Annotated in this window: 50 protein-coding genes (2 of these 50 running past the window's edge); 17 read left to right on the plus strand and 33 right to left on the minus strand. The window is 42.7% G+C overall.

The window, feature by feature from the left end; all coding sequences use genetic code 11:
- From uspE to ccoN, 10 genes are all read right to left on the minus strand, one after another.
- Positions 1-149 carry the start of a universal stress protein UspE gene (gene uspE / locus NB504_RS16855; protein WP_013856890.1) on the minus strand. The gene continues 799 nt to the left of window position 1, outside the view, so the window shows 149 of its 948 coding nt (coding positions 1-149); it begins with the start codon at positions 147-149; its stop codon lies beyond the left edge, outside the window.
- Positions 150-276: 127 nt separating this feature from the next.
- Positions 277-1029 (minus strand): FNR family transcription factor, encoded by a 753-nt coding sequence (locus NB504_RS16860; protein WP_010320258.1) that lies wholly within the window; start codon positions 1027-1029, stop codon positions 277-279.
- An 88-nt stretch (positions 1030-1117) separates the two neighbouring features.
- A complete protein-coding gene (locus NB504_RS16865) occupies positions 1118-1798 on the minus strand; it encodes a sulfite exporter TauE/SafE family protein (RefSeq protein ID WP_013856891.1) in 681 nt (226 codons plus the stop codon).
- A complete protein-coding gene (ccoS, locus tag NB504_RS16870) occupies positions 1795-1965 on the minus strand; it encodes a cbb3-type cytochrome oxidase assembly protein CcoS (protein WP_013856892.1) in 171 nt (56 codons plus the stop codon). The genes NB504_RS16865 and ccoS overlap by 4 nt, the downstream gene beginning before the upstream one ends.
- Positions 1966-4338: a heavy metal translocating P-type ATPase gene (locus NB504_RS16875; RefSeq protein WP_258429376.1), complete on the minus strand. Its 2373-nt coding sequence runs from the start codon at positions 4336-4338 to the stop codon at positions 1966-1968.
- A 3-nt stretch (positions 4339-4341) separates the two neighbouring features.
- Positions 4342-4821 (minus strand): FixH family protein, encoded by a 480-nt coding sequence (locus NB504_RS16880; protein WP_258429377.1) that lies wholly within the window; start codon positions 4819-4821, stop codon positions 4342-4344.
- Between the two features lie 86 nt (positions 4822-4907).
- Positions 4908-5885 carry a cytochrome-c oxidase, cbb3-type subunit III gene (gene ccoP / locus NB504_RS16885; RefSeq protein WP_013856895.1) on the minus strand — a complete coding sequence of 326 codons (978 nt, stop codon included), beginning with the start codon at positions 5883-5885 and terminating at the stop codon, positions 4908-4910.
- On the minus strand, positions 5882-6058 hold the full coding sequence (locus NB504_RS16890) for a CcoQ/FixQ family Cbb3-type cytochrome c oxidase assembly chaperone (RefSeq protein ID WP_010320252.1): 177 nt from the start codon (positions 6056-6058) through the stop codon (positions 5882-5884). Before NB504_RS16890 ends, ccoP begins: the two co-directional genes overlap by 4 nt.
- Positions 6059-6067: 9 nt before the next feature.
- Positions 6068-6682 carry a cytochrome-c oxidase, cbb3-type subunit II gene (gene ccoO / locus NB504_RS16895; RefSeq protein ID WP_013856896.1) on the minus strand — a complete coding sequence of 205 codons (615 nt, stop codon included), beginning with the start codon at positions 6680-6682 and terminating at the stop codon, positions 6068-6070.
- A 12-nt stretch (positions 6683-6694) separates the two neighbouring features.
- Entirely contained in the window at positions 6695-8122 is a 1428-nt protein-coding gene (ccoN, locus tag NB504_RS16900; RefSeq protein WP_026027333.1) for a cytochrome-c oxidase, cbb3-type subunit I, read from the minus strand.
- A gap of 258 nt (positions 8123-8380) precedes the next feature.
- On the opposite strand from ccoN, the gene NB504_RS16905 reads away from it, so the two are divergent.
- On the plus strand, positions 8381-8722 hold the full coding sequence (locus tag NB504_RS16905; protein WP_013856898.1) for a hypothetical protein: 342 nt from the start codon (positions 8381-8383) through the stop codon (positions 8720-8722).
- Between the two features lie 250 nt (positions 8723-8972).
- Here the strand turns inward: NB504_RS16905 and NB504_RS16910 are convergent, their stop codons facing one another.
- The 3 genes from NB504_RS16910 to matP form a co-directional block, all read right to left on the minus strand.
- Positions 8973-9308, minus strand: a complete 336-nt coding sequence (locus tag NB504_RS16910; RefSeq protein ID WP_081244923.1) for a hypothetical protein — start codon at positions 9306-9308, stop codon at positions 8973-8975.
- A 128-nt stretch (positions 9309-9436) separates the two neighbouring features.
- A complete protein-coding gene (locus NB504_RS16915; protein WP_013856901.1) occupies positions 9437-9754 on the minus strand; it encodes a DUF3634 family protein in 318 nt (105 codons plus the stop codon).
- A 14-nt stretch (positions 9755-9768) separates the two neighbouring features.
- Complete coding sequence (gene matP, locus NB504_RS16920; protein ID WP_026027109.1) at positions 9769-10218, minus strand: macrodomain Ter protein MatP; 450 nt, start codon at positions 10216-10218, stop codon at positions 9769-9771.
- Between the two features lie 164 nt (positions 10219-10382).
- Between matP and NB504_RS16925 the strand changes: the two genes are divergently transcribed.
- Positions 10383-12026, plus strand: a complete 1644-nt coding sequence (locus tag NB504_RS16925; RefSeq protein ID WP_017044702.1) for a Lon protease family protein — start codon at positions 10383-10385, stop codon at positions 12024-12026.
- 71 nt (positions 12027-12097) lie between these two features.
- Positions 12098-12616: a bifunctional 3-hydroxydecanoyl-ACP dehydratase/trans-2-decenoyl-ACP isomerase gene (gene fabA, locus NB504_RS16930; RefSeq protein ID WP_013856904.1), complete on the plus strand. Its 519-nt coding sequence runs from the start codon at positions 12098-12100 to the stop codon at positions 12614-12616.
- Between the two features lie 136 nt (positions 12617-12752).
- On the opposite strand, the gene rmf is transcribed toward fabA, so the two are convergent.
- From rmf to NB504_RS17000, 14 genes are all read right to left on the minus strand, one after another.
- Positions 12753-12926: a ribosome modulation factor gene (gene rmf, locus NB504_RS16935; RefSeq protein ID WP_010320553.1), complete on the minus strand. Its 174-nt coding sequence runs from the start codon at positions 12924-12926 to the stop codon at positions 12753-12755.
- Positions 12927-13095: 169 nt separating this feature from the next.
- On the minus strand, positions 13096-14985 hold the full coding sequence (locus NB504_RS16940) for a DUF3466 family protein (RefSeq protein WP_258429380.1): 1890 nt from the start codon (positions 14983-14985) through the stop codon (positions 13096-13098).
- A gap of 9 nt (positions 14986-14994) precedes the next feature.
- Entirely contained in the window at positions 14995-16911 is a 1917-nt protein-coding gene (locus tag NB504_RS16945) for an ABC transporter ATP-binding protein (RefSeq protein ID WP_017041963.1), read from the minus strand.
- The gene (locus tag NB504_RS16950; protein WP_013856908.1) at positions 16889-17137 is read right to left on the minus strand and encodes a glutaredoxin family protein; all 249 of its coding nucleotides are present in this window, start codon (positions 17135-17137) and stop codon (positions 16889-16891) included. Before NB504_RS16950 ends, NB504_RS16945 begins: the two co-directional genes overlap by 23 nt.
- A 3-nt stretch (positions 17138-17140) precedes the next feature.
- Positions 17141-19270, minus strand: a complete 2130-nt coding sequence (gene rlmKL / locus NB504_RS16955) for a bifunctional 23S rRNA (guanine(2069)-N(7))-methyltransferase RlmK/23S rRNA (guanine(2445)-N(2))-methyltransferase RlmL (RefSeq protein ID WP_047689471.1) — start codon at positions 19268-19270, stop codon at positions 17141-17143.
- Positions 19271-19746: 476 nt separating this feature from the next.
- Positions 19747-20289: a cell division protein ZapC gene (locus NB504_RS16960; protein ID WP_010320557.1), complete on the minus strand. Its 543-nt coding sequence runs from the start codon at positions 20287-20289 to the stop codon at positions 19747-19749.
- A gap of 189 nt (positions 20290-20478) precedes the next feature.
- On the minus strand, positions 20479-21489 hold the full coding sequence (gene pyrD, locus NB504_RS16965; RefSeq protein ID WP_013856910.1) for a quinone-dependent dihydroorotate dehydrogenase: 1011 nt from the start codon (positions 21487-21489) through the stop codon (positions 20479-20481).
- 45 nt (positions 21490-21534) lie between these two features.
- Positions 21535-26376: an NAD-glutamate dehydrogenase gene (locus tag NB504_RS16970; RefSeq protein ID WP_017044697.1), complete on the minus strand. Its 4842-nt coding sequence runs from the start codon at positions 26374-26376 to the stop codon at positions 21535-21537.
- Between the two features lie 182 nt (positions 26377-26558).
- The gene (locus tag NB504_RS16975) at positions 26559-26777 is read right to left on the minus strand and encodes a DUF2835 domain-containing protein (protein ID WP_013856912.1); all 219 of its coding nucleotides are present in this window, start codon (positions 26775-26777) and stop codon (positions 26559-26561) included.
- A gap of 65 nt (positions 26778-26842) precedes the next feature.
- Positions 26843-29449 (minus strand): aminopeptidase N, encoded by a 2607-nt coding sequence (pepN, locus tag NB504_RS16980; protein WP_258429385.1) that lies wholly within the window; start codon positions 29447-29449, stop codon positions 26843-26845.
- Between the two features lie 210 nt (positions 29450-29659).
- Positions 29660-30343: a hypothetical protein gene (locus tag NB504_RS16985; RefSeq protein WP_017041968.1), complete on the minus strand. Its 684-nt coding sequence runs from the start codon at positions 30341-30343 to the stop codon at positions 29660-29662.
- Between the two features lie 141 nt (positions 30344-30484).
- On the minus strand, positions 30485-32479 hold the full coding sequence (gene prc / locus NB504_RS16990) for a carboxy terminal-processing peptidase (protein ID WP_017041969.1): 1995 nt from the start codon (positions 32477-32479) through the stop codon (positions 30485-30487).
- Positions 32480-32496: 17 nt separating this feature from the next.
- On the minus strand, positions 32497-33126 hold the full coding sequence (gene proQ, locus NB504_RS16995) for an RNA chaperone ProQ (RefSeq protein ID WP_017044692.1): 630 nt from the start codon (positions 33124-33126) through the stop codon (positions 32497-32499).
- A gap of 99 nt (positions 33127-33225) precedes the next feature.
- Entirely contained in the window at positions 33226-33699 is a 474-nt protein-coding gene (locus NB504_RS17000) for a GAF domain-containing protein (RefSeq protein WP_017041971.1), read from the minus strand.
- Between the two features lie 91 nt (positions 33700-33790).
- On the opposite strand from NB504_RS17000, the gene NB504_RS17005 reads away from it, so the two are divergent.
- The 4 genes from NB504_RS17005 to rsmF all read left to right on the plus strand — a co-directional run bounded on the left by NB504_RS17005 (position 33791) and on the right by rsmF (position 41044).
- On the plus strand, positions 33791-35587 hold the full coding sequence (locus tag NB504_RS17005; protein ID WP_013856918.1) for an ABC transporter ATP-binding protein: 1797 nt from the start codon (positions 33791-33793) through the stop codon (positions 35585-35587).
- Positions 35588-35618: 31 nt separating this feature from the next.
- Positions 35619-36878 (plus strand): paraquat-inducible protein A, encoded by a 1260-nt coding sequence (locus tag NB504_RS17010; RefSeq protein WP_013856919.1) that lies wholly within the window; start codon positions 35619-35621, stop codon positions 36876-36878.
- On the plus strand, positions 36871-39510 hold the full coding sequence (locus NB504_RS17015; protein WP_258429389.1) for an MlaD family protein: 2640 nt from the start codon (positions 36871-36873) through the stop codon (positions 39508-39510). The genes NB504_RS17010 and NB504_RS17015 overlap by 8 nt, the downstream gene beginning before the upstream one ends.
- A gap of 112 nt (positions 39511-39622) precedes the next feature.
- Complete coding sequence (gene rsmF, locus NB504_RS17020; RefSeq protein WP_258429390.1) at positions 39623-41044, plus strand: 16S rRNA (cytosine(1407)-C(5))-methyltransferase RsmF; 1422 nt, start codon at positions 39623-39625, stop codon at positions 41042-41044.
- Positions 41045-41248: 204 nt separating this feature from the next.
- On the opposite strand, the gene NB504_RS17025 is transcribed toward rsmF, so the two are convergent.
- Positions 41249-42082: a S1 RNA-binding domain-containing protein gene (locus tag NB504_RS17025; RefSeq protein ID WP_094124919.1), complete on the minus strand. Its 834-nt coding sequence runs from the start codon at positions 42080-42082 to the stop codon at positions 41249-41251.
- A 98-nt stretch (positions 42083-42180) separates the two neighbouring features.
- Between NB504_RS17025 and NB504_RS17030 the strand changes: the two genes are divergently transcribed.
- Positions 42181-43533 (plus strand): hypothetical protein, encoded by a 1353-nt coding sequence (locus NB504_RS17030; RefSeq protein ID WP_017044687.1) that lies wholly within the window; start codon positions 42181-42183, stop codon positions 43531-43533.
- Positions 43534-43547: 14 nt separating this feature from the next.
- Here NB504_RS17030 and NB504_RS17035 read toward each other — a convergent pair whose 3' ends face one another.
- Both NB504_RS17035 and NB504_RS17040 read right to left on the minus strand, forming a co-directional pair.
- Positions 43548-44027, minus strand: coding sequence for a PaaI family thioesterase (locus tag NB504_RS17035; protein WP_094165579.1), 480 nt, complete (start codon positions 44025-44027; stop codon positions 43548-43550).
- Positions 44028-44146: 119 nt separating this feature from the next.
- Positions 44147-45037 carry a putative PEP-binding protein gene (locus NB504_RS17040; protein WP_010319067.1) on the minus strand — a complete coding sequence of 297 codons (891 nt, stop codon included), beginning with the start codon at positions 45035-45037 and terminating at the stop codon, positions 44147-44149.
- 206 nt (positions 45038-45243) lie between these two features.
- Between NB504_RS17040 and NB504_RS17045 the strand changes: the two genes are divergently transcribed.
- Positions 45244-46305, plus strand: coding sequence for a 3-deoxy-7-phosphoheptulonate synthase (locus tag NB504_RS17045; RefSeq protein ID WP_026028836.1), 1062 nt, complete (start codon positions 45244-45246; stop codon positions 46303-46305).
- Between the two features lie 27 nt (positions 46306-46332).
- Positions 46333-46815 carry a YajQ family cyclic di-GMP-binding protein gene (locus tag NB504_RS17050; RefSeq protein WP_010319065.1) on the plus strand — a complete coding sequence of 161 codons (483 nt, stop codon included), beginning with the start codon at positions 46333-46335 and terminating at the stop codon, positions 46813-46815.
- Between the two features lie 118 nt (positions 46816-46933).
- Here NB504_RS17050 and NB504_RS17055 read toward each other — a convergent pair whose 3' ends face one another.
- Positions 46934-47854 carry a bifunctional precorrin-2 dehydrogenase/sirohydrochlorin ferrochelatase gene (locus NB504_RS17055; protein ID WP_258429391.1) on the minus strand — a complete coding sequence of 307 codons (921 nt, stop codon included), beginning with the start codon at positions 47852-47854 and terminating at the stop codon, positions 46934-46936.
- 457 nt (positions 47855-48311) lie between these two features.
- Here NB504_RS17055 and NB504_RS17060 point away from each other — a divergent pair, with 457 nt between their 5' ends.
- The 6 genes from NB504_RS17060 to NB504_RS17085 all read left to right on the plus strand — a co-directional run bounded on the left by NB504_RS17060 (position 48312) and on the right by NB504_RS17085 (position 53831).
- Complete coding sequence (locus NB504_RS17060; protein ID WP_026027113.1) at positions 48312-49340, plus strand: amino acid ABC transporter substrate-binding protein; 1029 nt, start codon at positions 48312-48314, stop codon at positions 49338-49340.
- A gap of 69 nt (positions 49341-49409) precedes the next feature.
- Positions 49410-50615 carry an amino acid ABC transporter permease gene (locus NB504_RS17065; protein ID WP_017044681.1) on the plus strand — a complete coding sequence of 402 codons (1206 nt, stop codon included), beginning with the start codon at positions 49410-49412 and terminating at the stop codon, positions 50613-50615.
- Position 50616: 1 nt separating this feature from the next.
- Entirely contained in the window at positions 50617-51714 is a 1098-nt protein-coding gene (locus NB504_RS17070) for an amino acid ABC transporter permease (RefSeq protein WP_026028006.1), read from the plus strand.
- Between the two features lie 20 nt (positions 51715-51734).
- Positions 51735-52502 (plus strand): amino acid ABC transporter ATP-binding protein, encoded by a 768-nt coding sequence (locus NB504_RS17075; RefSeq protein ID WP_013856933.1) that lies wholly within the window; start codon positions 51735-51737, stop codon positions 52500-52502.
- Positions 52503-52706: 204 nt separating this feature from the next.
- The gene (locus NB504_RS17080) at positions 52707-53375 is read left to right on the plus strand and encodes a Bax inhibitor-1 family protein (RefSeq protein ID WP_010318447.1); all 669 of its coding nucleotides are present in this window, start codon (positions 52707-52709) and stop codon (positions 53373-53375) included.
- Positions 53376-53501: 126 nt separating this feature from the next.
- Positions 53502-53831 (plus strand): TusE/DsrC/DsvC family sulfur relay protein, encoded by a 330-nt coding sequence (locus tag NB504_RS17085; RefSeq protein ID WP_064625147.1) that lies wholly within the window; start codon positions 53502-53504, stop codon positions 53829-53831.
- Positions 53832-53887: 56 nt separating this feature from the next.
- Here the strand turns inward: NB504_RS17085 and yccX are convergent, their stop codons facing one another.
- Positions 53888-54166 carry an acylphosphatase gene (yccX, locus tag NB504_RS17090; protein WP_064625145.1) on the minus strand — a complete coding sequence of 93 codons (279 nt, stop codon included), beginning with the start codon at positions 54164-54166 and terminating at the stop codon, positions 53888-53890.
- Between the two features lie 221 nt (positions 54167-54387).
- Here yccX and NB504_RS17095 point away from each other — a divergent pair, with 221 nt between their 5' ends.
- On the plus strand, positions 54388-55581 hold the full coding sequence (locus NB504_RS17095) for a class I SAM-dependent methyltransferase (RefSeq protein WP_047689509.1): 1194 nt from the start codon (positions 54388-54390) through the stop codon (positions 55579-55581).
- A 60-nt stretch (positions 55582-55641) separates the two neighbouring features.
- Here the strand turns inward: NB504_RS17095 and NB504_RS17100 are convergent, their stop codons facing one another.
- Positions 55642-57671, minus strand: partial view of a choice-of-anchor K domain-containing protein gene (locus NB504_RS17100; RefSeq protein WP_258429412.1) — the 3' portion only. It continues 1651 nt past the right edge of the window; 2030 of the gene's 3681 nt are visible here — the last part of the coding sequence; its start codon lies beyond the right edge, outside the window; its stop codon occupies positions 55642-55644.

Here is a 57671-nt window from a genome sequence, read left to right on the forward strand (position 1 = left end):
ATGTCATAAGAGAAATCATAAATAGATAGAAAAAATGTAATGTGGCTAGAAGACGTGCTTTGCTGCGCTAACTGTATGGCTCTGGCAAGGGCGGGTTGTTCATCGTGGTTGATGTCAGCAACTACCAGAATCTTGCTATAAATACTCATATCGACTCCTTAATTATGGAGGAGGGCGTTAGAGTTACTTTAGCTCATAACCAGCGAGAATTTTAGAAAAAAAGAGAGTTTTTAACAGAAGTATGACGTAGCTCATTTAAGAGCTACCTCATTGAAGTTACTTAGTTTCTTTAGATACGCCTGCCAGTTCCATCAGTTGGTCATGGTCAAGGATTGTGATGTATTTGCCTTTAACGCTAAGGATTTCAGACTTCTGAAAACGGCCGAGTAGACGACTGATCGTTTCAACAGTGAGACCAAGGTAATTACCGATATCACCACGAGTCATTGTCAGACGAAACTCTCTAGGGCTAAAGCCGCGCTGAGAGAAACGAGTCGACAAGTTATAAAGAAAAGCCGCCAATCTTTCTTCTGCATTCTTTTTAGATAGCAGAAGAATCATCTCTTGGTCACCCTTAATTTCATTACTCATCAAGCGCATAATTTGCTGACGTAACTTAGGCATTTTACCCGAAAGATCATCAAGAATTTCGTAGGGTATTTCGCATACCATTGATGTTTCTAGAGCCTGAGCAAAGCTAGGATGAGAATCATCAGTGATCGCGTCAAAACCAACTAAATCACCCGCTAAATGAAACGCAGTGATTTGTTCATCACCTTGCTCAGTAATGGTATAACTTTTAATTGTACCTGAGCGAATAGCGTAGAGAGACTTAAGGTCGTCACCAGCTTTAAATAGCTCTTGGCCCTTTTGGATAGGTTTTTTACGCTCAATAATTTGATCAAGTTGATCAAGTTCAGATTCATTGAGAGTAAAAGGAATACAAAGCTGGCTAATGCTGCAATCTTGACAGTGAATTGCACAACCACCAGATTGAATGCGCTTTGCCGCTGGCTTATCAGAAATCATAACAACCTTTCACTTTTTGATGTACATCAATATTTTAGCACCCATTACCCCTAAAGGATAGCGAAAAAAGATGCCATAAATCAGACAGCTACCACGTAGATGATAAAATACTCACTGCTCCATAACCCGTGTATAGACCATAGAGTATGATAAAAATCGCAGCAAAATGACGAAATATGAATGATTGTTGAATGTTCTTCAAACGGGTCGCTCCGTAACCAACAAGAAGCATCGCAGGTAAGGTTCCCAAACCAAAAGAGGCCATAACCAGTGCCCCAGACAGCGCACTACCGGACACCACAGACCAAGTCAGTACCGAGTAAACTAGCCCACAAGGTAACCATCCCCAGATAAACCCAAAAGGGAGAGCGAACCACGTTTTCCTAAGCGGGAGCAATGATTGCCCAAAAGGCGAAATAAAACTCCAGATTTTTTGCCCAACCTTCTCCAGCTTCAACAGACCAAACCACCAACGCCCAACATATAATCCAAGTACAATCATTAGGCCTGCCGCAATGAGCCTCAACCAAATCAACGCATGATTAAGTGTAGAGAATTCGGATAGCGAGGCGGCGAGGCCTCCTAATAAACCGCCAAACAACATATAGCTGGCAATACGCCCAAGGTTGTAAAAAACAAGCAGTATTGGGAGTCGATCACTGCGTTTTTCACCTAAGGTCAAAAGAGAAGCAATTCCGCCACACATTCCCATACAGTGGCCAGCTCCAAGTAAACCGATAAAAAAAGCACCAATCCAATCTGCGGTCATTTTTTCTCTTCTTTTGATGAGGTAAGTTCATCTTCATCAAACAAAATATTGTGTCCTTGGCGTTCTAAATCTTCAAACTGTTCGCTCTTTACTGCCCATAAAAAGATGATGACGGCGATCGTAACCAAAACGATCGCTATGGGGATCAATATATAAAGACTTTCCATCTACTTATCCCTCTTTTTGAGTAGTCGAAGAGAATTAGATACCACAATAATCGAACTCGCCGACATGCCCACGACGGCAATGTAAGGAGCAACCAGCCCTGCAACGGCGAGTGGCAAAACAATAATATTGTATCCAAGTGACCACGCTAAATTTTCCCGAATGATTTTGCGAGCTTTTAACGCTAAGCTTCTGGCTTCCAATAATCTGTCGAGTTTATCACCAAGTAAAACCATATCAGCGGATGCTTTTGCGACATCGGTTCCACCACCCATAGCGACTGATAAGTGCGCACCAGCAAGCGTTGGCGCATCATTAATGCCATCGCCAATCATCATGGTGATATCATCATCTGGTAACGACTTTAAGTAACTCAGTTTATCTTCTGGTTTGGCATTCGATACGACAATATCGATATCCATTTCAGCGGCCACACTTTGGGCATTAACTTGAGAATCCCCCGTTAATAGCGTGATCTTAATTCCTTCCTGATGAAAACGATCGATAAATTGTTTCGCTTCACTACGGATAGGATCGCGGTACGTGAAGGTCGCAATGTGTTGCCCGTTGAGCGACAGATAAATACGATTTGCTCGATCGTCACTGATGTCGTTCAAAACAAATTCGGCACTGCCGATACGAACATCGCCGCCTAAATATTTACCTTGAATACCAGACCCAATCATATTCTGCACATGCTCAACACGAAACTCGTCATTACGATATTGCGCAAACGCTCTGGCAATGGGGTGATTGGCATGATGCTCCAAAGCAGCGGCTAGCGCCAAACAATGGTTTTCGTCTATATCACCATGCAACTCAACGTCACTAATTTCGATATCACCACGTGTCAACGTTCCCGTTTTATCAATAATCAAATGGTTAACTTTACAAAGTGTTTCAAAGACATGGTTTTTTCTCAATAAAATACCAAAGTCACCCATTCGTGATGTAGCGCAAGTGATGGCTGTGGGGGTGGCAAGAGAAAGCGCGCACGGGCAGGTTGCCACCAAGACCGCTAACATGATCCAAAATGCATCTTCAGGTTTTGTCTGGTGCCAATAAAACCAAGTGGCTGCTGCAATAATCAAAATTACAGCCACAAAATATCTCGCGACAATATCAGCAATTTCTGCAATCTTAGGCTTAGACATTTGAGCTTCATCTTGCAGTCTAACAATATTGGAAATAACGGAATCCGCTTTAGATGTAGTGACTTCCAACTCGAAAGACTCATCGCCATTTAATGTACCAGCAAAAACAGCATCACCGACTGTTTTGACAACGGGTACTGATTCACCGGTCAACATTGATTCATTAATATGAATACGCCCATTCAACACTCGCCCATCAGCAGGGACGTGTTCTCCAGGCAACACGCGAATTCGATCACCAAGAGCTAGAGTTTTTACAGGCACTTGACGGCCATCCAACGTAGTTGCAACCGCAGGGATCAATTTCAGTAAATTGCCGCTAGCCGCCGCGGCTTTTCTACGCGCCCGCATCTCTAAAAATCGTCCAACCAGTAAGAAAAAGGTAAACATTGAAATGGATTCAAAAAAGACTTCGCCTTGTTCGGTCACTGTCGCTATCAGACTAGCAACATACGCAAAAATAAGAGCGATAGAAACAGGGACATCCATACCTAATGTTCTGCCTCTAATGCTTCGCCAAGCATTGAGGTAAAAGGGAAGGGCAGAGTATAAAAGTACGGGGGTTGCAAAGATCAAGCTAACCCAACGAAAATAATTGCGAAACTCAGAATCAAGATCACCGAAGACCTCAAGATAGAGCGCCACAGCAAGCATCATCACTTGCATGGTGGCTAGACCTGCAATACCCAAGCGATAAAGATATTGCTTCATTGATTGATGGTAGGCTGCCTCATGTGCGTCTGCTTCAAAAGGGGCAGCCTTATAACCTAATTTATGAATAGTGGAGAGTAATTCACTGAGTCGTGTTTGTGTCTTATCCCAACTGAGTAAAGCACGGTTGGTAGTGGTATTGACCCTTATCGAAATTACCCCATTTTTATGAGAGAGTTGTTTTTCAATTAACCAAGCACAAGCCGCACAGGAAACACCTTCTAACGATAACGTCACTTCGGACGTTTCGTGGTCGTTACGAACGAACTCTGCTTGTACATCATCATTATCATAATGAATGAGTGCTTTGAGCTGCTCTGGCACAAGCTCCACTTTATCTGCAGTGGTCGTTCGGTATTGGTAATAAGATACTAGGCCACTCTCTACAATGGTTTTAGCCACGGTTTCACAACCGGGACAACACATATCTCTGCTTTCACCTAGAATATCAACTTTATAGTCCGTGTTGGCTGGTACATCTTCACCACAGTGGTAACACGCTTTGCACATAGTTTAATTCATTAATTGAGTAGAAGTTGGCATTGGAAACGTTACTCGACCTTGGATTAACCACTCCTCATTGTGAGGAGTGAGTTCGATGAACCAAGGGCCTTGTAACGGGGCAGGCAGGGTAATGCGATATATACCTTGTGCATCCGATGCGACAATTTGTGTGAAATCACGGTCTGGCAGTGTCCGATGAGCAAACATCATTTTAATCGCGGGGTAGTGTTCAAGCTCACCTTTATTAAATTTGAAGATAATATCATTACCCTCAGAGTAGACTTCCGAGCTGAGCTTTAATGCTTTCGCTTCGTTAATTTTTGATAGGTCAATATTAATGCCTTTGCCTTTTTTGTAGTAATCCTCTGTCACCAATGACACTGAATTCTGAGAAAAGACGATAACCGTTGCAATCGTCCATATCACCACAGTTAACGGTAAGATGATCAGAAACCACGGCCAGAATTGTTTATACCAAGGAGTTACCATAAAAAAGTTCTCAACAACAAAATAAAGAAGGCTTATTAAAAAGAGAAGAAAGACAGCCCTAATAAAGAGCTGCCTTTGTTGTGCAATTAGTTCTCTGTATTGCTTAAACTCCACACGTAAGCAGCAACCAGTTGAACTTTATCTTCACCGAGAATGTCATTCCAAGCAGGCATAACACCTGATCGGCCATGCATGACCGTTTGAGTAACATCGGCTCTTGAGTCACCAAATAACCAATCGTTATCAGTAAGATCAGGTGCTCCAAACGCAGGGTTACCTTTACCATCAGTACCATGACAAGCGGCGCAAACGACGAAGCGAGCTTTACCTGCTTCCGCTTCTCGAACGTTCACAGAACGCCCAGAAAGGCTTAGGGTATAACTTACCACTTCCTTCACACCTTGCTCACCGAGGACATCTTTCCAAGCTGGCATTTGTCCAATACGACCATGTCGGATAGTGGTCACAATCGCTTCTGGTTCACCACCATATAACCAAGCATTATCGGTTAGATTCGGAAAGCCTTTTTGACCACGAGCGTCAGAACCATGACACTGAGAGCAGTTTTGTAAGAATAAACGCTGACCAACCTTCAATGCATCAGAATCTGCTGCAATTTCAGGAATAGGGCGTAAATCCGAACCGCCGCCAGTATAAGCTAAGCGTTTAAATGCTTCACCAAAGTAGGTGTTTGCGTCATCTAACTCTTTTGCATACTGTACTAACACTTTATTGTTTTGCGCATTTGCAATCGAGGCTTTGGACTCATCAAGAGAGCGAATGGTTTGATCTGAACTTTGCCAACCAAGTACACCTTTAAAACTACCTAACCCGGGATAAAGGGTCAGATAGATAGCGGCAAAAATAAACGTACTAATAAAAAGATAGGTCCACCATTTAGGCAGAGGGTTGTTGAGCTCACGAATACCATCGTATTCATGGCCCATATCCGAGCCTTCTTCTACTCCCATTTTGTCTTTTAAACACCAAACGAGCAGAATCGCACAGCCCAGCAAAGTTCCCACCGTAATGATGATGACCCATAGACTCCAAAATGTCGTCATTGTTTAGTCACTCCTTGTTCCTTAGAGGATTTGGGCTGTTCATCGGCAAAAATGAGGTTAGCCGCTTCATCGAAACGAGCTTTACGGTTTTTGCCATAGGCCCACCACACTACGCCTATAAAACAGACGAACAGCACTATGGTCCAAATACTGTGAATAGTACCGATATCCATAACTACCCCTTACTTCATTGCGTGACCAAGAGATTGAAGATAAGAAATGATTGCATCCATTTCTGATTTCCCTTCGACATCTTTTGCTGCATTCGCGATTTGTTCATCGGTATACGGCACACCAAACTGATTACGGAATAATTCAAGTTTGCTTTGCGTAAGCTTGCCGTCCAACACATTTTTTGCTAGCCAAGGAAAACCGGGCATGTTTGATTCAGGAACCAGTTCGCGAGGATTAGTCAAGTGAACTCGATGCCATTCATCAGAATAACGACCACCAACACGAGCCAAATCAGGCCCAGTCCGCTTCGAACCCCACACAAATGGATGCTCCCAAACACTTTCACCAGCCACCGAATAATGACCATAACGCTCCGTTTCGGAACGGAATGGGCGAATCATTTGGCTATGGCAAACGTTACAACCTTCGCGAATATAGATATCACGGCCTTCAAGTTGCAGCGCAGTGTAGGGCTTAAGATTTTCAACAGGCTCAGTAGTTTGCTTTTGGAAAATCAATGGCGTGATTTCAACCAAGGCTCCCCAACTGATGGCAAAAATAATGAAAATAGCCAGTAAACCGACATTACGTTCGATGATTTCATGGCGATTATTAGAACTCATTCTTTCATCTCCTTATGCCGGTTGAGGAATAGCTTTTAAGCTATTATCTGGTGCAAAAACCGTTTTATACGTGTTGTAAGCCATCAGGAACATACCTGCTAAGAAGATAAATCCACCAATGAATCGAACGGTATAGAATGGGTAAGAGGCTTGGACAGACTCAACAAAACTGTACGTTAACGTACCGTCAGAGTTAACAGCACGCCACATCAGGCCCTGCATAACACCTGAAATCCACATCGCAACGATGTAGAGCACCGTACCAATAGTCGCTAACCAGAAGTGAGCATTGATTAGACCAACAGAGTACATACGCTCTTGGTTAAATAGGCGAGGGATTAAATGGTATACCGAACCAATCGACACCATTGCAACCCAGCCTAGAGCTCCAGAATGCACGTGACCAATGGTCCAGTCGGTGTAGTGTGACAGTGCGTTAACTGTCTTAATCGACATCATTGGTCCTTCAAACGTAGACATTCCGTAGAATGACAATGAAACGATGAGGAATCGTAAGATTGGGTCATAGCGCAGTTTATGCCAAGCACCAGATAACGTCATAATCCCGTTAATCATCCCGCCCCATGAAGGAGCAAACAACACCAACGACATCACCATGCCAAGTGACTGAGTCCAGTCAGGCAGAGCAGTGTAGTGTAAATGGTGCGGACCAGCCCAAATGTAAAGAGAGATCAAAGCCCAAAAGTGAACAATCGATAAACGGTATGAATAAACAGGGCGTTCAGCTTGTTTTGGTACAAAGTAATACATCATACCAAGGAAGCCGGCAGTAAGCAGGAAACCCACCGCATTATGACCGTACCACCACTGAACCATAGCATCCACCGCCCCAGCGTAAACTGAATACGATTTACCCATAGAAACAGGGATTGCCATGCTATTTACAATATGTAATACAGCAACAGTAAGGATAAAAGCTCCGAAGAACCAGTTTGCCACATAGATATGTGCCGTCTTACGTTTGACGAGTGTTCCAAAAAACACTATCGCATAAGATACCCATACAAGAGCAATGGCGATATCAATTGGCCATTCTAATTCCGCGTATTCTTTACCGGAGGTATAACCCAAAGGTAAAGTTATTGCTGCAGATAAAATAATGGCTTGCCATCCCCAAAAGGTGAAGGGCACAAGAGGACCACCAAATAGACGAGTTTGACAAGTACGCTGAACAACATAATAAGATGTTGCAAAGAGGGCACTTGTACCAAACGCAAAAATAACCGCATTAGTATGCAGAGGACGTAAGCGACTGTACGTCAACCACGGCGTATCAAAGTTTAGCTGTGGCCAAACTAATTGAGCGGCAATCAAAACACCTACAGCCATACCAACAATACCCCAGAGAATAGTCACTAAGGTAAATTGCCGAACAACTGTATAGTTGTAGTTTTGTTCAAGCTGCTTTTCTTGGCTCATTTGCATGCTTCCAATTTCTAATTAACTACACTTTACTTCCAACACGACACATGTCGTAATGCCCCCCAAATCCACAATAGAAATACTGCTTTATCAGAACGTTACTATCTATTGCTGACTTTAAAAAAAAGTGGCATTTTCAACCGTCAACTATACTGCAATTAACAATTCAATGACAGAGTAGTAACCTTACAGTTGTTCAGGATTTGGCCTTTTATTTCAAAACTTTGAAGTTTGTTACACGAGGAAGGAAGCATCATGGCTTCAGAAAAGCTTACAAAACACAGGTTTGCTCAAATACTAATCACATTACTCATTCTTTTGGTCGCTTTTTTCTGGAGGACTTTTTCTTATCAAAACGTCGACATGACAAGCTGCACTCCAACGCCAAATTGTTCTGTATTTGTAAATGAACAGGAAATTATAGTGATTAAAGATGATAAAAACCCAAATCAATACATAATTGGGCCACGAATTCCTGAACTAGAAATACATACAAATGGAACACTTATTCAACATTCCGACCACTGGATAATCCAACCAAATTCACCCAATAAACCTATAACTTTCAAGATAATTGGAAAAAGGTCCTCGATATAAACTCTTACTAAATAATAACTAGAATGAAATCTTCGATTATCAGACTAGTTATTAGGTATTTTATGGTAAATACTGATTATGTTTAATGTCATGAGGATAGATAGAAAAGAGGAAAGAAATATTCGTACACTAAAATATGGTCATTTATAATTTAACATAATATACATAATACGCACTCTGATTTGTTAACCATAATAGCAATTGAAACCATACATCCAAATTTTCATTTCACAGTGAAATCACACCTTACTCATAACTCTGCTGCATTGATTTGTATCCGTATGTATTTCTCTGGAACTTTATATTTAAATTTTTTGCCTATCTTGATTTTAGATTTTGCTTTCGCGCAGATTTGGTAATCACCGTTTGTCCCAACGCCTACAATTTCTGCATAACTTTGAACATGCTTCATTTCGATCATCACGTCACAATATCCATCAAGCTTAGATCTATATTTTTTAAGAGCTTTCAGCGTTTGCTGTTTTATTGATTGCGCGACAGGATTATTTTCTGAATCGTCGGCATAACCCTTTGAACAGAAAACTACTATCACTAACGAAATGATAACTACACAGATTTTTTTCATCGTCGAGAACCTTTACAGAGACTTCCATCATGATATCAGCGAGTTATAAATGGACGATGTGTAAAGTTAATCGTTTCGACGATGTTCTTTTTTTAATGAAAACAATCTGTAACTTAAGAATGGCAGACTCAATGTGACTTCTTGGTTCGTTGCTCTTTTGTATGAAATCCCTGATGAGGAAAAACATTGCGAATACGCTGTTGAATTTTTTTAGGTACGTCTTTAGAAAAAACCAACTTAACACCCGTTCTCTGCTGGTAAACTTTTAGTTCGCCGCTCAAGTCTGTCTTTTCAGCAATCTCAGTCACATTATGTTTAAAACTTGGAGGGAAATGACCTTTAACTTGTGCTACGACACCATCTTTGAATTTAACTCTCAATATAGGCCGATCAACAGCGACTAACCAAAAGATAACTGCAGCAGCAGCCAGAATGACATACAACATTTTTATCTCCTTTCTTATTCAGACAGTAATTTACTTAAATCTTCTTTTAAACTTGAGACGGTTCTACTCGCTTTTTCGCTACGAGATGCTTCACTTAACAGGTATTCAATCGCGTCAGACAAAGTGCAACCAAGCTCATTGGCTCGATATGATAGTTTTTCCCACACTCGATAATCGAGATCGATAGATTTCTTTCTGGTGTGTAGTTGCTCGGCATTAAAGTGGCGTTTGCGTTTGGCTCTAATTGCTTGCTTGAGTTTATTACTCAGTTCAAGTGACATGTGCTGATCAATCCACCCAAGAACCAGATTGGGTTCATGCTCTATTTTTTTTAACTGTTCAATTGCAGCTAGAGCTTCACTTTTGTCTACATAACGAGTGATTGTTTCGCCATCCTTCCACTTATTAATTAAGTATTGCCACTTCCAACCCGATTCCAAATTTTCAAGCTGTTGATATTTCATAACGTAAAATCCATGCCAAGTTAGGGTGACAGCGTAACCCACCATCGTTCAGAGTTCAATTTTTGGATTCAAAAAAGCGAACAAGATCAAGCATAATAATGGAGCTGTTAGACATTGCTATTTTTCTATATAATCTGGCTTCTTTTAATAAACACTAGATTTCAATGACTCAAAATATTTGGCGTTCAGTCACACCTCAGTATGATCAATTCCACTCGCAACTAGCTCAGTACCCTAGTCTATCTCCGGTAACATTACTCGACACACAGCCCAGACTAGCAACCGCTATTCAGCAGTTTGTTCAATTGAAAGGTTTTACACGAGTGATGTTGATCAACGCGCCAGATAACTCAATCTATCGTCAATTAGTCAGTCAAAAACTTCAAGTAATAAAGCCAAACTCGCACGTTATTTGTACAGAGTCCCTCGATATGGGGACTATCTTTGGCCAATACCGCGCTGAAAATGGGCTTATCACCAGCGAAATTCCTGGTTTATTGGATAAAGCCAATGGTGGTTATCTTCTGATCTCCGCTAATATGCTGTTGGCTAATCCTAAAATGTGGCCATTATTAAAAGCGGCAGTATTAGGCGAAGATGTAAGCCCCATTAATTGTGATGCTAAATCACCACACCCCTCACCAATCTCTAAAAGATATGAGGTCAAACTGATCATTTTAGGTGATAGAAACCAGTTAGCCGATGTCGACTATTTGGATGCAGACGTCCGCTCAAGCTTTTGTTTCTACACCGAATTAGAGTTGGACCTGAAAATTGATGAACAATCGATATTGACCTACCTCGCTTATTTACGTTGGATATCTGAAGAATACCAACTCCCTACACTGACTGAAGATGCCATTCCTGCTCTTATGACCGCAGGTGCCCGTTTCACGGAAGATCAACATTACACACCGTTATGTGTAATATGGCACAGAACACTTATAGAAGAAGCGGCCTTAGAGTCAAATCAGTATCCGATTACTAAATCTCATATCGAAAGTGCCTTAGACAAACGCTATTATCGAGAGTCTTATCTGCAGCAACGAGCACTCGACGACATACTTGATGGACAAGTCATTATTGAAACTCAAGGCGAACAAGTCGGCCAAGTCAATGGATTAACGGTGATCGATGTTGCTGGTCATCCTCTTTCCTATGGTGAACCAGCTCGTATCTCATGCGTTGTGCACTTTGGTGACGGTGATATTACCGATGTCGAACGCAAAGCCGAGCTCGGTGGTAATTTGCATGCAAAAGGCATGATGATAATGCAAGCCTTTGTAAGCAGCTCAATGAACCTTGACGCACCGCTTCCCTATTCTGCTTCGGTTGTCTTCGAACAATCATACAGCGAAGTGGATGGCGACAGTGCATCACTAGCCGAGTTATGTTCTTTAGTAAGCGCTTTATCTGAACATCCCATTAACCAACAAATCGCTGTGACAGGTGCGGTTGATCAATTCGGGCGAGTCCAAGCTGTTGGCGGGCTAAACGAAAAAATTGAAGGCTTCTACCATGTGTGTAAGCATCAGGGATTCACGGGTGGACAAGGCGTCATTCTACCAAGAACAAATCTAAAACATCTTGCGCTTCATAAAGATGTAGTCAATAGCATTAAAAATGATGAATTTCATATTTGGCCAGTCGCTACAGTTGATGAAGCAGTACCGATCCTTATGGGTGCGTCATTCAGAGGCGATGACGAAGAAAGCATCATTAATAAAATTGCTCAACGTATTGAAAACTTTGAAAGGCATGACCAATCACACAGTATTGCAGAGCGCATTAAAAACTGGTTTGTGTAGCACTGATCGGAGTTGTTTAGCGTACACGTGTTCCCTAATATGCACCCTATCAAAAATTGGAGTAACTGATAATGCAGAATAAACGAGATTCATATAATCGTGAAGACTTACTAGCCTCTAGCCAAGGTGAGCTTTTTGGGCCTGGCTACCCTCAATTACCAGCGCCAAATATGTTGATGATGGACCGCATCACCAAAATGTCAGAAACCGAGGGCGAGTATGGTAAAGGCCTTATTCTTGCTGAGTTAGATATTACTCCTGATCTATGGTTCTTCGATTGCCATTTCCCTGGCGATCCTGTAATGCCTGGCTGTTTAGGTTTAGATGCGATGTGGCAATTGGTTGGTTTCTTCCTTGGCTGGGTTGGTGGCAAAGGAAAAGGCCGGGCATTAGGTGTTGGTGAAGTCAAGTTCACAGGTCAGATCCTACCAACAGCAAAAAAAGTCACTTACGAAATCACGATGAAACGCGTTGTTAACCGTAAACTTGTAATGGGCCTAGCTGATGGTCGCGTTCTTGTCGATGGCAAAGAGATTTACGTTGCAAAGGACTTAAAAGTAGGTCTTTTCCAAGATACTTCTGCTTTTTAGTGACGTTAAACTATTCATAAGCGACTCATAGAGTCGCTTTTTCCTCATCAAAATACTTAGTTATAGTGCTTTAGTGTGGCTTGAATACTAAAAAGCCCCTTCCGGGGCTTAAATCCTTTTGCATGTATGTGGGAGTTTATTTGTAGAGACCAGCTTGTTTGTCATCTCTGGCATCGCGCCAACCACCTAGCCAATATGAACGAGCGTCCGTTTGTTGATAAGGGCAAGCCTCTACGGAACGTCCGTTTAAGCCAGCTTTATACCCATGAGACTGTGCTCTTTCAAGGCGATCACGCTTTTGTCTCTTCATCATAGTGTAGTCCTCATACAGTAACTTGTGTCTTACATACAACTATTAAATCTACATGGCATATCTGTTACGCCACAATTAAGAATTGCTCAAAAATTCGACTTTCTCAAGTTACAAAAAAGGCGCAGATTCTAAATTGTGAACTTGCGCCATTCTTTACACTATTTAATTATTTTCTGCGGAACCCAAAGAGAGCAAGTAGTGTCAGAGTAATCCACCCCATACTACCGCCTTTACGTTCAACGGGTGGAAGTGCCGTGCTGCGGACTTCAATATCGCTAGCCGCCGCGCCAGCAATCGGGATCAGTTTAATCGCGACAACGCTTTCACTTCCAGAAGTACAGTATGAGTTATGGGAGAAATCGTCATAGCCACCAGTACATTTAAATGCACTTGCTGCAATCACACCATCATCGTTGATATCTGAGGCTTCAAAAATACGGAACTGGTTATTACTCTGTGAGTAAGTTCCGCCATTGGTTAGATCATCTAACCACCAACCTTGGTTTTGGAACAATGCCATTCTTGCTGCATTACTCCCTGTACCGTTGAAAGGATAGATAAAGCCACGATGACGACGTTGTTTGCCTCCATCTTCACGACCTTTTTCTGCATCGATTTGACCGACAATTTCATTGAAATTGTTGATCGCTCTCGCTTCACCGCCTGCACCAGTAAAGAAAATGCCGCCCGATAGATAGTTAGCTACAGGTGTTCCGCTATTAGCATCTGCCACGAAAATACGATTCGCTGCTGCACCACTTTCAGGTTTATCACCTCGGCGTTTGGTTTCCCCAATCACGATTAAATTATTATTAATATCAGTCGCTAATGAGTTGGAATAAATCACATCTCCATCCACTTTCAGTTCTGTGCCAAAAATAACTTTACTTTCCCATACATCATTAGCTGGTTGTGTATAAGCATCCTTGGGATAGAATACCGTTGCTTGCATTCTAAACACATTGTCATCGCGATAGGTATTAAAACCGGCCATGACCGGCTTGTTAGCGTAATTACCTGATGTAGGAATAGCAGCGCCTCTTACACTTGCTTGTGCCGAATAGCCACTGCGATTAGCGGTGACATCGCCAATCCAACCTGTTACGCGGTAACTCTTTATGTTGCTAGTATCTGTCACATCCCAAATATAGGCTTGAGTGGCAAAAGCAAAATTTTGACACTGACGAGTTAACTGTGGATCGAGACCATCATTCACACAAGAGTTAACATCACCGTTATAATCTTTATTGTCGTCATCGCTATTTCCAGTTAGGTAAGAGCTTACCGATGCACTGCCGACTACAAACTTATTTGGGCTATCACCAAATACATCATAGGCAAATGTTCGACCCATTTTTTCAACAATTTTATTGTTAGTATCGCTAACAATGGACGTATCTGTTGGTGGGTTTAATATTGTCTGCCCATAAAAACCACGTTGACGGTAGCCTAGAGCGTAATTACTTCCAGACTGTGTGTAACCGCTGCTCGTAATACCAAAAGCAGAAGTGCCGTCTAACCCAGTTAAAACGGTATTCTGAGTATTTGCAATAGGACCAAAAGGCAATGCTACTTTCGATGAGCCTACAAAGGCTGCTGCATTTTGTAGATAACTGCCATTATCCCAAGCATCGCGTTCACGTTTTAAGCCGCCAGTTTCAACACCATTGTACTCAAAACCGTGCCACTGCTTATCGGCCCAGGCAGCACAAGTAGAATAACCGAGTTCGTTAGAGCAATAGCTTTTCAGATCATCAATATCCTGGTAAACAAAACGATTATCCATTTTGAATGGCACTTCATCACGGTATGAAATACCATCAGAACCATTGAGCGTATCGCCACCGAGCGCAAAAGTATTACAGCTACTTCCGGCCGTAAAACAACCAAGAGGATTTGGTGAAAGGTTATCTTTTTGTATTGCTCTTCCATAATATTCATTAGCGACTAAGTTACCGGGTGTCACCTCTACAATTTGGTAAAGTGCAGCATGAGCTTGAGTGGCAGCCAGAATACTGGCCGCAATTACGGTGATTTTAAATGTTTTACTACTCATTAATAATCTCTAACTTTCCTGTTGCATTGCTTCGAGCTCTTCCCAGCGCTCGAAAGCAATTTCAAGCTCCTGCTCTTTCGCAGTTAACTTATCTAAAACGGGCTGTGTTTTGTCTGCTGATTGCATGAAAAACTCAGGATCGTTCACTTGCTGTTGAAGCATTTCAATATCATTCTCAAGTTGCTCTAACATTGCGGGCAACTCATCCATTTCTCGCTGCAGTTTATAAGATAACTTTTTAGGTTTTGTCTTAATTGGCGCTGTTTTGAGAGTTTCCTCAACCACTTTTTCTTTATTGCTGACATTTTCAGCAACTCGTGACTGCAAAACTTGAGCTCTTTGTTGCTGAGCATCGTGATAGCCTCCAACAAATTCTTCAATTTTGCCATCGCCTTCAAAAATCCAACTCGTTGTTACAGTATTATCAACAAATTGACGATCGTGGCTGACAAGCAGCAATGTGCCTTGGTAGTTGGCAAGCAAATCTTCTAAAAGTTCCAAAGTTTCGATATCTAAATCGTTGGTTGGTTCATCTAAAATCAATAAATTATTCGGTTTGAGGAAAATACGAGCAAGCAACAGTCTGTTTTTCTCACCACCAGATAGCGCTTTTACTGGCGTTCTCGCACGTTTAGGGGCAAACAAGAAATCTTGTAAGTAGCTTAATGCGTGCCGTGGGCGACCAGCCACCATCACTTCTTGTTTTCCGTCAGCTAAGTTGTCAATTACCGACTTCTCAGGATCGAGGATCTCACGGTACTGATCAAAATAAGCAACTTCAAGTTTGGTACCGCAATGTAATTTGCCACTCTGAGGTTGTAAATCACCCAACAGCAGTTTCAGCAGCGTACTTTTACCGCATCCGTTAGGGCCAATAAGTGCAATGCGATCACCACGCATGATATTGAAACTGAAGTTCGAGACAATGTTTTTGCCATCAATGCTATAGCTAATATCCTTCGCTTCGAAGACAATTTTTCCTGAACGCGCAGCGTCATCGATTTGCAAGTTTGCTTTGCCCTGTACCTCACGCCGATCATTACGCTCTTCTCTTAGCTTCTTGAGTGCTCTTACGCGCCCTTCGTTACGAGTACGACGCGCTTTGATGCCTTGGCGAATCCAAACTTCTTCTTGGGCCAATTTCTTATCAAACTCGGCATTTTGCATCTCTTCTACGCGCAAGGCTTCTTCCTTGGCGACAAGGTACTGATCATAATCACCAGGAAACGAGCTGAGTTTACCGCGGTCAAGATCAACAATGCGTGTCGCCATTGAGTGGATGAACGTCCGGTCATGCGATACAAAGATGATCGAGCCTCTAAAATCTTTCAAAAAGCCTTCGAGCCATTCGATGGTGGTTACATCAAGGTGGTTAGTCGGTTCATCAAGCAAAAGGACATCAGGATCACACACTAGTGCTCTTGCAAGAGCCGCTTTACGCTGCCATCCACCGGATAAATCCGTTAGTTTGGTGTGGCCATCCAGTTTCAACGCCGCCAGAACATTTTGGATACGTTCTTCAAAACGCCATGCCCCTGTATGCTCTAGCTGCTCTTGAATACGAGATAACTTATTGATATTACTTTCACTTGGATCGATAACGATGAGATCCAAAAGATCTTGATAGATCTTTAGATACTCACCAACTTCCGCTAATCCACCAGCAACATAATCAAAAACGGTGCCAGCTTCATCTCTAGGCGGATCTTGTTCTAATCGAGAAACAACAACATCTTGTTCTATCTGCATTTTTCCGTCGTCCATGATGATTTCTCTCGCAAGAACTTTCATCATAGTCGACTTGCCTGCACCGTTTCGGCCGACGAGACAAACTCGTTCATTTTCTTGTAATGCGAAATCTGCATGATCGAGTAATGGGTGGTCACCAAATGCTAATTGACCGTTATGGATGGTAATTAATGCCATTATTTTCTAACCAATGAAGTAATGTTTGTTGGTCAAAGGGCCAGCTCAGTTCGGATTCTTGGTATTTAAGAACCGGAATAGTGACCCCGTAACGAGAGAAGAGCGCATCATCAAATGCAATATCAACAAGTTGTACTTGTTCAGCAATGTTTGCCTGCTGAACAAGCTGAAATGCCATCTCACAGAGATGGCATCCTTCAGTACTGTAAAGCGTGAACAACTTCATTCCCTATTCACTGCATGCATGGGAAATCGTCCAGCAGTTATGGATCTGCTTATTGCGTTCAAAATCCAGTGGTAATGTTTGTGCTGAAATGTTTTGAGCAGCTAAACCAAGCTCAGCTAGCGCTTCTAAATCCATTTTAAAATGTCGTTTATTGTTTGAAAACACAATCGTACCTTCTGGACGTAGGATACGTTTTAAATTTTCCATCAACTTAATATGATCGCGTTGCACATCAAATGTGTGTTCCATACGTTTGGAATTTGAGAATGTCGGCGGATCGATAAATATCAAATCAAATTGTTCTTTTGCAGTCTCTAGCCATTGCACACAGTCGGCTTGTTCAAAGCGATGCTGGTGTCCAACTTGACCGTTGAGCTTTAAGTTGTCTTTAGCCCATTCTAAATAGGTTTTAGACATATCAACCGTCATGGTTGATTTTGCTCCACCGCAAGCGGCATGAACGGTTGCAGAGCCGGTGTAAGCAAATAGATTGAGGAAATCTTTACCCTTTGCCATTTGCCCTAAGCGACGACGCGTCAATTTATGATCAAGGAATAAACCCGTATCGAGATAATCATGTAAATTGACAATCAGTTTAACGCCATACTCGTTCACTTCCATTGTCTCAGAAATTTGCCCTAATTTTTGATATTGAGAGCGCCCTTTCTGTTTTTCACGAACTTTGAGTACTACTTTATTTGCTTCTGTTCCGGTGACTTGAATCGCGGCACGAATGATATCTGTTAAACGGCGTTTAGCCTTTTCTTCTGGAATATCTTTAGGTGCGGCGTATTCTTGGATCACTAGGTGGTCGAGATAAACATCGATCGCAACATTGTATTCAGGCAAATCAGCGTCATAAATACGATAGCAATCGAGTGATTCACGTTTCGCCCACTTACCAATTTTCGCAATATTTTTCTTTAAACGATTCGAAAAATCAGGAGCAATCACCGATTCTTGAGAAATAGACGCTCCCAGCTCTACCGTGCGCAATGAAATTGAGTAGTTCTTTTGGTGACAAGGTAACGCACCGTTATTTAACTTAAACTGCTTTTCAGCGCGCATACGCAAACAACTGAGTAATTCGTCAGAGCTTGAGAAAATCGACGCTTGGCAACCGCCAAATTCAGCCTTTAATTGCCCACCAAATGCCGTGTATAAAGCAATCAAACCAGGATGTGTACCTAAACGTTCACCATAGGGTGGATTACAGATAACTACACCATCCTCAAACCCTTCAGGACGTTTGATCAGTGCCGCATCACCTAGCTGGAAGGTAATCAGTTCTTCAACCCCTGCGCGGCGAGCGTTATCTTTCGCGGTTTGCAGCACTCGTGCATCGTTATCAAAACCAAAGAACTTACAGTCAACTTTCTTGACACCACGTCTTGCTTGAACATTGGCCTCTGATTTTATTTGCGCCCATAGTTCTGCATCAAAATCCTCTAAAGCTTCGAAACTCCACTTTGGACGCTTGAGACTAGGGGCCATACCAGCAGCCATCATGGCCGCCTCAATGAGCAAAGTGCCAGAACCACACATTGGGTCGAGCAGTGGCTTCGTTTCACTCCATCCACTACGCAAAATAATAGCCGCTGCTAATGTTTCACGAAGTGGTGCTCGCCCCGCTTCGGTACGGTAACCGCGCTGATGTAAACCACCGCCCACCATATCAATCCCTAAAATGGCTTTATCTTTATGCAAGCGTACATGGACACGAAGATCTGCATGATCTTTATCGATCGAAGGGCGCGGTAAGTTCTTTTTGGTGAAACAGTCGACAACCGCATCCTTTACTTTCATCGCGCCGTACTGACTGTTGCGGATTTCGTTATTTGTGCCGTTGAAGTCGACAACAAACTTTTTCGAACTATGAAAATGATTAACCCAGTTCACTGAACTTGCTGACAAGTAAAGATCCATATCATTTTGGCAGGTAAATTCAGAGAGGACGCGAACAAATCTTGATGCTAGACGGCTCCACAAACAACAGCGATAAATCTGCTCTTTCGACGCTTTAAATTTTACCCCGGCCTGCACGGGTTTTGCGTCCGTAATCCCTAATTTGGTTAGTTCTTCAACTAATAGGTTCTCAAGACCGTTTGAGGTAACCGCTAGATATTGATTCATACTGCTCTTTTACTGATAAAAATGACCACGCATTATACCTGACAATACCACGCTTGAGTAAAACAAAGTGCCTCTTTCACCTTCTCAACCATTCAATTGCTTAACTACTCGCCAATTTTACAAATAGACAAGCTTCGAGCATTGCAAAAACATCTCACTAGATATAGCAAGGCCTACGGGATAAGTGAGTATTTATTCACTGCATAATTGGACTATACCAGAATGATTTTTGTAGTGTAAATTAATTACAAATGAGCTAAAAATGGGAATATGTCGGCCATTTCTAGCAATGTAGACACTGTTTATAACGTCACTTTTGAAGAAAAAAACATCAGAATCCTGAACAAATCTCACATTTAAGATCGAATTCAGACGGATAGGATTGAGTTGGGGAAAAGCTCTAGGCAAAAAAAATCGGCTATTAAGCCGATGGGAAATGAAACAAAGGAACGAAACGTTGTGCTATTAGGGAAAAGTTAACTCACAAGAGCAACGTGCTCTTCGAGCAAAATATGATTGGCGCAAGCCATACGGTCATGCATAACCTTAATGACCTGTCCGAATTCCAGCTGTTTGGAACCATTCAGTATGAACGCATCCAAATCGACTAAGGCGCAAAGACTAGCGCAGTCCCCTACCTCAAGTACGATGAAATAACCTTGGCTGTAGCCGTTGACCAACCGAACAATGTCACCTTCACTCGGTTCAAAACCGTAGCCTTGATGATCAAAAAACCAACTTTTAGGCTGGACAGGTTTATGAAAACGCTTAGCGGCAACACAATAGAGTGCTAATTCGGCTTGTCTTGGCTCACTTAAACCTAAATAGGCAATTTGCTCTTTGTAGGTTTGGAAAGCACTCGCATCATCGACTGAAAAATGATTCTCAGCAAAAGCACAATCGACGAGCAGATTACGGTAAAGATTGGTCTTAAAAACCATCTCATCACCAAGGTACAACATCAGGCAGCTTTCGCTATCTGAATAGTACCAACTCCATTTGTCACTTGGTTTAAGCATCGTTCCACTCTCTAATTTTAATGAATTATCAAACTATTAGGTAAAACGCTTAATTACCTTTGCCAGCTAGTGAATGTAATTTTAAGAACAGAAATATAAAAAAAAAGAGGAAATGAATAACTCATTCCCTCTTACTTTGACCCAGTCACTTTTTATTTTTCTGAGTAAATACCTTTAAATCGCACTTATTTACAGGTTCTTGACAATATCTCTCACTAAACCTGGGCCGTGATAAATGAATCCTGAATAGACTTGTACTAGTTTCGCGCCCGCCAACATTTTTTCTTTTGCAGCGATACAAGAATCAATACCACCCACTCCAATAATGGGCAGCTTATCACCCAACTCTTGGTACAAGCACTTAATCACTTCAGTACTTCTTGATTGAACAGGACGGCCACTTAACCCACCCGCTTCATTCGCGAATTTCATACCTTCCACCAGCGACCGATCCAATGTGGTATTAGTCGCGATAACGCCATCAATATTATGCTTGAGTAACGATTGGCAAATTTGTTTAAGTTCGTCATCAGAAAGATCGGGAGCGATCTTTAATGTTAGCGGAACGTATTTATTATGCAGCTTAGCCAATTCAGATTGCTTCGCTTTCAGTACGGCAAGCAAATCATCCAATGCTTCACCATATTGTAACGTTCGTAACCCAGGAGTGTTGGGGGATGAAATGTTCACTGCTATGTAACCAGCATATGGGTAGACTTTCTCCATACAAATAAGATAGTCATCTGCCCCATTTTCAATCGGTGTATCTTTATTCTTTCCAATGTTGATACCGATAATGCCGTCATATTTAGCTTTCTTAACGTTCTCAACCAGGTTGTCGACACCTAAGTTGTTAAAGCCCATTCGATTGATAATACCTTCCGCTTGGATCAAACGGAATAAACGCGGTTTATCGTTACCAGATTGAGGACGTGGAGTCACGGTACCAACTTCGACAAAACCAAACCCCATTGCACCAAAAGCTTCTATGCATTCCCCATTTTTATCTAGGCCAGCGGCCAAACCTACAGGGTTTTTAAAAGTTAAACCCATGCATTCGACTGGGCGATTGGGTAAGTGTTGACGATAGAAGAGATCAAGAGGAGTGCCTGTGAAACGTTTAAAGTTTTCAATGGCGAGATCATGTGCCTTTTCGGCATCAAGTTGAAAAAAGCCAGTCCTGGCTAAGCGGTAGAGCATTGTGCCTCCGAAATAAAAAGCCCCGTATAAACGGGGCGTTATTATTTACTCATTTGCCGCACAATTCAAATTTAAAAGTACTAATTCTCTTAATGCTACTGAGAATTTTGCAAATTCATGTACTGCACCAACTTTAAATTCGTTGAGGATACTCTCCCAGCGCATTAAGGACACTTCATTACTAGCAATCCATTCATCCAGTGCTTTCATTACATCGAGTTCTTCTGGTGCACAAGTACAATTCAATACTTGCGCAGTGAGTTGACGCTGCTGCCAGTCTAAATCTTCACGGAACGCAGCGCGAGCTAGTGCTTGCCAGTTGTTATCCACCGCTTGACCGTTAATCTGTTTTAAGAACCAGTGCAGTGATAAACGATCACCTAAGTTAAAGTAAAGCTTAGCTGTCTGAGCAACAGTCTTACCTTTATCACGTGCTACTGTGGATATATCCAGTGCTGAGTACAGGCTTGATAAACGAGCAACGTAATTCGCCAGTTCTGAGTTAATGCCTTTATCAATCCAGACTTGAGCCATGGCATTATGCTCTGCAACCTCTTCAGCAACGAGCATATTATCTAGTTCAGCGGAAACGGCATTGACGTCAGTTTGATAAAGCGCAATCAAATCTTTGACCGATTGTTTGCCTGAACGATTACGCAGCAACCAACGAGATAAGCGGCGTAAGGTTCGGCGTACTAAGAAAATCACATCGTACTGTGCATCGGCTTCTGCTTTATTGTCGAGTAAACGAACCTGCTCAAGAACACGGCCTAAACCATAGATTTCTCTTGCCGCAGTGTAAGCATTGGCAATATCGACAACATTCGCACCAGTCTCTTCTTGAAGACGGGTCACGAAATTACATCCCATTTCGTTCACCATCTGATTGGCCAGAGCCGTAGCAATGATCTCTGCACGAAGTGGGTGTTGTTGCATGTGCTGAGAATAGTTACGACGTAACTCCGTAGGGAAATAGTTGATCAACTGCTGCGAATGGAATTCATCGTGTGAAATCTCTTCACAAGCCAATTCCTCTTTCAACACCATTTTGCCGTATGCCACTAATACCGATAGCTCCGGACGGGTTAATGCAAATCCCTGCTTCTCACGCTCAAGCAAAGTTTCATCATCTGGAATGTATTCCAATGCTCGGTCAAGGTGCCCTGCTTTTTCCATAGCATGGATGAAACGAATCTGCTCTTTAACTAACGATACACCCTGTTGCTCAGTGACAGAAATAGCTTCAGATTGAGCGTAAGCATCTTCAATAACGATGCCTCCTACTTCGTCTTCCATCGACTCTAAGATCTGATTACGTTGTTTGACGGTAAGATCACCATTCGCCACCAAGCCATTCAAGAAGATCTTAATATTAACTTCATTATCCGAGCAATCGACGCCGCCAACGTTATCAACAAAGTCGGTATTAACACGACCACCAGTTAATGCATACTCAACACGTCCAAGTTGAGTCATACCTAAGTTACCGCCTTCACCGATCACTTTTGTGCGAAGATCGCGTCCATCAATTCTTAGAGCATCGTTAGCACGGTCACCTACATCAGAATGGCTCTCTTTCGATGATTTAACATAGGTGCCGATGCCGCCGTTCCACAGAAGATCCACTTCCATTTTCAAGATCATTTTAATCAGCTCATTAGGCGCAACAGAAGCCTTCTTAGTGCCGATCATTTTTTGAATTTCAGGCGTTAAAGTGATCGATTTCGCTTTGCGAGAGAAGATGCCACCACCTTTTGAGATCAACTTTGCGTTGTAATCTTCCCAGCTAGATCGTGGCGTGTTGAATAAGCGATTGCGCTCTTCCCAACTTTTTGCTGAATTTGGTGTTGGATCGATGAAAATATGCAAATGGTTAAACGCTGCTTGCAAACAGATGTGTTTAGACAGCAGCATACCATTACCGAACACATCTCCAGCCATATCGCCGATGCCAATCGCTGTGAAATCTGTGGTTTGGCAGTTAATACCCATTTCACGGAAGTGGCGCTTGACTGACTCCCATCCCCCTTTTGCTGTAATCCCCATGGCTTTATGGTCGTAACCATTTGAACCACCAGAAGCAAAAGCGTCACCTAGCCAGAAATTGTATTCTGCTGACACTGAGTTAGCCAAATCGGAAAATGTTGCTGTCCCTTTATCCGCGGCTACAACTAAGTAAGGGTCATCTTCATCATGACGAACGACATTTTTAGGTGGAACGACTTCGCCTTCAATAATATTGTCGGAAACATCGAGTAAGGCACGAATAAAACGTTTATAGCAGCGTTGCCCTTCGGCAAAGATCTCATCACGCGTGGTAAACATGTGCTGTTTCTTACACACAAAACCACCTTTTGCTCCCACAGGAACAATAACGGTATTTTTTACCTGTTGCGCTTTCACTAGCCCTAGAATCTCGGTACGGAAATCTTCTTGGCGATCAGACCAACGTAATCCGCCACGTGCTACTTTACCACCACGTAAATGAACACCTTCAATATCAGGCGCATAAACGAAGATTTCGAAAGCCGGCACAGGAGCTGGAATTTCAGAAATCTCTTTCGGTTTCATTTTTAAAGAAAGCCAAGGTTTGATCTGATTGTTTTCATCCAGCTGGAAGTAGTTAGTACGGATCGTTGCACTGATCATCTCCATATAACGGCGAATAATACGATCATCATCCAAGCTATCAACACGATCTAACTCTTCAGTAATAGCGTTGATAAGATCCGTTTGCCCTTTTTGAGCCCCTTTGTGTTTAGGATCAAACCGCTTTAAGAATAGTTCCACCAGCCCTTTTGCTACATCTGGATAATGGCTGAGTGTATCTTCAATATATTGTTGACTGAATGGGAAACCCACTTGGCGCATGTAACGCGCATAAGCACGAAGAATCGAGACTTCGCGCCCAGTTAATGAAGCACCGAGTACTAGTCGGTTGAAGCCATCACTCTCTAATTCACCAGCCCAAATAGCCGCAAATGCTTGTTGAAAACGATCTCTCGCTTCTCGAAGATCGACACTCTTATCGCTCTTATGCAGCATTGAGAAATCTAGGATCCAATACGTTTGTCCATTTAACTTGCGTACTTCATAAGGTGACTCTCCGATCACCCTCAGCCCTAAGTTTTCCAACATCGGCATCACATCAGAAAGATGGATTGGCTCGTCACGGTGATAGAGTTTTAAGCGCACCGCTTTTGAATCGGCCGCTTCTTCTTGTGGGCGATAGAACAACATGCCGAGTTTGTGCTCTTCATCTAAGGCTTCCAATCGCTGGATATCATCCACCGCAGAACCCGGCATCATGTCTTCTTTGTAAGAACGAGGGAATGCGCGCATGTATTCTTTCGATAATGGCAGTCCTTTACTCTCTCCAAAGTTTGCTACGATCGCATCTGATAAACGATCATCCCAAGTTGATGATGCTTCCATTAAATTCTGCTCTACCGTTTTTACATCGACATCCATATTGTTATTATCAACACGTACGATGTAGTGTGTTCTTGCCAATGGGCTTTCTGAAAAATAAGTGGTGAACTCAACATCTTGCTCACAACCAAAGTACTGCTTGAAAATTCGTTGCGTTTGGCGGCGAAGCTCGGTGTTATAGCGCTCTTTGGTCACATAGACCATGCAGCTGAAGAAACGACCAAAGGGGTCTTTACGAACAAACAGACGCAGCAAATCCCTATCTTGCATTTGCACTACGCCCATCCCAACTTCTAACATCTCTTCTTCACGTGCTTGCAGTAACTCATCACGAGGATAGTTTTCTAGAATATTGTGCAGCGCTTTATAGGAATACGAGCCTGCACGATAACCGCTGGCTTTTAGGATACGTTCTACTTTTTCGCGGATCAGCGGAATAGTTTCGACACTTTGGTTATACACCGCCGAGGTATATAGACCAGTGAAACGATGTTCACCGATCACTTTACCTGCTTTGTCGAACTTTTTAACGCCGATATAATCGGTATAAGCTGGGCGGTGGATACGTGATTGGGTATTGCCTTTAGTGACAATCAATAAAAAAGGCTTTTTGGCTTCAAGGCGCGCGGAATCAGGAAAGTCAGATAATTTTACGCTGCGCACACGTTTTGAATCAGAAAATAAACCCAACCCTTTTTCTGCTGTTGGTCTCAGTTCAGTATCGCCTTCGACCGTCACGAGGTCATATTCTTTGTATCCCATGAAAGTGAAATTATGATTTCCCATCCACTTTAAGAATTTGATGGTTTCTTCATAACGATCACTTTCTACAGGAATGAACTCTTTTTGTGTCTCCAATTGCGCAATCACTTGCACCAGTTTTTCTGACATTGGTTGCCAGTCTTGCACCACTAAAGCTGTATCGCTCAGAATACTAAGCAACTCATTTTTCAACTGTGTCATCGCTTCTTTGCTGCTAAGGCGGTCGACTTCAATATGAAAAAGAGATTGCAGAACACCCTCACCTTGATTTACCGAAGTAATAACACCGTTATCGGTGCGCGAGATTTGCGTTGGACCATTGAGCATGAGGTGTGACGATAAATCCAAACGGCTGAGCGCCATTTTAATGGAGTCCACAAGAAACGGACTATCAGGGATTACTATTTCAACAATCGTGTGCGTTGACTGCCAACCTTGGCGGCTTACTGTCGGGTTAAATACCCGTACTGAACGCTCCTCTGGGTTTTTCTCGTTAATATGGTGCCATAGGCTAACTATCGCACCATATAAGTCAGATTCATTACGTTCAGTCAGATCATCTTTCGAAATGTTACTAAATAGATGTTGAGCAAGTTGGGTCACGAGCGGTTGATGAGCAAGATCGAGTTTGTCTTGAATCAGTTTGTACACTTTTTCAAGCAGAACTGGCACTAAAGTTTCACGCGCAGTCATAGTAGACTCCAAGATTATTATTTTTGTAGGGTATGCGGTAAGCATAGCGCTTACCATTGGTAATGCTTGCTTTATTGTAAAAGCTTTATTGACAAATAGTTAACAGTTTTAGGGCAGGTCTGAGGTGAAATGTTTGAGAATGTGATTAAGATTCCTATTTAAATATCTAGAAAATCAGCGGCTCACAGAGTTTCTAACTTTACAAACTTGTTATTTTGGTCAGTTGTCAGCCGAAATCGACCTTTTACTCCAATTTGGCTAAGAAATGGACGAAATCGAGACGCGGGTAGCTGAAGGCGTAAACCTTGATCTGTGTAGACTTGTACAGAGCTTGCTACACCAGAATAGTGCGCTAAGTAAGTTTGATAAGAAATATTGAGAGTAAAATAGTATTGCTTCATAGCCGTTAACCAAAATAGAGCGAGGAGACCTATCTATCACCTCGCTCTTAGTAGAGTTAAGATCCTTAAGATTCGAGCGCTTTTGTTACTTTTTCAAAGAGATCCCGAGCTAAATTATCCATTGACTTCAAAGTCTCCAACTCCGATTTCATCATTGCTTGACGAGTTTCATCGTAGAGCCTGAATTTAAGTAAAGGATCAATTAAACGCGACGCAACTTGGGGGTTACTATCATTGAGTTCACGCAGTATCTGCCCTGCAAAACGGTATCCCTCACCCGATTTTGCATGGAAATTAACTGGGTTTGCGCTGAGGAATGAACCAATTAAACTGCGAGTACGATTTGGATTTTTTAAGCTAAATGCTTCATGTTTCATGGTTTGTTGAATGGTATCCAAAACACTTGGCGCGGGGTTAGTCCCTTGCAGTGCAAACCATTTATCCATCACCAATCCATCGTGTTTCCATTTATTGCTGTAATCATCCATCAGTGCTTGACGGCACATAAGCTGTGCACTATTCGCAGCGCTCATAGCGGCGATGGTGTCAGTCATGTTGTTGGCGCTGTGATACTGAGCCAGCACCAAATCATTGCCTTGGTCGGTATAAGCTAAATAAGCAAGGCAAGTATTGCGCAATGCTCGTTCACCAATTGCACTGTGTTCAATGCTGTATGCTGTCTGTATTAAACTGTGGTAAACCGCATTGAGCTCGTCTTGCAATGCGTTAGCAAGCTGTACTTTCATCGCTTTAAGTACGGTCGCTATTGCATCAACATCCACACGTTTATACCAACCTGAAACCTCATTATGGCTAGGCAATGAGAGCATTTCCGCAATAAAAGCAGGCTCTAGAGCCTCACTCAGTAACACACCACGGAATGCATCAACTACCGATTCTGGCAAATCCGCCGCCTTACCCGACTGCACTCCAAACACATTGCTACGGATATATTTGGCTAACAACATTTGGCCTGCGTCCCAGCGAGCAAATTCGTTGCGAGCATTGACCATCAAGAAGATCAGCTCATCATCACTGTAGTCATACTCCAGTTTCACTGGTGCTGAAAATTCGCGCAACAAGGAAGGGATCGGTTTCTCTGGCACATTTTCAAACACGAAGGTCTGCTTGGCCTGTGTTACGTTCAGTACATTAGAGATTTGCTTTCCGTTACATTGTAACTCAATTACATCACCATGAGCGTTGTATAACTCAACATCAAAAGGAATATGCAGCGCTGCTTTCTCTTTTTGCTCGTGCGTTGGTTCGGTTGTTTGCTCTACGGTTAAGGCATAGGTTTTCTGTTGTGCGTCATATTCAGTGCTCACTGAAACAATCGGTGTACCAGATTGGCTATACCATAAACGGAATTGGGTAAGATCGACGCCTGAAGCATCTTCCATCGCTGCTACGAAATCTTCGCAGGTAGCGGCAGTGCCATCATGACGCTCAAAATAGAGCTTCATTCCTTTTTGGAAATTCGTTTCACCCAATAACGTATGCATCATACGAATCACTTCACTGCCCTTTTCATAGACAGTTAATGTATAGAAGTTATTCATTTCTATCACTTTATCGGGACGAATTGGGTGTGACATTGGACTGGCATCTTCAGCAAATTGTGGCCCACGAATAATGCGCACATTATTAATGCGATTCACGGCTCTCGACCCTAAATCAGATGAAAACTCTTGGTCACGGAATACCGTTAGGCCTTCTTTTAAGCTTAATTGGAACCAATCACGACAAGTGACGCGGTTACCAGTCCAGTTATGGAAATATTCGTGGCCAATCACCGCTTCAATACCTAAATAATCAGTATCGGTAGCGGTTTTTTCATTGGCTAACACAAACTTAGAGTTAAAAATGTTGAGCCCTTTATTCTCCATTGCACCCATGTTGAAAAAGTCAACGGCAACGATCATGTAGATGTCGAGATCATACTCTAAGCCGAAGCGCTCTTCGTCCCACTTCATTGCGTTGATAAGTGATGTCATCGCATGAGAAGCGCGGTCGAGGTTACCTTTATCAACAAAAATCTCGAGGGCAACATCGCGACCGGACTTGGTTTTATATTGATCACGTAATACGTCAAAATCACCCGCAACGAGAGCAAATAAGTAAGCAGGTTTCGGATGTGGATCTTGCCACTTCACCCAATGACGCCCTTCTGCGAGATCGCCATGTTCGATACGGTTACCGTTACTTAATAAAAATGGGTAATCTTTTTTGTCAGCAATCACGGTCGTTGTGTATTTTGCAAGAACGTCTGGACGATCGAGGAAGTAAGTGATGCGACGGAAACCTTCCGCTTCACACTGCGTACAGAACGCACCACCCGATTTGTATAACCCTTCTAGTGCGGTATTCGCTTCAGGGTTAATCAGTGTCACGATCTCCAATTCAAACTCTTGAGGTAATGATGAGATCGAGAGCCCGGTTTCAAGCAGCTGAAAATCTTGCCATTCGGTGCCATTCACTTTGAGCGATTTCAGCTCAAGGTTTTCACCATCCAACACCAATTGGTTACTCTCTTTTTGCTGCTTAACGTGAGAAACGGCAGTCACTGTGGTGTTGGTATCAAAGAGATCGAATATTAATTCGAGATCCGTAATGGTATGTGATGGAGATTGATAATCTTTGCGATACTTGGCTTGGGGTGTATGAGCCATGTCGTAATCCTTGTTGACGGAGTGAAATGTGACGTTTTTGATAAACATTCAGTAAGATGGCTATAGATCTAAGGCTTGTTATCATTAATAACAACCCCTCAAACCGAAAAACGAGGCATTTAAGACAAATACCCCGTTATTTCGCTGACAATTTACCCATATATCAACAGATTTCACTCATTGCCTTTCTTATGATAGAAGATTGCAAGACTACGGATTTACTCGCGCTAAAACAGCCGACATGGAACCATTCTCCACTTCTAAAGTTAACATATCGCTAACAAGCGTATAGCGGGTATCATGTTCTCCGTCTTCATAAAGGAGCACCAAATGATCACCTTCTGTGTAGTACACCCCTTTATGGATCGATTCGTTACCATTAACACCACTTACTCTGAACATAAATACAAAATCCGGCTGTAAAACGAGATCAAGTTGGTTAATGTCAGTTGCTATCGCATCTTCACCAAATATCCGTTTGCTAGACCACACCCCTGCCAACGCATTTGGTAAAGCTTTAGTGAAGATAATGCCGTTTAAGTTGAGCATGTTGTGGTTCACTTGGTATTGATAAACTTGAGGTTGCGATGAATTAAGCCCCAAAATCAAGCTGTTATCGCTGGCGTCAAATTCACCTTCCCAGTGCTCCACATTATAATTTTTCTTTTGAATATCGATCTTGAAACGATAATTCGATTCCAAGGTCAGTTTAATAGAACGAAAATCATCGGAAGAAGTGTCAGGATTGGGGTTAAGTAGGTACCAATCACCAAGTAAAAAAGGGAGATCAAACTGAGTTAAGTCTTGATGAGTCTGCGTACCACTACTTTGACTTTGTGCCGCACTGGTGCTGATAAGAACAATGCAGGTAAAAATGATGCTTATCCATTTCATAACACGCTCCTCGCTTTTTTCTTAAGCTTAGAACCGGTTGTACGATAAAGCGAAATGTTTGATCTGTATCACGTTATTTATTTGGTTTAAATAAGATCAAAAAAGCGAGCACTAAGGCTCGCTTTTCATTGCTACTGGTTGCTAATTTAGCATATCAACAGTGATCGCCACTGCTTCTTCTAAATAAACATCTGGAGTTTCATAATCTTTAGGCACATCTTGCAAGGTTTTATAGGGCTTCAAACCATTGGCGGCTTGTCGCATGTTAATCCGCGCCAAACGCAATTCATCTGCCTTGTCACTCTCTTGCTTACGCACAGATTCATTGAGAGAAATTGTGTTGTCATCTTTCTCCGCTTTATACTTTGCAATATCCTCGTTAATGAAGCCGAACTCCATATCGTTGGCAATACGAGCTTGATGCTGTGCAGATAACTTAGCAATCAGTTTTTCATTAGCTTGTAACTTGTCGTATTTAGCTCGCTCAATTTGATCCCAAGGAAGCGCATTAGGTTCAACGCTCTCACCGGTATCTTTTGCTTCAATCGCAGTGGGTAACGCAATATCAGGCACCACACCTTTATTCTGCGTACTACCACCATCAATACGATAAAATTTCTGAATCGTATATTGAACGTAGCCTAATTCTTTATCAAACAAGTCGTAGATATGATTCAACGAGCGATGCTGTTGAACCGTTCCCTTACCGAATGAGTTTTCGCCAACAATGATCGCTCGTCCATAATCTTGCATTGCCGCTGCAAAAATTTCTGAGGCTGATGCGCTGTAGCGATTCACCAATACCGTCATAGGACCCTGATAACTGATTTTTCCATCCGTGTCACTATTAACGTTTACTCGTCCATAGCTATCGCGAACTTGCACAACCGGGCCGCTTTCAATAAATAAGCCGGATAATGCCGTCGCTTCCGTTAATGCACCCCCACCGTTATTACGCAAATCGACGATCACGCCATCCACTTTTTTCTGCTTCAGTTCAGTCAGCAATTTGTCCGTGTCTTGCGCTAAACCGACATAGAAGCTAGGGACTTCAAGCACGCCGATTTTCTTGCCATTTTTCTCGATGATTTTTGATTTAACCGCTCGATCTTCTAAACGAATTTTGTCTCGAACAATAGTGACAACGTGACTTTTAGCGTCTTTACCTTCCGGCAAAACTTGCAACTTCACCTTAGTGCCTTTCGGGCCTTTGATCAGTTGTACGACATCATCTAAACGCCAGCCGATAACATCAACCATCTCTTTGCCATCTTGGCCCACACCAATAATACGATCGCCTTCACCCAACTGCTTGCTATTTGAGGCAGGACCACCCGCAACTAACGAACGAATGATGGTGTAGTCGTCGGTCATTTGCAGTACAGCACCAATCCCTTCCAATGAAAGATTCATTTCTGATTGGAACTGCTCGGCATTACGTGGAGAGAGATAACTAGTATGCGGATCAACTTCACGCGCGAAAGCATTCATATAAAGCTGAAATACATCTTCGCTGTGGGTCTGAGACAGACGTTTGATCGCGTTATTATAACGCTTGCCTAGCGTTTCTTTAATTTCCGGCCACTCTTTACCCGTAAGCTTTAAGTTCAGTGCATCATATTTGACACGTTGCTGCCATAACTTATCGAGCTCGGTTTTATCTTTCGGCCAAGCTGCTTTTGAGCGATCAAGTTCCATCGATTCATCGGCTTCAAATGTAATTTCTTTGTCGAGCAGAGAAAGCGCATATTGAAAACGCTCAAAGCGCTTTTGCATTGATAAGTTATAAACATCAAATGCAATTTGGTTATTGCCAGCCTTGAGTTGATCATCAAGTTGTGTCGACCACGTATGAAAGGAATCAATATCGCTCTGAGTAAAGATATTGCGGTTGTAGTCGAGCAGTTCGAGATAACGATTGAAGATAGCTTGCGAGAAATCGTCATTCAAGTTGAAGTGTTTGTAATGAGAACGAGTAAAACGGGAAGTCACACGCTTACTCGCCGTTTCATGCTGCATTTCTGGGGCAAGAAGAGGTAAATCTTCTTTGCTAAGAGTGGCTTCTAAGGCCTGAACGGATGACGCTGCTAGCCATAGGCCAGCAGCGATCAACGTTAATTTTGAACGGCATTTCATGCGTAGGAATTTCTCCTTTATGCGCGCAAGTGCTCCGCTTTCACAACCATTTGTAGGCCGTTGACAAGTTGAACGCGCACATCTTCCTTATTAACTTCAACAATGGTCGCAGCCATGTTTCCTTTACCCATGTTTACGTTCACTTGTTTGCCAGTGATCATTTCATCAGCATTTAAAGCGCGCGTCTCGACAGGTTTTTCAGCTTTTGGCGCTTTCGCTTGAGGACGACGAGCTTGTGCTTGAGGCTTTTTCGCTTTTGGCTGCTTCGCTTTTGCCTCTTCGCGTGCTTTTTGTCCTTGCTCTTTACGACGAGCCTGTACTCGAGCTTTACTTTCTGCCAGTGCGGCTTGTGCGTGCTCTACATGTTCTTCTTCTAACTCTCCACATGGGTTGCCATCAAGGTCAACACGAGTTGCACCTAGTTTAACACCATGTAGATAACGCCATGACGACGTGTATTGTCTTAACGCAGCACGCAGCTGTGTTTTACTTACTTTTGAGTCTTCGTTTAGGCGTTCTGCAAGATCTTGAAAAATACCAATTTTCAAAGGCTTTGCTTCACCTTCTAAAGTAAAGCACTTAGGGAAACATTCAGCAATGTACGCAATAACTTCTTTGCTGTTTTTTAACTTTTCAGTGTTTTCCATGAGGATTCCTGGTTTATGCGGTCTTTCCGCGAGGCATTAAGATAAATATGTTCGGTATTATAGTGACCTAAATGCGAAAAACCACAGGCAATGACCAATTTATGCCTTGTTAGCGTGTGAATTGAGCAGCTTTTCTATCTCAATCATTAATTCTGCCATCCCTTTCTCATCAATTTCAGAAAAACGGCCAATTGTTGGGCTATCAATATCCAATACTCCCACCACTTGACCATTGATAGAAAATGGCACCACCAACTCAGAATTACTCGCAGCATCGCAAGCAATGTGACCAGCAAACTCATGGACATCATAAACACGTTGTATACGGTTAGTCGCCGCCGCTGTACCACACACACCTTTTCCTAAGGGGATGCGTACACAAGCTGGTTTTCCTTGAAAGGGACCGAGAACCAGTTGCTCTTCTTTTATTAGGTAAAAACCCACCCAGTTAAGATCTTCAAGCTCCATGTTAAATAAGGCGCTCAAATTGGCAAGATTAGCGATTAAATCCGTTTCAGATTCAACCAGTGCCACCGCCTGCTTGGTAAGACGGCGGTATTCTTCTATGTTCATATAAACTCAACGACCTTTTGAAAACGGAAGACATCTATTTTTGAACAGCGTACAATTTCTCACACGATAAATAGGATGCATTCTCATCATAATGACTAATTCCAATGACACTATTAGCCGCTCTTGGGTAATAAAACAAGTAAAAAAACATCGACCTACACTTCTATTTGCCAATGCGATCGCGGTTATTGCAACGCTGGTTAGTGTCCCTATTCCACTATTAATGCCATTAATGGTCGACGAAGTTCTGCTGAATAAACCCGCTTCTGGTTTGGCGATGATGAATACTATTCTACCGACGTCGATGCAAAACCCAACAGGCTATATTGCGCTCACGTTATTACTAGTGGTCTTGATGCGTAGCGTCAGCCAAGCGCTCAACATACTTCAAAGCCGTCAATTTACTTTGGTGTCCAAAACCATCACTTACCAAATGCGCTGCAAAATGATTGATAAATTAGGACGGATCAGTATCAGGCAGTACGAAACCAAAGGCAGTGGTGGTATTAATGCTCACTTAATCACCGACATCGAAACCATTGATCAATTCATAGGTAGCACACTCAGTAAATTTATCATCAGCCTACTGACCGTGTTAGGCACAGCGGGTGTTCTACTCTGGCTTGAGTGGCGTTTAGGGCTGTTTATTTTATTGGTCAACCCGATTGTAATTTACTTTTCACGTAAACTCGGAAGCAAAGTCAAACATCTGAAAAAGCGAGAAAACCAAGCGTATGAACGCTTTCAAAATCGGCTAGTCGAAACATTAGATGGCATTTATCAATTGCGTGCCGCTAATAAAGAGCGAGAGTTTCTCAATGAACTCAAACAGCAAGCCAACCAAGTCCGAGAGAATGCAGACAAATATGCATGGCAATCAGAGGCTGCAGGGCGCGTCTCATTTCTCCTGTTTTTACTTGGTTTTGAGCTATTTAGAGCGGTCGCGATGCTGATGGTGGTCTTTAGCGACTTGACCATAGGGCAAATTTTCGCCGTTTTCGGTTATTTGTGGTTTATGTTAGGCCCAGTGCAAGAGCTGCTGAGTATTCAATTTTCTTGGTACAGTGCAAAGGCGGCCTTCCATCGCATTAATGATCTGCTTGCACTGGAGGAAGAGCCTCGCCCTATTTGCAAAATTAACCCATTCACGGATAACCGCCAGGTCGATGTTGAGGTTTCTCACGTTAATTTTGCCTACGATAGTGAAAAGAGTGTGCTCAACGATCTCTCGCTCACGATTCCGGCGGGTAAAAAAGTTGCGTTGGTTGGCGCAAGTGGTGGTGGGAAATCCACGTTGATCCAACTGTTAATTGGTGTGTATCAACCCAATTCCGGGCAGATCCGTTTTAATGGTGCGACCACTGAAGAGATAAGTTTTGATATTATTCGCGATAACATTGCCGTGGTATTACAACAACCTATACTATTCAACGACACCTTAAGGCATAATTTGACCCTCGGCGGTCAATATGCAGAAGAGGAATTATGGCAAGCGCTGCATATTGCACAACTGGATGATGTGACTGCGAATCTCAGTGACGGTTTAGAAACGCTAGTTGGCCGAAATGGTATTCGCTTGTCGGGCGGACAACGTCAACGTTTAGCCATCGCTCGGATGGTACTGAGCAATCCTAAATTTGTTATTTTGGATGAAGCAACATCCGCGTTAGATACGGTAACTGAAGCGGCATTGCACAATGCTCTGACTGGATTTTTGAAAGGTCGAACTACTTTAATTGTTGCGCACCGCCTTTCGGCAGTGAAACAAGCCGATATAATTTACGTGCTGGAAGATGGTCAAGTTAGCCAAATGGGTACGCATCGAGAATTAGTCGAGCAAGATGGGTTATATCAGACCCTTTATGGAAATCTCCAATCGTACGTTTAGTGATTGGGTAACAATAAATTAGGATGATTGTTTGTCTCAACATTCAGCGCTTATTCAACATCCACAATCACCTAACGGCGTGAGGTTGTGTCACGGCTGTGAATTGGCCGTTGATCTCGTCGAGGTTGAGCATGGAAAAAGTGCCTATTGTCCACGCTGCGGTACCCAACTGTACCGCGGTGGATCTCCCTCTTTATCTGGGGATTTAGCCGTCGCCATCACTTGCTTGTTACTGTTTATCCCCTCTCATTTTTTTGAATTCATCAGTATTCGCTTGGTTGGGGTGATGATCCCCGCCACCTTGCCATCCGGTGTCTTTGCGCTGGCTGAAGAGGGCTTTGGAGCGCTCGCTTTATTGGTGCTATTTTGCAGCTCTATTGCGCCACTTTTAGTGTGTGGTTCCGTAGTGACCGCTCATATCGCCTTGCGTTATCGATGGTTTCATCTACTGCGTGGCTCACTGATCATTATTCAGCGATTAAAAGCATGGGTAATGCTCGATGTTTTTTTAGTCAGCGTGGCGGTATCTTGTTTTAAACTTCAAGATTATTCCGACATTTTTATCGGTGTGGGGCTGTATGGTTTAGTCTTACTGCAACTGGCAACCGTATTGTTAGCGACTCGAGTTAGCGTAAGGCGCTATTGGCAAGCGTGGCAGCCAGAGAATCAATATGCCTTCGAGCGTAAAGAGGTGCATTGCCACCATTGCCATCTTTCACAACCAGAAAATACGCACTGCGTGCGTTGCGCGCAAAAATTATATCACCGGAAACCCAACTCGATACAACGAACTTGGGCCTATTTAATTGCAGCAAGTGTCGCTATTTTCCCCGCGAACCTGATTCCAATATCGATTTTAATTACCAACGGACAGCGATTAGAAGACACCATTTTCTCTGGTGTTGCGTCACTGATTAATAGTGGTATGGTCGGAATTGCAATCATCATTTTTGTGGCCAGTATAATCGTGCCTATTGTAAAAATATTCGGCCTGACCTATCTATTACTGGCGATTAAATTTAAGCGAACGGTTTACCACCGTCAGAGAATGAACATTTATTTCGCGATTAAATGGATCGGCAAATGGTCGGTAATGGATCTGTTTGTCATCTCAATTATGTTGACACTGGTTGATCGCGGTCAAATTCTCGACTTCACTCCCGGTTATGGAGCCGTTGCCTTTGGCTTGGTGGTTGTACTCACCATGCTCGCCACGGAAAGTATGGACCCAAGACTCATCTGGGATAATTACCCAGAAATCGCAGACCAAAACGAGCCTTCACATGAGTAAACAAATTTCAAGCCAGCCCTCATACACTCCCGATGTTAAGCGAAACAGGGGCATCTCACCTTTGTGGATACTGCCCATACTCACCATGGCGCTCGCAGGTTGGTTAGTCGTTAAAGCCATTCACGATGCTGGCGAACGAATCCAGATCTATTTTTCGGACGCACAAGGCTTAGTCGCAGGGCGAACAACAATTCGCTACCAAGGGCTCGAAGTCGGCATGGTAAGAGATATTAAACTGTCCGAAGGATTAGAAAACATCTATGTGGAAGCCGATATTTATCCAGAAGCTACTCAGTTACTCAATGACAATACCCGATTTTGGTTAGTGAAGCCAACGGCCAGTTTATCTGGCGTTTCAGGTTTAGATGCATTGGTTTCAGGAAACTATATTGCGATTCAACCGGGTAACGAAAATAGTTCAGTTGAACACGATAAAGTGTTTAGTGCTTTAGATGGTGCACCTTCTGATCTACTGCCTAATCAAGGGCTTATCATTTCGCTAAAGGCTCGCGATCTCGGAGGTATTTCTGTTGGCTCACAAATCGTCTATAAAAAAATTCCGATTGGTGAAGTGTTTAACTACAAACTCGATGACGATGCAAAGTCGGTACTCATTCAAGCCTCGATAAAAGACGAGTATCGCCACATTATTACCAATGAAAGCCGTTTTTGGAATGTCAGCGGTGTTGGTGCAAGCATTGGCTTTGAAGGTGTTGACGTCCGCTTAGAAAGTTTAAGTGCATTAATCGGTGGTTCAATTGCCGTCGATTCACCGGACGGTGGGGAGCCTGTTGAACAAAATACCCAATTTAGTCTCTATCGCGATTTAAAAACCGCAGGGCGTGGTATCCCTGTGAAAATCACCCTACCCGATCAGCATAATATTAACCAAACCGGTGCCCCCATCATTTACCGAGGAATAGAAGTCGGTCAAATCACGGAATTGCAGCTCAGTAAAAGTCACCAACAGATCATCGCCTCTGCCGCTATCCAACCGGCTTTTAGCGATATGCTCAATTCGGGAAGCCGTTTTGTGTTGGAAGAGGCCAAAGTCTCACTCTCTGGAGTTGAGAACATCGGTAATTTGATCAAAGGGAATTACTTGACACTCATTCCTGGCAAGGGCGAAAAGGCCAGAAGTTTCACTGCAATTCGCCAATTTGAATTTAATCAGTCACAAGCAAAATCAATTGCTATCAAACTTACAGCGGAAAGCTCATATGGCTTAGATGTGGGCAGCCAGATTTTGTATCGAGGTATCGCGGTAGGTTCAGTAATTGACGTAAAGTTGCAGCAAGACAGTGTTGTGCTCAATACGCTGATTGATGAAGAGTACTCATCACTCATACGCTCACAGAATCGTTTTTACATTACAGGCTCGGCCACCGCGGAGCTCACCGAATCAGGCCTTAATGTTTCGATCCCTCCTGCCAAACAACTGCTCGCCGGCTCAATCAGTTTCATCAGCGAAGGCGCTGAAAATGCGAGTAATGAATACCCGCTATATCAAAGTAAATCCTTAGCTGAGCTTGCAAAATATAATCAAAGCGGCTCACAAACACTGACTCTTTTTGCCGACGAGCTTCCTCCCATCAATCAGGGCAGCCCGCTCCTATACCGTAATCTTCAAGTAGGCAGTGTTTTTGGCTTTAAGCTCACTAAAGAAGGTGTGAAAATCGAGGTCAAAATAGAGAATCAATATCGCCATCTGATTACGAATCAAACTGTTTTTTGGAACCGTTCTGGCGTCGAAATTAATGCAACACTTGCAGGCGTAAAAGTCAAAGCCGCTCCTTTAAAAACTTTAATTCAAGGAGGCATTGCATTTGATTCGTTGCAAGGTATTGATAACAAAGATCAGAATTTGTGGAAGCTCTATGACAGCTACGATCAAGCACGTAAGGCGGGCCAAGAAATCATTTTAACGGCTGACGCAGCCTTTGGCATTACGCTAGGGACATCCATCAAATATAACAATATCACTGTGGGAGAGGTTGTTTCTGTAACACCCGATTTCAAGACAAACCAAGTTACACTCCAAGCGAGAATTGAGCCTAGCTACGCATTAGGGATTGCCAGAAATGGTTCTCACTTTTGGGTAGCGAAAACTAAGATTGGCTTCAATGGTGTTGAAAATCTGCAAAACTTACTCAGTTCCAGTATTGAGGTCCAACCTGGGTTTGGCGATGTGCAGTATCAATTTGAACTAGAAAAACAGCCACAACAAGCACTCGGTATTGAATTCACCTTACAAAGTGAAACACGAGGATCAGTGACTGAAGATAGCCCGGTTCTCTACCGTGAAATGGAAGTGGGCAAAGTAACCCATGTTGCTCTAGGAGACTTTGCAGACCGCGTCATGTTTACCATTGAAATCCAAAAAGAGTTCGCTTATCTGGTTCGCAGCAATAGCGTATTTTGGAACACTTCTGGCGTCGATGTATCCATCGGTTTATCTGGTGCAAATATAAAAGCAGGCACGTTAGATAGCATCATGAAAGGCGGAATTACATTTGCCACTCCAGAACAAAAACAGCTACAACCTATCGCTAAACAAGGCCAAGCATTTTACTTATATCCTGAAGCCAAACCAGAATGGCGCCAATGGCGAACAGCCATACCAAAACCTTAAAGGGTTAACCTTAATTCTTATAAAATGCAGCTGATCGGCTGCATTTTTTATTATTTTGATATCATCACGATTCTTATATAATCCGGACTCAACTCCCAGACGAGATACTGCTTTGCACGCCAATATAACCCTACCTGAACCTTTTCTTGCGACAATTGAAGCGATACTGCCCACACATCTAACGATGAGTGATTTTATTGCAGCTTGCCAGCGTCCTTTGCGTAAAAGTATCCGAGTCAACACGCTAAAAATCTCTGTCGATAGTTTTTGTCAACGTGCCGTAGAAAAAGGGTGGGCTTTATCACCAGTGCCTTGGTGTAATACGGGTTTTTGGATTGAAGCCGATGAGTCTGTCGTACCTTTAGGTAATACCGCCGAACATATGGCAGGTCTTTTTTACATTCAAGAAGCCAGTTCTATGATGCCGGTGTCCGCTCTTTTCACTGGCGGTGAATCGTTCAATTCAGTACTCGACATGGCGGCGGCTCCGGGTTCAAAAACAACGCAAATTGCGGCGTGTATGGAAAATGAAGGCGTATTAGTCGCCAACGAATTTTCAGCCAGCCGTGTTAAAGTACTGCATGCTAATATCGAACGCTGCGGTGTACGTAACAGTGCACTGAGCAATTTTGATGGTCGAGTCTTTGGCGGTTGGTTACCGGAACAATTTGATGCGGTGTTAATAGATGCGCCATGCTCAGGAGAAGGTACCATCCGTAAAGATCCTGATGCGATGAAAAACTGGAGCAAAGAATCTGTATTGTCGATTTCCACAACACAAAAAGATTTGATTGAAAGTGCGTTTCAAGCTTTAAAGCCCGGCGGTGTGATGGTCTACTCAACCTGTACATTGAGTACAGAAGAGAACCAACAAGTGTGCTTGCATCTACAAGAAAAATATCCACAATCAGTTGAATTTGTTTCCCTTAGCTCATTGTTTGAGGATGCAAAAGCAGCTATTACAGACGAAGGGTTTTTGCATATATTCCCTCAAACTTATGATTGTGAAGGTTTTTTTGTTGCAAAAATCCGTAAACTTAGCTCTGTACCCCACCCTGAAGTCAACAAACGCTTAGGTCAATTTCCTTTTGCGAAAGCCAACCTTAAACTCACACAAGAGATCACGGATCAACTCATGAAAACGTTTGAAGTTGCGATCCCCGATGATACGAGTGTCTGGCTACGTGATAATGATGTATGGTTATTTCCAAACGCACTGGAACCTATGCTCGGCAAATTCCGCTTCTCTCGCATGGGGATAAAAATCGCTGAAACACATAAAAAAGGTTATCGCTGGCAACATCAAGTCGCTACATCATTAGCGACTGGTAACGAATCAAACTGCATCACACTATCGATTGAAGAAGCGCGAGATTGGTACATGGGCAGAGATGTCAGACCAGCACTACAAACTGGCACTGGCGAAGTACTGGTTAAGCTCGGTAACGATGTGATTGGCCTAGGGAAATGGGTAGGAAACCGCATAAAAAATGGTTTACCAAGAGAACTCGTTAAAGATAAAAATTTGTTTTAACACGCCCCAAAATAGGACAAAAATCTAGAAAACACGCACACTTCTAGCGATAACAACTATACTTACAGGGAAGCATAAGTACGACTATTTTAATGATTAGCGTAGGCTCAAATGAGCCATTCCCCTAGGCCCAAAAACGGAAAAGTTTTGGGCCTTTTTTTATCGTCAAGGAAAATAGATTGCAACAGGAGGTGGACGCCTCAGCTATACAAGATGAATTCCATCTTCCCCAATGGTAATTTTTCCCTGCTTGTACAAACCACCAATGCTCTTCTTAAAGGTTCCCTTACTGGTACGGAACATCGAAAAAATAGCTTCTGGTGTCGATTTATCACTTAATGGAAGAAAACCACCCTTTTTCTCAAGTAACTCTATGATCTTAGTGCTTAGCTCATCCATTTTTGCTACGCCAATTTTTTGCAGAGCTAGGTCAATTTTTCCATCTTCACGGATATTTTTGATGTAGCCTTTTAAGGTCTTACCAATAAACAACTTACCAAACACATCTGATGGGAAAATCATCCCCCAGTGCTCGCCATTGATGATGGCCTTGTATCCGAGTTCTGAGTGTTCTGCAATTAATAGATCAACTTGCTGATTCTGCGTATAGTTTGCAGGGGTTTTGTCCAGCCACTTGTTGAATTTAGTTGTGCCTACGATGCGGCCGGAAGCCTTATCAGTGTAGACATACACTAAAATCATTTGTCCTTCTTTAAAACGAGCACGCTGTTCGCTGTAAGGCACCAATAAATCTTTACCCTTCAGACCCCAATCAACAAAAACACCAGTGCTATTCACACCCTGAACTTTCATCAATCCCCACTCGCCTACTTTTGCAATCGGTTTTTCAGTCGTCGCGGCAAGTTGATTGTCTGAATCGAAATACAAAAATACGTCTATTTTCTGCCCCAATCCAACCCCATCTGGGGTAAATCGTTTAGGCAGTAAAGTGGTTCCAAAATCTTCAGCATCCAAAAATACGCCGAAATCAGCAATCTTTACGACTTCTAAACTGTTTATTTGACCAACGTTAATCATTTACTATGTCTCACCTCAATTTTGCAGAGATTATACGTGATCTCTGTTATCCTTTCCTGCATTCAAGGGAAAAATAAGCATTTTTTCAGGAGCTTTCTTTGGTTAATGTCGATAAGCAAGATACCATCACGCTTAAAATTTCACATGCCATGTCTCAGAGCAAAGAACTTGATCTAGACATTTACCTATTCATTCCCGGTGATTTAGGTCTAACACCCGAAATACTTCCTGAATCTGACTTTTACTATAGCTTCATCCACCAAGAGCGTGCGTATTACAGTGATAAAACGTTACTGCCCTTAGTGCACAGCCGACTTGCACAACGAGGCCATCTCTCTTCTACTCAGTATCGAGTCAGTTTGAGTTTATTTGCTTATCAGTATGTTATCGCTCTAGATAAAGCTGTAGTACAACTCAATACGACGAGTGACACCGTCACATCAGATGAAGTTGATAGTGTCATTGAACTCTCTTTAGATATTTTGAAAAGATTGCGCCGCAGCATTCCTTATGAAGAGAGCTTAAAACGCTATTACGCCAATATTGATAACTATTTATCTTGGTATACTGAGCAAAAGTTTCTTTCCCTAGTCGCACACATGAACCGCGATGGTGAATATAAAACCATCAAAGAGCGTCTAATTACACTGGTTGAAAAAGAACAGGCACATCGTAAACTTAACAATTACAACTCAGCAAAGGCAGGGGAAGACATCACTCGGCTGAGTAACAAGATGCGCCTACTACGCCGTTTAATCGAGCATCCCATTGTGCTTAATGAACACGTCACCTCTTTAGGTAATAACATGAAGCGTGCCGTAAAAGGCATCGCGACTGGGCTTGTGATGCTGTTTGTCACCGTCATCGCCATTACAGCTCGCGACTATTGGGGGGAAATCACCGCCTCTTTTATTATCGCTATGTCGTTTGTTTATGCATTACGCGAGATTTTTAAAGATGACTTACGCGATATGCTGTGGCGCTGGATCCGTAAAGGAAAACCTAAATGGAAGCGTCGTTACATAGACCCAACGACCGGAAAATCTGTAGGTTACAAAATTGAATGGCTTGATTATACCAACCTGAGTAAATTACCAGACAGAATCAAAACAATTCGAAAGAAACGCATTGTTCAAAGGGAGGAACAGGTACTTCACTATCGCTCAGAAACGGCCATGTCAACTTCACGCTTCATGAGTGGCTATGAGGAAACACGCGAAACTTTACACATTGACCTACGCCCGATTACCCGTTTGATGGACAAAGGCTCTAATCGCATTTATCAGTTAAGTGGTGGTCAAGTGAGTCGAGAAACCGTAGAAAAACGGCACTTGCTCAACTTGATTATCAAAGAAGATAACCATAAAGAAGAGCCCCGCTACTACCGTTGGAAAATTGTTTTAAATAGAAATAAGATTGTCGACATTGAACCGATAGAATTAAGCGAGTAGTCTCTAATTCGGCCTTATTTACCAATACGCTTTAACGATAAAGTAAGATGAAACTCCGCCATAGGCTCGTCACCATGCAGCGAAGGACAGGTTGCAATGATCTTTACTGTCTGATTGACCCGCTCTCCGGTCGCGATAGTTTCATCAAGCATACTGTCTATTAGCTGACCATCATAGCAATGAAAATGAACATCCGCCTCCGGCCTTTTTAAAAACTCCGCACTGACTGCTTTAAACGCCAACGATACTTTGGAGCCACGCTGTTGTGCTTTATGCATTGCCATAAAACCGCCCGCTACGTCTGCACCAACGGCTAACACACCAAAATACATACTATTTAAATGATTTTTATTGCGACGTTTAAGTGGAATTCGAATTTCTACAGAGCGTTCGTTTAGCACTAAAATCTTTGGCCTGCAGGACCAAATCAGTGGCACTTTTAAAAAACCAAACAGATTTAAGTAAAGATTCGCTTTTGTTAATGGGGAGAGCATGAGGCTTGACCTTTTCAATATGGTTGTCGGACCAGTTCAAGGTATACGCCGCGAAATGTCAATGAGTTGTTACAAAAAGTTAGGGTTGAGCGCAGCTATTCTGCGCCCAAATCAGATCATTACATTTTTACCACAACATCAGCCTGAACACTTTCAGCTAAGTGCTCCTGTAGCTTTGGATAGCTTGCGAGTGCTTGGGTAACGACCAAAATCGGCTTATTCGCATGACGTGCCGCTTTTGATGCTAAATCGAGCAGCGTGATGACCGCCTCACTCTCTGGATTAAACAAATGGGAAAGTTCGGGATTCTCTTTATCAATGCCTAAGGTGTATTGTGTTAAGTTATCGATGTTGATCACCACACCATCAAAATAGTGCATCAAACGCTCTGCCAACAATGCCGCTGATGGAACATCGCAAGAATAAAGCACTTTCAAACCATCTAAACTCCGAGGTAAAGACTGCTCTGCCAGACGGTCAATGATCGTAGCCGCATCACTTAATGTTCGAACAAATGGCACCACAATTTCGATGTTCAATCCTTGCTTGCGCAATGCCTTGATCACAGCGCATTCATAACTAAACGCTTTTGCATACTGGTTGGAAGAAAAACGCGATACGCCGCGCACTCCCATCGCTGGGTTAATTTCATCCGTTTCAACACTTCCACCGATCAACGCCTTATAAGTGTAACTATCTGCATCACTCAAACAGACACGAATCGTAGTGTGATTTTTTTGAACTGCTGCCACGACTCTATCAACAATGGTTGACGTAAAGTGCTCCGCCACCGCTTTGTCATCAAGAATGGATTGCAAAGAGCCTTGCTCAAGTTCGGTTAGATTTGCAAAATGTTGCTCGATCGAAGGATGATAAAACAACGAATCTAAAATAATGTCGGACAGCGACACATACAAATGCTGGGCATTTCCACTTGATTCAATTGCCGCTGGAAGGGCATCACCTAAGATCAACTGAGGGTGGATCGTATCATGTTGTGCCAAACTCATTCATTACTCCCTACATTTTTAATTATCTTGCTCAGGAAAATACCCATAGCCGAGTATTAATTCAAGTAAAAGTAAATATTTATGATGAATTTATGAATAAAATTTCACCTTACAGATGATAAGCAATAAGTTTTCCGTTTTGGAGTTTATTCCTATTGCCAATTCCGTTATCTTTACCGCTTCGCAATAAGAGTACAGGCTTTACCATGCCATTAAAAACAGATGAATTAAGAACTCAAGCCTTGGGCCCAATGCCGACTCCGGCAGAGCTTGGAAATGCGCATCCGATCACAGACGACGTAGCAGAGCGCATCGCAAACTCACGCCGTCAAATTGAAAATATTCTGACTGGTCACGATGATCGCTTGTTAGTCATTGTCGGTCCGTGTTCAGTACACGACACTGAAGCCGCAATGGATTACGCTCAACGTTTGAGTGCGATCCAAGACCAATATAAAAATGAACTGTTTATCGTCATGCGTACCTATTTCGAGAAACCACGCACCGTTGTGGGCTGGAAAGGTTTGATTACGGATCCCAATCTGGATGGTTCATATGCACTGGAAACAGGGCTCAATAAAGCACGGAAATTATTATTAGATATCAACAAGCTAGGCCTTGCTACTGCGACTGAATTTTTAGACATGATTACCGGGCAATACATCGCAGATCTCATCACGTGGGGAGCTATTGGTGCGCGTACTACGGAATCTCAGATACACCGAGAAATGGCGTCTGCACTGTCGTGCCCTGTCGGTTTTAAAAATGGCACGAATGGCAACATCAAAATTGCAATCGATGCCATTCGAGCGGCCCAAGCATCGCATTATTTTTACTCACCGGATAAAAATGGCCGTATGACCGTTTATCGTACCAGTGGTAACCCCTTTGGCCATGTTATTTTACGCGGTGGTGATACAGGGACAAACTATGACGCTGACTCCGTATCTGCAGCCTGCGAGCAACTGATCGAATTCGGCTTAGCCCCGCGCCTCATCGTAGATTTTAGCCACGCGAATTGCCAAAAGCAGCATAGAAAACAGATAGATGTAACGGCCGACATCTGCACACAAATACGTACAGGTAAGGATTTCGTTGCTGGTATTATGGCTGAAAGCTTCATTATCGAAGGTAATCAGCCAATGCATGACTTAAATAACCTCACCTATGGTCAATCGATTACCGATCCATGCTTAGGATGGGATGACACAGCAACTATGCTGGATATGCTGGCACAAGCGATCACTGACCGCCGTAACTTAAAGTAAATACTAAGCAATAGATAAGGAAACACCATGCCTTCTTTTGATATCGTTTCAGAAGTCGATACTGTTGAACTTCGTAATGCTGTCGATAATGCAAACCGAGAGCTTTCTACTCGTTTTGATTTTCGTAATGTAGAAGCTGGATTTGAACTCAAAGATGAAGTTGTAAAACTGTCTGCAGAAGATGATTTTCAATTGGGTCAAATGATGGATATTTTACGTGGTAACCTCGCTAAACGAGGTGTTGATGCCAAAGCGATGGAAGCGAAAGATTCCGTACATTCCGGCAAGCGCTGGTTTAAAGATGTCCAATTTAAACAAGGACTGGACCCGTTAACCTCTAAGAAAGTGGTGAAAGCCATCAAGGATGCCAAGCTCAAAGTCCAAGCATCCATTCAAGGTGAGAAAGTAAGAGTAACGGGTAAAAAAAGAGATGATTTACAGTCAGTGATCGCTCTCATGCGTGAATCGGATATGGGCCAGCCATTCCAGTATGACAATTTTCGAGACTAACAACACCACGAATAAATATCAAAGCCACCTCATTAGGTGGCTTTTCAATCACTGATAGTCATCATTTACAATGAATCTATTTCTTCCCTCTGACTTGGGTGAATAAATACCCAACGTCTTACAACATTAAGTCTTTCCCCACAAGCAAAGCGTACTCTGTTGTGTTTATAGGCAATAAAACACATATTCTTTTGCAATCAGACTTTGCTTGCTCAAGCTTTTCTGCAAGTTGCGCGGCATTCTTAAAACTTTCCCTTTCAGCATCACGGCGAACAAGATCAATCAATTCAAAAGGAGAATGTTGTTCATAAAAAACCACCTCTGCCCTTTGCATGTAACGTAGCGCTTTGATCGGCAGCATTTCAACATCATCGCCACAGCTTATCCATGTACATTGTACTGATTCTTCTATAGGCACTAAGAGAGCTTGTTGGTATAAACGCTCTAATTCTTCACGGCTTACTGCATTTTCTGTTTTGGAATCACTTAAAAAGGCTTCCCAAAACTTTCTTCTAGCACTGACAGAATTGAGTGATTGTTTAATTGAATTTCTCTTGGAGGCAGCGAAATCAGCAAGCAACGAGAGATTTTGCGGAAGAACTGCTTCCAATGTTTCTCGGATATTTCTCACCAACACTGGTGATGCACCACCACTGGATATTGCGATCTGAATTCGTCCACGGTTGACCATCGATGGCGTAATAAAATCACAGTATGGTTGATCATCGACAACATTGACCAAAACACCTGTCTTTCTTGCATCTTTATGCACTTGGTGGTTAAGCGACGGATTATCCGTTGTGGCCCATACCTGCCAGTATTCTTTCGTTAATAGTTCTGATGAATAAAAGTTTTGAACCCATTGGCAACGATTCTGCTCTACCAGTTCCAAAAGATAACGTTCAATCTTAGGTGATACGACGGTGACTTGAGCCCCAGCTCGAATCAATGCTTCTACTTTTCGACAGGCGACTTCGCCCCCACCCACAACCAGCACTGGTTTGCCCAATAAATTCAAAAACAGAGGAAAATACTGCATTTCATTCCATGAATAATCTAGATAACTATTCGCTTGATGCTACCAAAAATAGGGCATCTGCGACACTAATTAAATGCAGCCAAATAATTATCAACCAAATTTTCGCCACTGGACAGTTGAAAATCCTGACAACATACTAATGACACAATTGTTAATTTTACGTTAAAAGAGAAATATACAGCTTCTATTCTGTTGCCCCACTATTGAACATGGTTGCACCATTTACAATCTTGCAACATTTGTTCATTCTAGCTGCAGCTTAGGTTTGTGAATCTAATCAAAAATCTTTCAAATTACTAATTTGAGAAAATACAAATCATTACCTACGCTTATAAACGGTTGATTTGTAAATGTGCGATTGCATGCAAATACAACTTGGAAAGCTACACAACAACATTTTTAGTACGTTGTATCAGGTGTCACCTGGTTTAACATGGATCATACAGGAAGGATACAAATGGCGAATAAACTCACTGTTCTTGCTTCTGTTGTAGCAGCTTCTACTGCCATGATGGCGACGACAGCTTCAGCAGCAGATAGCACTTTAGATAAAGTACTTTCGCAAGGTTTTATTACTTGTGGTGTGAGCACTGGTCTACCAGGCTTTTCCAACCCGAACTCAAAAGGGGAATGGGAAGGCATTGATGTTGAATATTGCCAGGCACTTGCCGCAGCAGTTCTTGGTGACAAATCGAAAGTAAAATATGTTCCACTCACAGCAAAAGAACGGTTTACCGCCCTACAATCAGGTGAAATCGATGTTCTTTCGCGCAATACAACCTGGACGCTCCAACGCGACGCAGCACTCGGCCTTAATTTTGTCGGCGTAAACTATTATGACGGTCAAGGGTTCATGGTGAAAAAAGACCTAGGAGTGAAAAGTGCAAAAGAGCTTGATGGGGCATCGGTTTGTGTCCAATCCGGTACAACTACTGAGTTGAACTTGGCGGACTACTTCCGCAACACAGGCATGAAATACAAACCTGTGGTATTCGATACAGCAGCGCAAACCTCAAAAGGTTTTGACGCGGGCCGTTGCGATGCTCTAACAACCGACCAATCTGGTTTGTATGCGCTACGTTTGAACTTAACTGATCCTAACGTCGCGGTTGTATTACCTGAAATCATTTCTAAAGAGCCACTTGGGCCCGTTGTTCGTCAAGATGATGACAAGTGGTTTAACGTGGCGAAATGGACTCTCAATGCGATGGTTAACGCAGAAGAGTACGGTATTACCTCAAAAAATGCAGATGAAATGCTTAAATCTAGCGATCCTAATATCAAACGCATACTTGGCCTGGACGGCCCTAAAGGTAAAGGTTTGGGCATTCGCGATGATTGGGGATACCAAATTGTAAAACAAGTCGGTAACTATGGTGAAAGTTTTGAACGCACTGTAGGTAAAGGTTCTCCACTGCAAATCGCACGAGGTGCAAATGCGTTGTGGAATGCTGGCGGCTTTATGTACGCTCCACCTCTTCGTTAATAGTCACACAATCCCAAATAGGCGGTTTTAACCGCCTTTTTGGAAAAATGGATTTGAGGTTATAGTTGTATGAAACCTACTAAAACTATTGCGGCTAGCTCAGGAGCTCCCTCGGCTAAAAGCGCAAATTTGTTCTACAATCCTACTTTTCGTTCAGTCGCCTTTCAAATTATTGCTGTTCTCGTTCTGGTTTTTTTCTTTTACACCATTGTGACCAATGCACTTTCTAACTTAAGCTCTCGAGGCATTGCCACGGGGTTTGACTTCCTAGATCAAGAAGCTGGCTTTGGGATTGGCCTTACTTTGATCGAATACAATGAAACCTTTAGTTATGGGCGAACTTTTATCATAGGTTTACTCAATACCGCGCTAGTTTCTTTTTTAGGCGTTGTATTTGCCACCCTTTTAGGTTTTTTTATCGGTATTGCTCGTCTCTCTTCCAACTGGTTAGTCAGTCGACTTGCTGCTGTGTATATAGAAATCTTCCGTAATATTCCTTTATTACTGCAAATTTTCTTTTGGTATTTTGCCGTGTTACAGGCTCTACCATCGCCTAGGCAAAGCATGCAGTTAGGGGATTCTATTTTTCTCAATGTACGTGGTCTGTTCTTCCCTGCTCCCATTTTCGAAAGTGGCAGCACATTTATCTTTATTGCCTTTCTTGCTGGCTTACTAACCACCTTAATTATTGGCATTTGGGCTCGAAACAAACAGCGTTTAACAGGTCAGCAGACGCCTATGGGTAGAATTGCGGCTATCTTGTGCATCCTACTTCCTGTCATTGTGTACTTTGCTATGGGCCGTCCAGTGTCAGCAGAGTATCCACAACTGCAAGGGTTCAACTTCCAAGGTGGCATCAGTATTATCCCTGAGTTAGCCGCACTGCTGATTGCACTCAGTATTTATACGGCCGCATTTATTGCCGAAATTGTCCGTTCTGGCATTAATGCGGTGAGCCATGGTCAATCCGAAGCAGCAATGTCATTAGGATTATCTCGTTCAAAAACATTAAAACTCGTGGTCATTCCTCAAGCGCTGCGCATCATCATTCCGCCACTCACCAGCCAATATCTGAACTTAACCAAAAACTCATCATTAGCGATGGCGATTGGCTACCCTGATTTGGTTTCTGTTTTTGCCGGCACAACGCTCAATCAAACGGGTCAAGCGATTGAAATTATTGCGATGACCATGGGTGTTTACCTCACTCTCAGTTTGACGACATCGGCATTAATGAATATCTATAACCGTAAAGTTGCTTTGGTGGAGAGATAAGATGAAAGTACATCAGTTTCAACCTAACTTGCCACCGCCAGCCAATACCGTTGGCTTCATTGGGTGGCTGCGCAAAAATCTTTTTAATAACGCACTCAATTCCATCGTTACACTGATCTTAGGGTATTTCGCCTTCTGGCTTGTTTGGCATACGGTCGATTGGGCGATTATTAATGCCGATTGGGTAGGCACACAACGTAGTGATTGTACTCGTGAGGGGGCGTGTTGGGTGTTTATTAGCGTACGCTGGGATCAGTTTATGTATGGATTTTATCCAGAAGCTGAGCTCTGGCGACCTCGCCTCTTCTATTTCACTCTTGCTATTTTTAGTGCGTTGCTCGCCTATGAAAATACACCGAAAAAAACGTGGATTTGGTTGTTTTTTGTCAACATCTACCCATTTCTTATCGCGGCGTTACTCTATGGCGGCTTTTTCGGCCTAGAAGTGGTTGAAACGCATAAGTGGGGAGGCTTATTAGTTACGCTGATTATTGCCTTAGTTGGGATTGTTGTTTCGTTACCGATTGGCGTTGTACTGGCGTTAGGCCGACGTTCCGAGATGCCCATTATTCGCAGCCTATGTACCGTTTACATCGAAGTTTGGAGAGGTGTGCCACTGATTACAGTTTTGTTTATGGCATCCGTTATGCTGCCTCTGTTCCTCTCACAAGGCTCGGAAACGGATAAATTGGTTAGAGCATTGATTGGGGTGGTCATGTTCAGTTCGGCTTATATGGCAGAAGTGGTTCGTGGTGGTTTACAAGCGATACCTAAAGGTCAATACGAAGCCGCCGATGCGTTAGGTTTAAGTTACTGGAAAAAAGTCGGTTTGATTATTTTGCCGCAAGCACTGAAGATCACGATCCCATCTATCGTTAATACCTTCATTGGCCTATTTAAAGATACCAGCTTAGTACTCATTATCGGGATGTTTGACGTGCTCGGTATTGGACAAGCTGCCAATACCGATCCGGATTGGTTAGGCTTTTCTACTGAAAGTTATATATTTGTCGCGTTAGTGTTCTGGGTGTTCTGCTTTTCTATGTCTAGATATTCGATATGGCTTGAAAACAAACTCCATACTGGTCACAAACGATAACTACAAATCAAGGACGTATTATGACGCAGCAACGCAACCTCGCACCTTCTGAAGAAATCATGATTCAGATTAATGATATGAATAAATGGTACGGTGAATTTCATGTACTAAAGAACATCAATCTTACCGTTAAAAAAGGCGAAAAGATCGTTATTTGTGGCCCTTCAGGCTCAGGAAAATCGACCATGATTCGCTGTATTAACCGCTTGGAAGAGCACCAAAAAGGACAAATCGTCGTCGCGGGCAACGAACTGACGGAAGATCTTAAAAATATCGAAGCTGTGCGACGCGAGGTCGGTATGTGCTTCCAACATTTCAATCTTTTTCCACATTTAACCGTGTTAGAAAACTGTACACTCGCTCCAATTTGGGTAAAAAAGATGCCTAAAGGAGAAGCTGAAGCGGTTGCGATGAAGTACTTGGAACGCGTAAAGATTCCTGATCAAGCCGACAAATATCCCGGTCAACTTTCTGGCGGTCAGCAGCAACGAGTTGCGATTGCACGCTCATTGTGCATGAACCCACAGATTATGTTATTTGATGAACCAACATCTGCACTTGACCCGGAAATGGTACGGGAAGTATTAGATGTTATGGTTGAACTCGCAGGAGAAGGCATGACGATGCTTTGTGTTACCCATGAGATGGGCTTTGCTAAAGAAGTGGCCGATCGCGTTATTTTCATGGATGCTGGTGAGATCATTGAAGAAAATAACCCTGTTGAATTTTTTGAAAATCCTCAATCCGATAGAACGCGCAATTTTCTCTCTCAAATTCTCCATCATTAATGGATTAACGACCAACAAAGAGAGAGGTGAACATCACCTCTCTCTTTGTTTATGAGCATAGACACATGGTGTTACACATTCTTTAACATCTAAGTGACTATTTTTATTAAAATTTGTACAAGACAAATACGACACAGGGCTTGATTTTTAGCTCATTCAGCCCCATAAATGTACATACAAACATAAACCCTTACGAGGAAGATTATGAACAGCCCAATGTTTACTCGCTCAGCTAGCTTAGAGAGCACACTACAAACCAATAAAGTGTTGAAGAATACTTACTTCTTGCTTTCAATGACTCTTATCACCAGTGCTATTGCTGCGATGGCAACAATGGCAATGCAGATTTCACCATTCATGGCACTCGCTATGCAGTTGGGAGCAATCGGTATTCTGTTCTTCGTGATGCCTAAAGCCATTAATTCTTCTTCTGGTATAGTGTGGACATTTGTGTTCACCACATTAATGGGCGGTGCTCTGGGCCCAATGCTTAATCACTATGCGGCAATCCCGAATGGCTCTAGCATTATTGCTCAGGCACTCGGTCTTACTGGCCTTGTTTTTATGGGCTTATCCGCTTATACCATTACGACTAAAAAAGACTTTTCGTTCATGAGAAGTTTTTTAATGGCAGGCCTCATTATTGTCATCGTTGCGGCGATTATTAATATTTTTGTTGGTTCTACCGTTGGCCAACTTGCGATCAGCAGCATCGCGGCGCTCGTGTTTTCTGGTTTTATCCTATTTGACACAAGCCGCATCGTACGAGGTGAAGAGACAAACTACATTAGTGCTACCATCTCAATGTATCTAAATATCCTGAACTTGTTCACAAGCTTATTGGCTATTCTAGGCATTATGAACGACGACTAATTCACGTCGACATTTTGTCCAAACGAGCCCGCAAGCCACAGCTTGCGGGCTTTTTGCTTTCTAAACAGTTGAGATCACACATTCACTACGCTACCCTAAACGCGGATTTTTAATCGAGTAATAAAGATGTTTGAATACAATGGTAAAACCGTCGAAACTGATGCTCAGGGTTACCTCCTAGACCATACCGAATGGGAAGAAGGAATGATCCAGACACTGGCCAGTCAGGAAGATATCGAGTTAACAGACGCTCATCTAGAAGTCATTTTGTTCGTGCGCCACTTTTATGAAGAGTTTAATACTTCACCCGCAGTGCGTATGTTAGTCAAAGCGATGGAAAAAGCGCATGGTCCGGAAAAAGGCAATAGCAAATATCTGTTCAAACTCTTTAAAAAAGGCCCGGCCAAACAAGCAACTAAACTTGCTGGGTTACCAAAACCTGCCAAATGCTTGTAGTGCGAAACTAAGCCCCCAAGCAACTTAACCATGCAAAATACAAAGCGGTGCTACTTTTAAAGTATTTCGAATCCGCTATATTTTTCAGTATAAGAAAGAAGTGACTCACGCGACACCAACATTACTTTCGCCGTTTTGGGGCCTTGTTGAAGCCACTGATAAAACTGCTCCAAATTTTCACTATTCCCAATGGCGATGACTTCAACCTCGCCGTTATGTAAATTTTTAGCATAGCCTGTTAAGCCTAGCTTTAGTCCTTGATGAGCGGTGTGATAACGAAAACCAACCCCTTGGACCCTACCTGTCACGATAAACTTGTCGCACTGTTGAGCCATTTGGATCCCTCTATCTATGTTTAAATACTCAATCATTTATCTACTAAAATGCGTCGTTCACTATAATGAAAGAAATGACAATGGGTTAATTTGATGTACATCCCATAGACACTCTCCCCAAACAATTTCCTTTATTTACGTATGACGCTCGCTCTTTGTTTGCTTTCCATTACCTTTTCTATGAAAATACGCCCCCATTTTGAATATTCATCGAGTAATGTATGACAGCTGCAATCTATCTAGTCAAAGGCCGTGAAAAATCTTTGCGCCGTAAACATCCATGGGTCTTTTCCCGAGGGATCAGCAAGGTAGAAGGTGAGCCTAGCCTTGGAGAGACCGTCGACGTTTATACTCATGATAATCAGTGGTTAGCAAAAGCAGCCTATTCCCCTACTTCTCAAATTCGAGCTCGCGTCTGGAGCTTTGAGAAGCAGGAGATCAATGTCGATTTTTTTGTGAAACGGCTCGAAGATGCACTGTTAGTTCGCCAGGAGATTATTGAACGAGATGGTCTTACTGGCTTTAGGCTGATTGCAGCAGAATCAGATGGGTTGCCCGGTATTACTATCGATAAGTATCAAGATTATCTAGTATGCCAACTGCTTAGCGCAGGGGCTGAATACCATAAAACGAATATTGTTAAAGCGCTGACAATCGTTTTCCCAGAGTGCCATGTTTACGAACGTTCAGATGTTGCCGTTCGTAAAAAAGAAGGTTTGGAAGAGCGCATGGGCGTGCTGCATGGCGATGAGCCGCCAAAATCAGTCATTATCGAAGAAAATGGCGTAAAAATTAGCGTCGATATTGTTGGTGGACACAAAACAGGCTTTTACCTAGACCAACGTGACAGCCGCCAGAAATCAATAAAATATGTGAAGGATAAAGATGTCCTTAACTGTTTTTGTTATACCGGAGGCTTCGGTTTGTATGCTCTTAAAGGCGGTGCCAAACGTGTAATTAATGCCGACGTCTCACAACCTGCATTAGATACCGCCAAATACAATGCAGAGATCAATCAATTCGATATCTCCAAAAAACGCGCTGTATTTTTAAATGCCGATGTTTTCAAATTATTGCGAGAATACCGTGATCAAGGAACGCTGTTTGATGTGGTGATTATGGATCCACCTAAGTTCGTATCGAGTAAAAATAACCTGATCTCCGGTGCAAACGGTTATAAAGACATCAATATGTTGGCAATGCAAATTTTAAAACCGGGTGGCACTTTACTCACCTATTCATGCTCTGGCCTTATGGGCACCGATCTCTTCCAAAAAATCATTGCGGACGCGGCGCTCGATGCAGGTCGTAGCGTTAAATTTGTTGAAAGGTTCGAGCAAGCCGCTGACCACTTAACAGATTCAGCCTACCCTGAAGGGTTTTATCTAAAAGGGTTCGCTTGTAAGGTCTTGTAAGCCGTATTTATAGACAGCAAGAAAAACCGGAGCTCTTATCAAGCTCCGGTTTTCGTTATTTTAGTCCTTTAAATGGTTTAGGTTATCCATCAAGCTACTGGTGATATCCGCAGCTGACGCACCATCAAAGTCCACGGTCAATGTTTGACCTGACTTAACAATCGTTAGGTGCGATTCATGTTCATTTCCTGTAACACGGATAGATACATCGTCCGCAACACCTTGATGATCTACACCACCCAGTCCATCAAGCAATGCTGTGATCTCATCTTTGGTCATATCTTCAAACAAATCGGAAAAATCTAACGAATCCCCTTCCGAACGATGGAAGTCCGTGACGCGGTCAGTCGCGGTTTCCATCTCAACCCATTTGAATATGTCTGCGCCACTATCACCCGTTAAGATATCATTACCAAGGCCGCCAATAAGGGTGTCGTTACCTTCACCACCTCTCAAACCATCGTTGTGAGAACCACCATCAATATAATCATCACCAGTATGACCAAAAAGGATATCAGAGCCAGATTGACCAAATATTCGATCATTGCCACTACCGCTATTAACAACGTCAGCATTACGGCTTGATACATCGTTCGATAATAACAAACCATCATTATCTAACATTGAATCAGTGCCAGAAAGATTGCCTGTCATTACGTGATGATTGGCAATCTCAGACGCAGAAAGTTCCAAATCATCATCACTACTGTAACCATGAGATCCCGTCATTCCTGCATAAATGACGTCATTTCCAGAGCCCGTCTCAATATGATCGTTCCCCGATCCACCACTAACAGTTTGGTTTTGAGAGCCATTATTATAACCTTGCCCGACGTGAATATGGTTTTCATTGCCATGAACATCACGTACTGTACCTAACAAATTACCCCCAAAAGCAACATCGAATCTATCTGGGTGCTGTGAGTTTTCACCATTTCTAATAACTATCATGTCATTTAAATCATTGCCTTCAACCGTCAATGGTAAACCTACGGGTACACCATTTTTATCTACAGCGTTGACCGAAATCGTTAAAGTACTATTGGCAGCATCACCATCATTATCTCTCACGGTATAACTAAAAACTTCCTGTGCGTTGAGGGGGATCTTAGAGGCATCCTCAGTCACTTGATAAGTATAGCTACCATCAGCCATCAGAATCAGCTCGCCATACAAACCAATAACCTTAGTGCCAACACCGGTATTAATACTGCTTGATGTTTCTCCATTCACACACCCTATGACCGTCAATGACCCATCGGCACCGTGCAAATCGTTATGCATTACATTACCTAAAGCACTTGGCAAATGGTAACCACTTCCTTCAACAATCTTTGCCACCAAGTCAAACTGGTTGGATGCATTTTCGTCTGTCTTTATCGAGTTGATAACATTACCGTTTTTATCAACAAAACCTAAGACTTCAACTGTATACATCTTACCTTCAAATTCAAAAGTCACAGATTGACTTTCAATAGTAATGATATCCCTTGGATCAGACTGATTATTTGGTGTTTCGTTATGGGCAAAATTCACCGTAATCGTCACAGGCGTTACTCGACCATAAGCATCGGTTACTGAAAACGTTACATCTAGTGTTGCCCCCGTAATCGAGTCATAGATAGGGTAATTATAGTGAGTAAAGGTTCCTAGTTGGACTAGCTCATTGAGAGCTATGTTTCCAGCCAATCCACTATCGTTATCAATAAAACCATACCCTGATTGCCCATACCCTGCACTCGTTCCCCAGCGTACTTGGTCTAAATCAGGGTCAGCATCGCGCGAATCATAAATTGTAATATTTGAACCACCTGCGATATTGCTCCACTTAGCCGAAACACCGTTAAAATTAAATGAATCGGCTAATACATTGATTGAAGCAACATCCGCATTAGCGATAGGGGCATCATCTTCGATAACAATGGTGATTGCACTTGTGCTCGAAATACCACTTGAATTTTGTGCTTCAATGGGAATATCAATCACAAGGTCATCTTCTCCACCATTATTCGTGTGGTCGAATACAGCATGCAACTGACTAGTCACCTTGCCTTGGTTATCTACGGTAATTTCGACCACTTTATTGTCAG

Source organism: Vibrio sp. RM-69-4, assembly GCF_024743775.1.
Classification (GTDB): domain Bacteria; phylum Pseudomonadota; class Gammaproteobacteria; order Enterobacterales; family Vibrionaceae; genus Vibrio; species Vibrio anguillarum.

What these genes read in the sequence shown, in the direction of transcription:
- NB504_RS16860 (WP_010320258.1), bottom strand. Translation starts at nt 1,029, where the DNA reads ATGATTTCTGATAAGCCAGCGGCAAAGCGCATTCAATCTGGTGGTTGT.
- NB504_RS16865 (WP_013856891.1), bottom strand. Translation starts at nt 1,798, where the DNA reads ATGACCGCAGATTGGATTGGTGCTTTTTTTATCGGTTTACTTGGAGCT.
- ccoS (WP_013856892.1), bottom strand. Translation starts at nt 1,965, where the DNA reads ATGGAAAGTCTTTATATATTGATCCCCATAGCGATCGTTTTGGTTACG.
- NB504_RS16875 (WP_258429376.1), bottom strand. Translation starts at nt 4,338, where the DNA reads ATGTGCAAAGCGTGTTACCACTGTGGTGAAGATGTACCAGCCAACACG.
- NB504_RS16880 (WP_258429377.1), bottom strand. Translation starts at nt 4,821, where the DNA reads ATGGTAACTCCTTGGTATAAACAATTCTGGCCGTGGTTTCTGATCATC.
- ccoP (WP_013856895.1), bottom strand. Translation starts at nt 5,885, where the DNA reads ATGACGACATTTTGGAGTCTATGGGTCATCATCATTACGGTGGGAACT.
- NB504_RS16890 (WP_010320252.1), bottom strand. Translation starts at nt 6,058, where the DNA reads ATGGATATCGGTACTATTCACAGTATTTGGACCATAGTGCTGTTCGTC.
- ccoO (WP_013856896.1), bottom strand. Translation starts at nt 6,682, where the DNA reads ATGAGTTCTAATAATCGCCATGAAATCATCGAACGTAATGTCGGTTTA.
- ccoN (WP_026027333.1), bottom strand. Translation starts at nt 8,122, where the DNA reads ATGAGCCAAGAAAAGCAGCTTGAACAAAACTACAACTATACAGTTGTT.
- NB504_RS16905 (WP_013856898.1), top strand. Translation starts at nt 8,381, where the DNA reads ATGGCTTCAGAAAAGCTTACAAAACACAGGTTTGCTCAAATACTAATC.
- NB504_RS16910 (WP_081244923.1), bottom strand. Translation starts at nt 9,308, where the DNA reads ATGAAAAAAATCTGTGTAGTTATCATTTCGTTAGTGATAGTAGTTTTC.
- NB504_RS16915 (WP_013856901.1), bottom strand. Translation starts at nt 9,754, where the DNA reads ATGTTGTATGTCATTCTGGCTGCTGCTGCAGTTATCTTTTGGTTAGTC.
- matP (WP_026027109.1), bottom strand. Translation starts at nt 10,218, where the DNA reads ATGAAATATCAACAGCTTGAAAATTTGGAATCGGGTTGGAAGTGGCAA.
- NB504_RS16925 (WP_017044702.1), top strand. Translation starts at nt 10,383, where the DNA reads ATGACTCAAAATATTTGGCGTTCAGTCACACCTCAGTATGATCAATTC.
- fabA (WP_013856904.1), top strand. Translation starts at nt 12,098, where the DNA reads ATGCAGAATAAACGAGATTCATATAATCGTGAAGACTTACTAGCCTCT.
- rmf (WP_010320553.1), bottom strand. Translation starts at nt 12,926, where the DNA reads ATGAAGAGACAAAAGCGTGATCGCCTTGAAAGAGCACAGTCTCATGGG.
- NB504_RS16940 (WP_258429380.1), bottom strand. Translation starts at nt 14,985, where the DNA reads ATGAGTAGTAAAACATTTAAAATCACCGTAATTGCGGCCAGTATTCTG.
- NB504_RS16945 (WP_017041963.1), bottom strand. Translation starts at nt 16,911, where the DNA reads ATGGCATTAATTACCATCCATAACGGTCAATTAGCATTTGGTGACCAC.
- NB504_RS16950 (WP_013856908.1), bottom strand. Translation starts at nt 17,137, where the DNA reads ATGAAGTTGTTCACGCTTTACAGTACTGAAGGATGCCATCTCTGTGAG.
- rlmKL (WP_047689471.1), bottom strand. Translation starts at nt 19,270, where the DNA reads ATGAATCAATATCTAGCGGTTACCTCAAACGGTCTTGAGAACCTATTA.
- NB504_RS16960 (WP_010320557.1), bottom strand. Translation starts at nt 20,289, where the DNA reads ATGCTTAAACCAAGTGACAAATGGAGTTGGTACTATTCAGATAGCGAA.
- pyrD (WP_013856910.1), bottom strand. Translation starts at nt 21,489, where the DNA reads ATGCTCTACCGCTTAGCCAGGACTGGCTTTTTTCAACTTGATGCCGAA.
- NB504_RS16970 (WP_017044697.1), bottom strand. Translation starts at nt 26,376, where the DNA reads ATGACTGCGCGTGAAACTTTAGTGCCAGTTCTGCTTGAAAAAGTGTAC.
- NB504_RS16975 (WP_013856912.1), bottom strand. Translation starts at nt 26,777, where the DNA reads ATGAAGCAATACTATTTTACTCTCAATATTTCTTATCAAACTTACTTA.
- pepN (WP_258429385.1), bottom strand. Translation starts at nt 29,449, where the DNA reads ATGGCTCATACACCCCAAGCCAAGTATCGCAAAGATTATCAATCTCCA.
- NB504_RS16985 (WP_017041968.1), bottom strand. Translation starts at nt 30,343, where the DNA reads ATGAAATGGATAAGCATCATTTTTACCTGCATTGTTCTTATCAGCACC.
- prc (WP_017041969.1), bottom strand. Translation starts at nt 32,479, where the DNA reads ATGAAATGCCGTTCAAAATTAACGTTGATCGCTGCTGGCCTATGGCTA.
- proQ (WP_017044692.1), bottom strand. Translation starts at nt 33,126, where the DNA reads ATGGAAAACACTGAAAAGTTAAAAAACAGCAAAGAAGTTATTGCGTAC.
- NB504_RS17000 (WP_017041971.1), bottom strand. Translation starts at nt 33,699, where the DNA reads ATGAACATAGAAGAATACCGCCGTCTTACCAAGCAGGCGGTGGCACTG.
- NB504_RS17005 (WP_013856918.1), top strand. Translation starts at nt 33,791, where the DNA reads ATGACTAATTCCAATGACACTATTAGCCGCTCTTGGGTAATAAAACAA.
- NB504_RS17015 (WP_258429389.1), top strand. Translation starts at nt 36,871, where the DNA reads ATGAGTAAACAAATTTCAAGCCAGCCCTCATACACTCCCGATGTTAAG.
- NB504_RS17025 (WP_094124919.1), bottom strand. Translation starts at nt 42,082, where the DNA reads ATGATTAACGTTGGTCAAATAAACAGTTTAGAAGTCGTAAAGATTGCT.
- NB504_RS17035 (WP_094165579.1), bottom strand. Translation starts at nt 44,027, where the DNA reads ATGCTCTCCCCATTAACAAAAGCGAATCTTTACTTAAATCTGTTTGGT.
- NB504_RS17040 (WP_010319067.1), bottom strand. Translation starts at nt 45,037, where the DNA reads ATGAGTTTGGCACAACATGATACGATCCACCCTCAGTTGATCTTAGGT.
- NB504_RS17045 (WP_026028836.1), top strand. Translation starts at nt 45,244, where the DNA reads ATGCCATTAAAAACAGATGAATTAAGAACTCAAGCCTTGGGCCCAATG.
- NB504_RS17050 (WP_010319065.1), top strand. Translation starts at nt 46,333, where the DNA reads ATGCCTTCTTTTGATATCGTTTCAGAAGTCGATACTGTTGAACTTCGT.
- NB504_RS17055 (WP_258429391.1), bottom strand. Translation starts at nt 47,854, where the DNA reads ATGCAGTATTTTCCTCTGTTTTTGAATTTATTGGGCAAACCAGTGCTG.
- NB504_RS17060 (WP_026027113.1), top strand. Translation starts at nt 48,312, where the DNA reads ATGGCGAATAAACTCACTGTTCTTGCTTCTGTTGTAGCAGCTTCTACT.
- NB504_RS17065 (WP_017044681.1), top strand. Translation starts at nt 49,410, where the DNA reads ATGAAACCTACTAAAACTATTGCGGCTAGCTCAGGAGCTCCCTCGGCT.
- NB504_RS17070 (WP_026028006.1), top strand. Translation starts at nt 50,617, where the DNA reads ATGAAAGTACATCAGTTTCAACCTAACTTGCCACCGCCAGCCAATACC.
- NB504_RS17075 (WP_013856933.1), top strand. Translation starts at nt 51,735, where the DNA reads ATGACGCAGCAACGCAACCTCGCACCTTCTGAAGAAATCATGATTCAG.
- NB504_RS17080 (WP_010318447.1), top strand. Translation starts at nt 52,707, where the DNA reads ATGAACAGCCCAATGTTTACTCGCTCAGCTAGCTTAGAGAGCACACTA.
- NB504_RS17085 (WP_064625147.1), top strand. Translation starts at nt 53,502, where the DNA reads ATGTTTGAATACAATGGTAAAACCGTCGAAACTGATGCTCAGGGTTAC.
- yccX (WP_064625145.1), bottom strand. Translation starts at nt 54,166, where the DNA reads ATGGCTCAACAGTGCGACAAGTTTATCGTGACAGGTAGGGTCCAAGGG.
- NB504_RS17095 (WP_047689509.1), top strand. Translation starts at nt 54,388, where the DNA reads ATGACAGCTGCAATCTATCTAGTCAAAGGCCGTGAAAAATCTTTGCGC.